General features: G+C 55.7%; 41 protein-coding genes (2 of these 41 cut by a window edge). 31 read left to right on the top strand and 10 right to left on the bottom strand.

Annotated features, from left to right (window positions below; translation table 11 throughout):
• The 12 genes from dppA to JK231_RS13965 all read left to right on the top strand — a co-directional run.
• Positions 1-1,282: the 3' portion of a dipeptide ABC transporter periplasmic-binding protein DppA gene (dppA, locus tag JK231_RS14020; protein ID WP_034827775.1), read on the top strand. Its footprint begins 329 nt before the window's first position; only the last 1,282 of its 1,611 coding nucleotides appear in the window; the start codon falls outside the window, past its left edge; it ends in the stop codon at positions 1,280-1,282.
• A 198-nt stretch (positions 1,283-1,480) separates the two neighbouring features.
• Complete coding sequence (dppB, locus tag JK231_RS14015; RefSeq protein WP_034827777.1) at positions 1,481-2,500, top strand: dipeptide ABC transporter permease DppB; 1,020 nt, start codon at positions 1,481-1,483, stop codon at positions 2,498-2,500.
• 10 nt (positions 2,501-2,510) lie between these two features.
• Positions 2,511-3,413 (top strand): dipeptide ABC transporter permease DppC, encoded by a 903-nt coding sequence (gene dppC, locus JK231_RS14010; protein WP_034827779.1) that lies wholly within the window; start codon positions 2,511-2,513, stop codon positions 3,411-3,413.
• A 12-nt stretch (positions 3,414-3,425) separates the two neighbouring features.
• Positions 3,426-4,412 carry a dipeptide ABC transporter ATP-binding protein gene (gene dppD / locus JK231_RS14005; protein WP_038643846.1) on the top strand — a complete coding sequence of 329 codons (987 nt, stop codon included), beginning with the start codon at positions 3,426-3,428 and terminating at the stop codon, positions 4,410-4,412.
• The gene (gene dppF, locus JK231_RS14000; RefSeq protein ID WP_160833351.1) at positions 4,402-5,409 is read left to right on the top strand and encodes a dipeptide ABC transporter ATP-binding subunit DppF; all 1,008 of its coding nucleotides are present in this window, start codon (positions 4,402-4,404) and stop codon (positions 5,407-5,409) included. The genes dppD and dppF overlap by 11 nt, the downstream gene beginning before the upstream one ends.
• Before the next feature lie 477 nt (positions 5,410-5,886).
• Positions 5,887-6,675, top strand: a complete 789-nt coding sequence (bcsO, locus tag JK231_RS13995; protein WP_160833352.1) for a cellulose biosynthesis protein BcsO — start codon at positions 5,887-5,889, stop codon at positions 6,673-6,675.
• Positions 6,666-7,466, top strand: a complete 801-nt coding sequence (bcsQ, locus tag JK231_RS13990; RefSeq protein ID WP_160833353.1) for a cellulose biosynthesis protein BcsQ — start codon at positions 6,666-6,668, stop codon at positions 7,464-7,466. Before bcsO ends, bcsQ (JK231_RS13990) begins: the two co-directional genes overlap by 10 nt.
• A gap of 62 nt (positions 7,467-7,528) precedes the next feature.
• The gene (gene bcsA / locus JK231_RS13985) at positions 7,529-9,634 is read left to right on the top strand and encodes a UDP-forming cellulose synthase catalytic subunit (protein ID WP_160833354.1); all 2,106 of its coding nucleotides are present in this window, start codon (positions 7,529-7,531) and stop codon (positions 9,632-9,634) included.
• Complete coding sequence (gene bcsB, locus JK231_RS13980) at positions 9,631-12,174, top strand: cellulose biosynthesis cyclic di-GMP-binding regulatory protein BcsB (RefSeq protein WP_211728855.1); 2,544 nt, start codon at positions 9,631-9,633, stop codon at positions 12,172-12,174. The genes bcsA (JK231_RS13985) and bcsB (JK231_RS13980) overlap by 4 nt, the downstream gene beginning before the upstream one ends.
• Before the next feature lie 11 nt (positions 12,175-12,185).
• A complete protein-coding gene (locus JK231_RS13975) occupies positions 12,186-15,989 on the top strand; it encodes a cellulose biosynthesis protein BcsC (RefSeq protein WP_097118491.1) in 3,804 nt (1,267 codons plus the stop codon).
• Positions 15,990-16,436, top strand: coding sequence for a cellulose biosynthesis protein BcsD (gene bcsD, locus JK231_RS13970; RefSeq protein WP_034827794.1), 447 nt, complete (start codon positions 15,990-15,992; stop codon positions 16,434-16,436).
• Positions 16,437-16,445: 9 nt separating this feature from the next.
• Complete coding sequence (locus tag JK231_RS13965) at positions 16,446-17,450, top strand: glycosyl hydrolase family 8 (RefSeq protein WP_211728854.1); 1,005 nt, start codon at positions 16,446-16,448, stop codon at positions 17,448-17,450.
• A gap of 107 nt (positions 17,451-17,557) precedes the next feature.
• On the opposite strand, the gene bcsC is transcribed toward JK231_RS13965, so the two are convergent.
• The 5 genes from bcsC to bcsR are packed head-to-tail and all read right to left on the bottom strand — an operon-like array spanning position 17,558 to position 26,874.
• On the bottom strand, positions 17,558-21,031 hold the full coding sequence (gene bcsC, locus JK231_RS13960) for a cellulose synthase complex outer membrane protein BcsC (protein ID WP_211728853.1): 3,474 nt from the start codon (positions 21,029-21,031) through the stop codon (positions 17,558-17,560).
• Positions 21,024-23,327, bottom strand: a complete 2,304-nt coding sequence (bcsB, locus tag JK231_RS13955; RefSeq protein ID WP_211728852.1) for a cellulose biosynthesis cyclic di-GMP-binding regulatory protein BcsB — start codon at positions 23,325-23,327, stop codon at positions 21,024-21,026. The genes bcsC and bcsB (JK231_RS13955) overlap by 8 nt, the downstream gene beginning before the upstream one ends.
• A 9-nt stretch (positions 23,328-23,336) precedes the next feature.
• Entirely contained in the window at positions 23,337-25,952 is a 2,616-nt protein-coding gene (gene bcsA / locus JK231_RS13950; RefSeq protein WP_211728851.1) for a UDP-forming cellulose synthase catalytic subunit, read from the bottom strand.
• Complete coding sequence (gene bcsQ, locus JK231_RS13945; RefSeq protein WP_160833361.1) at positions 25,949-26,680, bottom strand: cellulose biosynthesis protein BcsQ; 732 nt, start codon at positions 26,678-26,680, stop codon at positions 25,949-25,951. The genes bcsA (JK231_RS13950) and bcsQ (JK231_RS13945) overlap by 4 nt, the downstream gene beginning before the upstream one ends.
• Positions 26,680-26,874, bottom strand: a complete 195-nt coding sequence (gene bcsR, locus JK231_RS13940; protein WP_034827811.1) for a cellulose biosynthesis protein BcsR — start codon at positions 26,872-26,874, stop codon at positions 26,680-26,682. Before bcsR ends, bcsQ (JK231_RS13945) begins: the two co-directional genes overlap by 1 nt.
• Positions 26,875-27,067: 193 nt before the next feature.
• On the opposite strand from bcsR, the gene bcsE reads away from it, so the two are divergent.
• From bcsE to JK231_RS13910, 6 genes are all read left to right on the top strand, one after another.
• A complete protein-coding gene (gene bcsE / locus JK231_RS13935; RefSeq protein ID WP_211728850.1) occupies positions 27,068-28,615 on the top strand; it encodes a cellulose biosynthesis protein BcsE in 1,548 nt (515 codons plus the stop codon).
• A complete protein-coding gene (gene bcsF, locus JK231_RS13930; protein ID WP_038643825.1) occupies positions 28,615-28,803 on the top strand; it encodes a cellulose biosynthesis protein BcsF in 189 nt (62 codons plus the stop codon). The genes bcsE and bcsF overlap by 1 nt, the downstream gene beginning before the upstream one ends.
• The gene (bcsG, locus tag JK231_RS13925) at positions 28,803-30,443 is read left to right on the top strand and encodes a cellulose biosynthesis protein BcsG (RefSeq protein WP_097118499.1); all 1,641 of its coding nucleotides are present in this window, start codon (positions 28,803-28,805) and stop codon (positions 30,441-30,443) included. The genes bcsF and bcsG overlap by 1 nt, the downstream gene beginning before the upstream one ends.
• A gap of 308 nt (positions 30,444-30,751) precedes the next feature.
• The gene (gene hmsP / locus JK231_RS13920; protein ID WP_211728905.1) at positions 30,752-32,764 is read left to right on the top strand and encodes a biofilm formation regulator HmsP; all 2,013 of its coding nucleotides are present in this window, start codon (positions 30,752-30,754) and stop codon (positions 32,762-32,764) included.
• A gap of 230 nt (positions 32,765-32,994) precedes the next feature.
• Positions 32,995-34,275, top strand: coding sequence for a dicarboxylate/amino acid:cation symporter (locus JK231_RS13915; RefSeq protein WP_034827821.1), 1,281 nt, complete (start codon positions 32,995-32,997; stop codon positions 34,273-34,275).
• A 245-nt stretch (positions 34,276-34,520) separates the two neighbouring features.
• Positions 34,521-36,035: a pitrilysin family protein gene (locus tag JK231_RS13910; protein WP_097118502.1), complete on the top strand. Its 1,515-nt coding sequence runs from the start codon at positions 34,521-34,523 to the stop codon at positions 36,033-36,035.
• 279 nt (positions 36,036-36,314) lie between these two features.
• Here JK231_RS13910 and JK231_RS13905 read toward each other — a convergent pair whose 3' ends face one another.
• Together JK231_RS13905 and JK231_RS13900 are read right to left on the bottom strand one after the other, a co-directional pair.
• On the bottom strand, positions 36,315-37,187 hold the full coding sequence (locus JK231_RS13905; protein WP_034827823.1) for an alpha/beta hydrolase: 873 nt from the start codon (positions 37,185-37,187) through the stop codon (positions 36,315-36,317).
• A gap of 434 nt (positions 37,188-37,621) precedes the next feature.
• Entirely contained in the window at positions 37,622-38,554 is a 933-nt protein-coding gene (locus JK231_RS13900) for a sugar kinase (protein WP_211728849.1), read from the bottom strand.
• A 284-nt stretch (positions 38,555-38,838) separates the two neighbouring features.
• Between JK231_RS13900 and pdeH the strand changes: the two genes are divergently transcribed.
• Positions 38,839-39,612 (top strand): cyclic-guanylate-specific phosphodiesterase, encoded by a 774-nt coding sequence (pdeH, locus tag JK231_RS13895; RefSeq protein WP_038643818.1) that lies wholly within the window; start codon positions 38,839-38,841, stop codon positions 39,610-39,612.
• Between the two features lie 61 nt (positions 39,613-39,673).
• Positions 39,674-41,734 (top strand): AsmA family protein, encoded by a 2,061-nt coding sequence (locus tag JK231_RS13890; RefSeq protein ID WP_211728848.1) that lies wholly within the window; start codon positions 39,674-39,676, stop codon positions 41,732-41,734.
• Here JK231_RS13890 and ppiC read toward each other — a convergent pair whose 3' ends face one another.
• Positions 41,735-42,016 carry a peptidylprolyl isomerase PpiC gene (ppiC, locus tag JK231_RS13885; RefSeq protein ID WP_034827827.1) on the bottom strand — a complete coding sequence of 94 codons (282 nt, stop codon included), beginning with the start codon at positions 42,014-42,016 and terminating at the stop codon, positions 41,735-41,737.
• A 196-nt stretch (positions 42,017-42,212) separates the two neighbouring features.
• Between ppiC and rep the strand changes: the two genes are divergently transcribed.
• Positions 42,213-44,234, top strand: coding sequence for a DNA helicase Rep (rep, locus tag JK231_RS13880; protein WP_160868691.1), 2,022 nt, complete (start codon positions 42,213-42,215; stop codon positions 44,232-44,234).
• A 158-nt stretch (positions 44,235-44,392) separates the two neighbouring features.
• On the opposite strand, the gene gppA is transcribed toward rep, so the two are convergent.
• The gene (gene gppA, locus JK231_RS13875; protein WP_097118507.1) at positions 44,393-45,877 is read right to left on the bottom strand and encodes a guanosine-5'-triphosphate,3'-diphosphate diphosphatase; all 1,485 of its coding nucleotides are present in this window, start codon (positions 45,875-45,877) and stop codon (positions 44,393-44,395) included.
• A 7-nt stretch (positions 45,878-45,884) separates the two neighbouring features.
• Positions 45,885-47,180 carry an ATP-dependent RNA helicase RhlB gene (rhlB, locus tag JK231_RS13870; RefSeq protein ID WP_038643814.1) on the bottom strand — a complete coding sequence of 432 codons (1,296 nt, stop codon included), beginning with the start codon at positions 47,178-47,180 and terminating at the stop codon, positions 45,885-45,887.
• Positions 47,181-47,296: 116 nt separating this feature from the next.
• Here rhlB and trxA point away from each other — a divergent pair, with 116 nt between their 5' ends.
• From trxA to rffA, 10 genes are all read left to right on the top strand, one after another.
• Complete coding sequence (gene trxA, locus JK231_RS13865) at positions 47,297-47,629, top strand: thioredoxin TrxA (RefSeq protein WP_003851963.1); 333 nt, start codon at positions 47,297-47,299, stop codon at positions 47,627-47,629.
• Between the two features lie 343 nt (positions 47,630-47,972).
• Positions 47,973-49,232, top strand: coding sequence for a transcription termination factor Rho (gene rho / locus JK231_RS13860; protein WP_034827837.1), 1,260 nt, complete (start codon positions 47,973-47,975; stop codon positions 49,230-49,232).
• 278 nt (positions 49,233-49,510) lie between these two features.
• On the top strand, positions 49,511-50,587 hold the full coding sequence (gene wecA, locus JK231_RS13855; protein ID WP_097118545.1) for a UDP-N-acetylglucosamine--undecaprenyl-phosphate N-acetylglucosaminephosphotransferase: 1,077 nt from the start codon (positions 49,511-49,513) through the stop codon (positions 50,585-50,587).
• A 36-nt stretch (positions 50,588-50,623) separates the two neighbouring features.
• Complete coding sequence (wzzE, locus tag JK231_RS13850) at positions 50,624-51,673, top strand: ECA polysaccharide chain length modulation protein (RefSeq protein WP_160833368.1); 1,050 nt, start codon at positions 50,624-50,626, stop codon at positions 51,671-51,673.
• 10 nt (positions 51,674-51,683) lie between these two features.
• Entirely contained in the window at positions 51,684-52,808 is a 1,125-nt protein-coding gene (wecB, locus tag JK231_RS13845) for a UDP-N-acetylglucosamine 2-epimerase (non-hydrolyzing) (RefSeq protein WP_034827841.1), read from the top strand.
• A 2-nt stretch (positions 52,809-52,810) separates the two neighbouring features.
• On the top strand, positions 52,811-54,070 hold the full coding sequence (gene wecC, locus JK231_RS13840) for a UDP-N-acetyl-D-mannosamine dehydrogenase (protein ID WP_097118509.1): 1,260 nt from the start codon (positions 52,811-52,813) through the stop codon (positions 54,068-54,070).
• On the top strand, positions 54,067-55,143 hold the full coding sequence (gene rffG / locus JK231_RS13835; protein ID WP_097118510.1) for a dTDP-glucose 4,6-dehydratase: 1,077 nt from the start codon (positions 54,067-54,069) through the stop codon (positions 55,141-55,143). The genes wecC and rffG overlap by 4 nt, the downstream gene beginning before the upstream one ends.
• 23 nt (positions 55,144-55,166) lie before the next feature.
• A complete protein-coding gene (gene rfbA / locus JK231_RS13830; RefSeq protein ID WP_097118511.1) occupies positions 55,167-56,048 on the top strand; it encodes a glucose-1-phosphate thymidylyltransferase RfbA in 882 nt (293 codons plus the stop codon).
• On the top strand, positions 56,026-56,724 hold the full coding sequence (gene rffC, locus JK231_RS13825; RefSeq protein ID WP_034827844.1) for a dTDP-4-amino-4,6-dideoxy-D-galactose acyltransferase: 699 nt from the start codon (positions 56,026-56,028) through the stop codon (positions 56,722-56,724). The genes rfbA and rffC overlap by 23 nt, the downstream gene beginning before the upstream one ends.
• On the top strand, positions 56,721-57,671 hold the 5' portion of the coding sequence (gene rffA, locus JK231_RS13820) for a dTDP-4-amino-4,6-dideoxygalactose transaminase (protein ID WP_211728847.1). 180 nt of this gene lie beyond the right edge of the window; the window shows 951 of its 1,131 coding nt (coding positions 1-951); its start codon is at positions 56,721-56,723; the stop codon falls past the right edge of the window. Before rffC ends, rffA begins: the two co-directional genes overlap by 4 nt.

Genomic DNA, 57,671 nt, shown 5'->3' with positions numbered 1-57,671 from the left:
GCGTACCTTCAACGCTGACGACGTCGTGTTCTCCTTCGAGCGCCAGCTCGACAAAAACAACAAGTACCACGGTGTATCGGGCGGCAGCTACGAATACTTTGAAGGTATGGATATGCCGAAGCTGATCGAGAAAATCGAGAAAGTTGACGACTACACCGTACGCTTCACCCTGAGCCGTCCTGAAGCACCGTTCATTGCTGACCTCGGCATGGACTTCGCCTCGATCCTGTCAAAAGAGTATGCGGACAACATGCTGAAAGCCGGCACGCCAGAGAAGCTGGACCTCAATCCAGTGGGCACCGGTCCATTCGTGCTGCAGCAGTATCAGAAAGATTCTCGCATTCTGTATAAAGCCAACCCGGACTTCTGGGGCACCAAGCCGAAGATTGATCGTCTGGTGTTCTCTATCACGCCTGATGCGTCTGTGCGTTACGCCAAACTGCAGAAGGGTGAGTGCCAGGTGATGCCGTACCCGAACCCGGCTGACATCGCCAGCATGAAGAAAGATGACAAAATTAACCTGATGGAGCAGCCTGGTCTGAACGTCGGTTACCTGTCATTCAACACCGAGAAAAAACCGCTGGATAACGTGAAAGTGCGTCAGGCACTGACCATGGCGGTGAACAAACAAGCCATCATCGACGCTGTGTATCAGGGCGCTGGCCAGGCCGCGAAAAACCTGATCCCACCAACAATGTGGGGCTACAACGACGATGTGAAAGATTACGCTTACGATCCTGCCAAAGCGAAAGAGTTGCTGAAAGAAGCCGGCATGCCGGATGGTTTCTCTATCGACCTGTGGGCGATGCCGGTACAGCGTCCTTACAACCCGAACGCCCGTCGTATGGCGGAAATGGTTCAGGCTGACTGGGCGAAAATTGGCGTGAAAGCCAAGATCGTCACCTTCGAGTGGGGCGAGTACCTGAAACGCGCCAAAGCCGGTGAACACCAGACTGTCATGATGGGCTGGACCGGTGACAATGGGGATCCGGACAACTTCTTCGCCACCCTGTTTAGCTGTGCCGCCGCCAAAGACGGCTCTAACTACTCACGCTGGTGCTACAAGCCGTTTGAAGATCTGATTCAGCCTGCACGTGCTGAAGCCGATCACAACAAACGTATTGAGCTCTACAAACAGGCTCAGGTAGTGATGCATGACCAGGCTCCGGCGCTGATTATTGCTCACTCCACCGTGTATGAGCCGGTGAGCAAGAAAGTGACTGGCTATGTGGTTGATCCATTAGGTAAACATCACTTCGAAAACGTCGATATCCAGGAATAACCTTTCGGATTATCGCGGTCTGGGCCAGCGCTGCTGGCCCTCGGGCGGCACCTTTGCCGCCCGGTCTCCGCACTTTTTTTCCGGCTAATTTCTTATATTGAAGCGCTTCTTGCGTCGCGTCCGGCATTGTCGGCTGCGTGTTGTGAGCAATGTAGTCCCTGGCGGCAACGCCACGGGAAATGACTGAGAATCCGGCTTATGCTGCAATTCATACTCCGACGTCTGGGCCTTGTCATCCCAACGTTCATCGGTATTACCTTACTGACCTTTGCGTTTGTCCATCTGATCCCCGGTGACCCGGTGCTGATCATGGCTGGCGAACGCGGTATCTCTCCCGAGCGTCACGCCCAGCTGATGGCCCAATTTGGCCTCGACCAGCCGATGTGGAAACAGTACATCACCTACATTAATGGTGTGCTGCACGGCGATCTCGGCATCTCGCTGAAAAGCCGCATCCCGGTATGGGATGAGTTCGTCCCTCGTTTCAAAGCCACGCTGGAACTCGGCATCTGCGCGATGCTCTTCGCGATTGCGGTGGGCATTCCGGTTGGCGTGCTGGCGGCGGTAAAACGCGGTTCGGTGTTTGACCACACTGCAGTGGGCATCTCCCTGACCGGTTACTCCATGCCGATTTTCTGGTGGGGCATCATGCTGATCATGCTGGTATCGGTGCAGCTCAACCTGACACCGGTATCCGGGCGTGTCAGTGACACGATTTTCCTTGATGACAGCCACCCACTCACCGGTTTTATGCTGATTGATACGCTGCTGTGGGGTGAAGAGGGCGATTTCAAAGATGCGGTGATGCACATGATTTTGCCGGCCATTGTGCTGGGCACTATCCCGCTGGCGGTGATCGTGCGTATGACGCGTTCTTCAATGCTGGAAGTGCTGGGTGAAGATTATATCCGCACTGCGCGCGCTAAAGGCCTGACGCGTATGCGCGTCATCGTAGTGCATGCACTGCGCAACGCGATGCTGCCGGTGGTAACGGTTATCGGTTTACAGGTCGGCACCCTGCTGGCCGGTGCGATTCTGACAGAAACCATCTTCTCGTGGCCGGGACTGGGTCGCTGGCTAATCGAAGCATTGCAGCGCCGTGACTATCCGGTGGTGCAGGGCGGCGTATTGCTGGTGGCAATTCTGATCATCGTGGTCAACCTGCTGGTTGATCTGTTGTACGGCGTGGTCAATCCGCGCATTCGACATAAGAAATAAGGGGGGCATCATGACAACTGTTGATCCCGCAAGCGTAAGCGCTGCACCCAAGCCGATGACCCCGATTCAGGAATTCTGGCACTACTTCAAACGCAATAAAGGCGCGGTGATTGGCCTGGTTTACATCATTCTGATGCTGCTGATCGCCATCTTCGCCGATGTGCTGGCGCCGCATGCGCCGTCAGAGCAGTTCCGTGATGCGCTGCTGCATCCGCCGGTGTGGCAGGAAGGCGGCAGCTGGAAATTTATCTTTGGCACCGATGACGTGGGCCGTGATGTGCTGTCACGCCTGATGTTCGGCGCACGTTTATCGCTGCTGGTTGGCTGTCTGGTGGTAGTGCTGTCGCTGATCCTTGGCGTGGTGTTTGGTCTGATGGCAGGTTACCTCGGCGGCGTCGTCGACGCGGTGATCATGCGTCTGGTGGATATCATGCTGGCGCTGCCAAGCCTGCTGCTGGCATTGGTGCTGGTGGCGATTTTTGGTCCGTCGATTGTCAACGCCTCGCTGGCGATCACCTTCGTCGCGCTGCCGCACTATATCCGTCTTACGCGTGCTGCGGTGCTGGTGGAAGTGAATCGCGATTACGTCACCGCCTCCAGCGTGGCGGGTGCCGGTACGCTGCGCCAGATGTTCGTCAATATTCTGCCTAACTGCCTGGCACCGCTGATCGTGCAGGCGTCATTAGGTTTCTCCAACGCCATCCTCGATATGGCGGCGTTGGGCTTTCTCGGAATGGGGGCGCAACCGCCAACGCCGGAGTGGGGCACCATGCTCTCCGACGTGTTGCAGTATGCGCAAAGTGCCTGGTGGGTGGTGACGTTCCCTGGTGTCGTCATCCTGCTCACCGTGCTGGCATTCAACCTCATGGGCGATGGTTTGCGTGATGCACTCGACCCGAAACTCAAGCAGTAAAGAGGCACCGAGATGGCACTATTAAATGTAGAAAAACTGTCGGTGCACTTCGGCGACGAAAAAACACCGTTCCGTGCAGTAGACCGTATCAGCTACCAGGTTGAACAAGGCCAGGTGGTGGGGATTGTGGGTGAATCCGGCTCGGGTAAGTCGGTCAGCTCGCTGGCGATTATGGGCCTGATTGATTATCCCGGTCGTGTGATGGCGGAAAAGCTGGAGTTCAACCAGCGCGACTTGCAGAAGATCTCTGAAAAAGAGCGCCGCCAGTTGGTGGGCGCAGAAGTGGCGATGATCTTCCAGGACCCGATGACCAGCCTCAACCCGTGCTACACCGTGGGCTTCCAGATCATGGAAGCGCTGAAGGTGCATCAGGGCGGTAGCAAAAGCACGCGCCGTCAGCGTGCTATCGACCTGCTGGATCAGGTCGGTATTCCCGATCCGGCCTCTCGTCTTGATGTTTATCCGCATCAGTTGTCGGGCGGTATGAGCCAGCGCGTGATGATCGCGATGGCGATCGCCTGCAAACCCAAGCTGCTGATTGCTGATGAACCGACAACTGCACTGGATGTGACCATTCAGGCGCAAATCATCGAACTGCTGCTGGAGTTGCAGAAGCAGGAGAACATGGCGCTGATCCTGATTACCCACGATTTGGCGCTGGTGGCAGAAGCCGCGCAGCACATCATCGTGATGTACGCCGGACAGGTGGTGGAAAGCGGGAAAGCGGTGGATATCTTCAAAGCCCCGCGTCATCCCTACACCCAAGCGCTGCTGCGCGCGTTGCCGGAGTTTGCCGCAGATAAAGCGCGTCTGGCTTCGCTGCCGGGTGTGGTGCCGGGCAAATATGATCGTCCTACCGGCTGTCTGCTCAATCCGCGCTGTCCGTATGTGACCGAACGCTGCCGTCGTGAAGAACCTGAACTGCGTGACATTCCGGGTCGCCAGTCTAAATGCCATTTCCCACTGGATGATGCCGGGAGACCGACTTATGAGTCTTGATAACACTAAGCAGGATTACCTGCTGCAGGCGATCGACCTGAAAAAACACTACCCGGTGAAGAAAGGGCTGTTTGGCCAGGAGCGTCTGGTGAAAGCGCTGGATGGCGTCTCGTTCAACCTTGAACGCGGCAAAACGCTGGCGGTGGTCGGTGAGTCGGGCTGTGGTAAATCCACACTTGGTCGCTTGCTGACCATGATTGAAACGCCAACCGAGGGCCAGCTCTACTGGCATGGTCAGGATTTGCTGAAGCACGATCCGCAGGCGCAAAAGCTGCGTCGTCAGAAAATCCAGATCGTGTTCCAGAACCCGTATGGCTCACTCAATCCGCGTAAGAAAATCAGCCAGATTCTCGAAGAGCCGTTATTGATTAACACTTCGCTGAGTAAAGCGGAACGCCGTGAGAAGACGCTGGAGATGATGGCGAAGGTGGGCCTGAAAACCGAGCACTACGATCGCTATCCGCATATGTTCTCCGGTGGTCAGCGTCAGCGTATCGCCATTGCGCGTGGTTTGATGCTCGATCCCGATGTGCTGATTGCCGATGAACCGGTTTCTGCGCTCGACGTTTCCGTACGTGCGCAGGTGCTGAACCTGATGATGGATTTGCAGCAGGATTTGGGTTTGTCGTATGTGTTCATTTCTCATGATTTGTCGGTGGTGGAGCATATCGCTGACGAAGTGATGGTGATGTATTTAGGTCGTTGCGTTGAGCGCGGCGGTAAAGAGGCCATTTTCAGCAATCCGCGTCATCCTTATACGCAGGCCTTGTTGTCAGCCACGCCACGTTTGAATCCAGATGAGCGTCGTGAAAGGATTAAATTGACCGGCGAACTGCCAAGTCCACTCAATCCGCCGCCGGGCTGTGCGTTTAACGCGCGCTGCCGCCGCCGCTTTGGTACCTGCGTCCAGTTGCAGCCCAAACTTAAGCAATATGGCGAGCAGCAAATTGCCTGTTTCGCGGTGGATCAGGACGAGAATCAGCCAGTGGGCGTGTAATTAACAACGCCAGAAATGAATGAAGGCTCCTGCGGGAGCCTTTATTTTTTCCTGCGTTATACTTCAGGAATGCTAACAAGAAAAATGTTTCTGCCAGAACCGCCAGGAAATGTATTACTCCAGTGCATCAGTAATCGATTGGTCCTGCTTAGGAGGGAGAATCGTTAAGGCAAATTCTGAATAGCGTCAGGATTATGTGAGTGTAATCACACAGCTGTTAAATCCGTAACTTGAACCACTTTCTCATCATATCAGTAGCTTAGGTGAATGTTTTTGCCGTTATTATTTCAGTTAATCGATATTAATAAATCTCCGGCCTTAAATATCTGCACGCTTTTTGCATTGCCAGATTTTCAATCATATTGATAAAAGTCTTTTGTTGAATACGCCGTTTTTATAATCAGAATTCTCTCACTCTCTTTTAATGTGTGTGATATATTCGCGGAAAATTCCCTCCCGCTTTTACAGGCTCTGATCATGAAGAATTACGACGATCTGCAGCGTTTTAAAGAAAAGACCAAAACGCTTGATATCGCTTTTAAGGACATGTCTGGGCAATCGCAGGAAGCGGATCACAGCCAGTGGGCGATCATACGCCAATTAGCGAACGATAATGAGCCAGACCTGGGTAGCGGCCAACGTATTGATCTGCCACAGCCACAGCCGATTCGCGGCAATGAGTTCAGCGCGCCCGCAGCGCCGATGCAGAGTGCGCCAGCAGCAATTTCCTCTGCGGCCAGCTCTTCACGCAGTTCAATTCCCGACAGCCTGGCGGCCACTGCGCCTACAGAACCTGCGCCATCCACGCCGCCTGCGGGAGTCTCATCACTTTTCCCGCCTGCACCCGCGGCTAAACCGGCGCCTTCTGTGATCTCACAGGCACCGAAAGCGACCCATGTTGAGCGGCAGGCCACGACGTCGCTGTTTCCACCGCCGCCAGCGAAACCGGCGGCTGCACCTTTATCTGCATCCGCACCTATCGCTGCGGTACCTACCGTGACGCCGGCTCCCGCACCTGTAGCGAACCCTGCTCCAGCGCCTTTAGACTCACCGATTGCCGCGACATCGGCTGAAGCGCCGCAGGCTACAACAACGTTCAGTGCGCCCGCGTCTACCTTCACCGCTCCGGTTGAACCGGCGCGTCCGGCAGCTTCTGCACCCTCACGTTTTGGTGCCCTGTTCCGCTCGCGTGCGACGGAACCTGCTCATCTTTCAAAAGAAACACCCTTAAAACCGCTATTGGAGAAGATTGCGCTATGCCGTTAGTTTGTGTGTGCTCGCCAAAAGGGGGAGTAGGGAAAACCACCATGGCGGCCAACCTTGCATGGAGCCTGGCTCGCGCTGGCAGCAAGGTGTTGGCAATCGATTTCGATGTCCAGAACGCCTTGCGTCTGCATTTTGGTGTGCCACTGCACGATGGTCGCGGCTTTGTTGCGCGTTCTGAAGAGCAGGCTGACTGGAGCCAATCCATCCTCACCACCGGCGGTAATATTTTCGTCATGCCTCATGGCGATGTGACCGAAGATCAGCGTGAGCGTTTTGAAGAGAACCTGATTAAAGATCCGCATTTCCTGCGCCGCGGTCTGGACACAGTTTTAAATTATCCGGGACTGGTGATTATTGCCGATTTCCCGCCAGGCCCCGGTCCTGCACTTAAAGCCATGGCCGCTTTGGCCGATATGCATCTAGTGGTGATGCTGGCAGATACCGCCTCGGTCTCTTTACTGCCGCAAATTGAAAATGACCGCATGATAGGTAAGCCGCTCAATAATAAGCGTGGTCACTATTTCGTACTTAATCAAAGTGACAATCGCCGCAATATTAGTCGCGAAGTCACCGGCTTTATGCAGCAGCGTTTGGGCGAAAATTTATTAGGCGTGGTGCATCGTGATGAAAGCGTCGCGGAAGCCAATGCTTCACAACAATCAGTTTATGATTTCAGCCCGGCATCAGCCGCAGCCTTTGATATTGAACTGGTGGCGAAGCGCGTAGCCAATATCCTGAATATTACTGTGGGTAACGGTGAAGTTCAGGCACCTATCCGCAGCCATTATTAATCGCCAGGCATTTGCCTGGCGGTATTAGCAATAATAACAACACAGCTTCTTTAGGGTGAATCATGAGTAAACTCGGGTTTTACCTGCTGCTGCTGGTGCTTGCACCTGTGGCTGCGGTAATCGTCATCACGCCTATGGACAGCCAAAAACAATATATTTTTGGCTTAATCAGCATCGGGATGATGTTTTTACTGGGCTTCAGCAAAAGCCGCAAAATAACTGTCATCATGGTTATCCTTTCTGCGCTGATGTCGACCCGATATATCTGGTGGCGCACCACGGAGACGCTGCAGTTTAATTCCGAGATTGAAGCGATTCTCGGCATCGGCTTATATCTGGCCGAACTGTATGTCTGGCTGATTCTGATTCTCGGCTTCCTGCAAACCACCTGGCCATTAAAACGCACCATTGAACCGTTGCCGGACGATACCAGCCTGTGGCCTACCGTTGACGTCTATGTCCCGACCTATAACGAAAGCCTCGACGTAGTGCGTGATACCGTGCTGGCGGCGCAGTGCATCGATTATCCGCGTGACAAGCTCAAGGTCTATCTGCTGGATGACGGCAAGCGCAGCGAGTTTGCGGTTTTTGCCGCCGATGTAGGGGTGGGCTATATCACCCGTGACGACAACAGTCATGCGAAAGCCGGTAACCTCAACCATGCGATGAAAATCACCAAGGGTGAGCTGATTTGCATCTTTGACTGTGACCACGTCGCCACCCGTACTTTCCTGCAGGCGACCGTCGGTCCGTTCCTGAACGATCCCAAGCTGGCGCTGTTGCAGACGCCACACTATTTCTATTCACCGGATCCGTTTGAACGTAACCTGCGTGCAGCGCGTACCATTCCGAACGAAGGCGCGCTGTTCTACGGCCCGGTTCAGCAGGGTAACGACAACTGGAACGCCACCTTCTTCTGCGGTTCCTGTGCGGTGATTCGCCGTAGCGCGCTGGAAGAGATTGGTGGCTTTGCGGTTGAAACCGTGACCGAAGATGCGCACACCGCATTGAAAATGCAGCGCCTGGGTTGGGGGTCTGCCTTCCTGGCGATTCCGCTGGCTGCGGGTCTGGCCACCGAGCGTCTCGGTCTGCACGTGGTTCAGCGTAACCGCTGGGCGCGTGGCATGACGCAGATCTTCCGTGTGGATAATCCGCTGTTTGGCCGTGGTCTGAAATGGCAGCAGCGTCTCTGCTACCTCAACGCCATGCTGCACTTCCAGTTCGGTCTGCCGCGCGTGGCATTCCTGACCGCGCCGCTGGCGTACCTGCTGTTCAACCTGAACATCATTCACTCGTCGGCGTCGCTGATCTTCGCCTACGTATTACCGCATCTGGTGATGTCGCTGTACGTCAACTCCCGCATGAACGGCAAGTTCCGTTACACCTTCTGGGGTGAAATCTACGAAACCGTGATGTGCTTCCACCTCGTGATCCCGACGTTGCTGACCATGCTGGCACCAAAGCGCGGTAAATTTAACGTAACGGATAAGGGGGGCCTGCTGGACCAGGGCTTCTTCGATTTCCACATCGTCCGCCCCCATGTGATTGTCGCGGTACTGCTGACCATTGGTATCGTCGCGGGTGTGGTGCGTGCTGTTGCGCATGATTACTTCGGTGTTGATCCCTATGTTATCGCCCTCAACGTCGGCTGGGCGGTGTTCAGCCTGATCATCCTGATGGCGGCGATTGCCGTGGCGCGCGAAACCAAGCAGGTACGTAAAACCATTCGTATCGAAGTGCAGATTCCGGCGGTGATTCACTACGCCAGCGGTATCTCATCACGCACCCAAACCAGCGACCTGTCGATGGGCGGCGCGCAACTGGATGCGCCGGACAACCGTCATGAGCATGATGAAATTGAAGAGATTGATCTGCTGCTGAAATCCGGTGCCATCACTATTCCGGTGAGCAAAATCTCCGGCGATGAAGAGACCATTCGTCTGCGCTTTGGTGATATGCCGCTATCGCGTCGTCGTGAGCTGGTGCGTGTGGTACTGGCGCGCGCCGATGCGTGGATCCAGCCCGAGTATAAGCAGGACAACCCGCTGGTATCGTTGGGCACTATTATTCGTACCGTATTTGAGCTGTTCTGGCTGACCTGGAAAGATCGCCGTGAGAAGCATAAGCGTGAAAACCAGTCGGCAGTGAAAGAGGACAGCGCAGTATGAAGAATTTGACGCAAACGTTGCTGGCAAGCTCGCTGGCGACGGCGCTGATGCTCGCCCCGGCCTGGGCAGAAACCCCTGCGGTAACGCAGGATAGTTCGGCCTTGTCCAACGTGCCGCCACCGCAAGGCATCCAAAGTGAAGCGGATGCCCAGTTGCAGCAGGCGGCGGGTGCAACACCTTATGCGCCCACTGAAAATGCACCAGCAACTGAAAATACTGCCCCGGCTGCGACGGATATGCCAGCAGCCAACGCCACGAACTCGGCTGCACCACAGACGGAGCCGCCTGCTACCACGCCAGCGCCAGAGATGGTGCTGCCTGATGTGGCACCTGCAGCATCAGTCGCCGCACCCGTGGTTTCCGCTTCTGCGATGCTCAATCAACCTATCAGCAGCACCATTTCCGTGGCGCAGATGGGCCAGCCGCATGGCATCACCTTAACGGGCGGTCAGCTGCAATCGGGCATCGTGTTTACTCTGCCGAGCGATGAAGTGATCACCAACGCGCGTCTGAATTTGTCGCTGCGCGTTTCAGCAGCACTGGCGGCGCGTAATACCTCGTTGCAGCTGATGCTGAATGGTCAGCCGCTGGGCACTTTGCCGCTGGGTTCAAGCGACAGCGATGTCAGCGACTATCAGCTGGATATTCCAGCGGCGATGGTGATCTCAAGCAACAACCTCAGCTTCAAAATTAACGATGCCGACAAACTGCTGTGCGAAAAAGAGAGTGCACAGCAGTATCAGGTGTCGATTCTGCCTAAAACCACGCTGAGCCTCGAAGGCCAGCAGTTGAATATCGGCACCAGCCTGCGCAACTTCCCGCGTCCGTTTATGGATGCGCAGCGTATGACGCCAGCCAGCGTGACCTTTGGCTTTGCCGCCAATGCCACGCCGGACAGCATCAGCGCGGCGGCGTTAGTGGCATCATGGATGGGTATTCAATCGGACTATCGCGGCATTCGTTTCCCGGTGGTGCGTGGCGATCTGCCTGAGCACAACGGCATTTTGATTGGTCATCCCGGTGAGAAGATCGGTTCTGTGACTTTACCTGCCACCAACGGTCCGCTGTTGCAGGTGATTGATAACCCGAACAACCCGGTTTACAAACTGCTGTTAGTTGTCGGTGCGGATGATGCTCAGCTGCGTCAGGCGGCAAACCGTTTGACCACGCAACCGCTGGCGACCGATGCCAGCAGCCTGAACGTGCAGCCGCAGCCGATTGGCCTGCGTAAGCCGTATGACGCGCCGCGCTGGATCAATACCACTCGTCCGGTGCGGTTGAGCGAGCTGCTGCGTAAAGATCAGAGTCTGACCACCACCGGCATCTGGCATGATGCGCTGAGCGTGAACTTCCGCGCGGCACCCGATTTGTTCATGTGGGATGGCGACACTATTCCGGTCGAGCTGCACTACCGCTTCCCGTCGGAAAGCTGGATTGATGAGAACAAATCGTTCCTCAACGTGATGCTTAACGGCACCTTCCTGCGCAACCTGACCGTAAACAAAGTCGGCTTGCTGGAGAGCGCCTGGCATCGTCTTGGCGGCGACGCCCGTCAGGAGCACTACACCCTGAAGCTGGAGCCGTATCTGATTTACGGTGATAACCAGCTGGCGTTGTACTTCAACATCAAACCGAAAGCGGACGCGCCATGTGGTGTGTTGCTCAACAACAACATCAAGAGCCGCATCGAAGATGATTCGTGGATCGATCTGAGCCACACGCGTCACTTCACCATGCTGCCGAACCTGTCGTACTTCGTTGGCGCATCATTCCCGTTCTCGCGTCTGGCGGACTTCTCGCAGACCACCTTGCTGCTGCCAGAAAAACCGACCGATGCAGAGATCTCCACGCTGCTGGATATGTCTTCACGTGCGGGTAACGCGACCGGTGTACCGCTGGTGCAGAATCAGGTGCTGTTTGGTTTGCCAAATGGTGGCACTAACCTGACACGCCTGCAGGACAGTGATCTGCTGGCGGTGAGCACCACACAGAACAGTGAATTCAATCAGCAGATGCTGGCTAACACGCCTTATCAGACCAGCGGTAATACGTTGGGCGTGAAAGATCCGACGACCTGGGACAAGCTGCGTGGCTGGCTGACCGGCGACTGGAACCTTCAGCAGCTGGATGCCGATCGTTACTTCTCCTCCAACGAAGCGTGGCGTGGCTTTGTCAGCTACCGCTCGCCGTGGAATGCCGATCGCCTGGTGGTGATGACGGTGGCAACCAGCGATCAACAGCTGCTGCGTTTGCATGAAGATCTCAACTCGGCGCGCATTAACGCGGGCATTCGTGGCGATACCGCCATCATCACTGATGAAAACGGTATTCGCAGTTTCCGCGTCGGTCCACAGTTCCCGAGTGGCGAAATGCCGTGGTACATGATGGTGGTGTGGTATGCCAACCAGCATTCGGTGCTGATGGCGCTGGCCGCTCTGGTGCTGGCAACGCTGGTCGGCGGTAGCGCATGGGCGATGCTGAAGCGTCATGCATGGCGACGCCTCAACCCGAAAGCTGATAGCAAGTCCGGCAAGAAGTAAGGATAAAAACAATGAAAAAAAATCTGTTGAGTGCCGGTATTCGTCATGCCCTGATTCTGGGTGGGGCACTGGCGTTCTCTCAGCCGCTGCTGGCGGCGGAGAGCACCAATCCTGCGTTACAAGCGTTGTTTGATCAGGCGGCTTACTGGCATCAGAAAGCGCATGACGATTTGGCCAAATCTTCGCTGCAAAAAGTGTTGATGGTGGAACCCAACAACACTCAGGCGCTTTATTTGCTGGCGCTCTATTCCCAGCAGAGCGGCAGCAGCGCGGAAGCGGCGCAGTGGCGCGCGCGACTGAGTGCCGCATCGCCGAACGATCCGCACCTCACCGAACTGGATAATGCGCGTCAGCTGCAAACCATCCCACAGGCGCAGCTGTCGTTAGCGCGCCAGCAGGCCCGCAGTGGCAATATTGCAGCTTCGCTGCAAACCTGGCGCAATACCTTTAATGGTAATGAGCCACCACCGAGCGTGGCGGCGGAATATTACCTGACCATGGCCGGAGACCGCTCGCTGCTGCCGCAGGCGGTCGAAGCGCTGCGTCAATTCGCGGCCGATCATCCACAAGATACCGGCGCGAAGCTGGCACTCGGCAAAGCACTGACCTATCAGGAATCGACCCGTCGTCAGGGTATTGATCTGCTGGGCACGCTGGCGGATGGCAATAAAGACGCTGACCGTTCACTGCGCCAGGCGCTGCTGTGGCTCGGGCCGCAGGCGTCCGATGCTTCCCTGTACCAGACCTGGCAGCAGCGCCATCCGCAAGACAATGCGGTGATGGATTACTACCGTAAAAATGTTGGCGGCGCTGAGAAGGGGGCTGGCTTTACCGCACTGAACAGTGGTGACGTCAGCAACGCGCAGAACAACTTTGAGAAAGTGCTGCAGGCGAACCCGCAGGATGCCGATGCACTGGCAGGTATGGGCTATGTGGCTCAGCGTGCCGGGCGCTATGCCGAAGCGGCTGATTATCTGACGCGCGCCGCGCAGATGGGCGGCGATCAGAGCGAGACGCGCCAAAAGCAGGCAGCCGATGCGCGCTTCTATGCTCAACTGGCGACCGCGCAGCAGGCGCTGAAAAACGGTGACAGCGCGCAGGCGTTGGCCTTGAGTGAACCGCTGGCGCAGGCCGATGGCGAGAAAGGCGTTTCCGCTAAGCTGTTCCGCGCGGACGTGCAGCGTCGCAGCAATCAACTCGACCAGGCAGAACAAACTTATCGCTCTATCCTGCAAGCCGATCCGAACAACCGTAACGCCAAAGAAGGCCTGTTCTACGTGCTGCGTCAGCAGAATCGCAGTGCCGAAGCCAACACGCTGCTGGCTTCTCTGCCGGATAGCGTGCGCCAGAGCGTGGCCCCGCGCGGCAGCAGCACCGATCCGATTCGTGCGCAGGCTAAGCGTGAGCTGGCGGCGGGCAACAACAGTGCGGCGATTGCCACCTTGAACAGCGGTATTCAGCGCTTCCCAAATGATGGCTGGTTACGCCTCGACCTGGCGCGTATTTATCGCGCACAGGGCGATAATATGATGGCCGCCAATATCATGCAGCCGTCGATGCGCAGCGGCGCCAGCACGTCAGAGCTGTATGCTGGCGCATTGAACGCCAGCGAGAGCGGTGCCTGGCAGCAGGCGAGTTTACTGCTGTCACGCATACCGAACGGCAGCAAGAGCAGCGATATGCGCGAGCTGGCGCAGCGTGTGAACTTCAACCTGCAGATGACCACCGCCGATCAGTATCTGGCGCAGGGCTCGAATGCTGCAGCGGCGAATACCCTGCGTGCGCTGGCCTCGTCACCTCCGTCCAACCCGGTGGATGCCGGTAACCTGGCACAGAAGCTGGCGAAAGCGGGCGATCTCACCACCGCTGTCTCTGTGGTGCGCAGCAATATGCAGCGCGGCATTCAGGGGAATGCCGGTGATTACGCTGCACAGGTCGCGGTGCTCAACCAGGCAGGTCTGAATACCGAAGCGCAGAGCTTCCTCAGCAGCCCGGAGTTGCAGGCGCGCAGTACACCAACGCAGCTGGCGGGTATTCGCAACGGTTACGTGATCAACGAAGTGGATCGTCTGCGTGAGCAGAAGCAGTACGCCGCGGCTTACGACAAGCTGGTGGGCGCACTGCAGCACGATCCACAGAACCGCGATCTGATGTTCGCCATGGCGCGACTGTATCAGTCCGGCAAGATGAACAAAGAAGCGGGTGTGGTTTATGACTACCTGATGACCCAGGATACGCCAACGCAAGATGCGCGTACCGGTGCCATCAACGTGGCACTGGCGAATAATGACGTCAATAAAGCCAATACCCTGACACGTGGCCTGAACAATGAGCAGTCACCGGATCGCCAGCTGTTACTGGCGCGCGTGGCTGAAGCCAACGGCAATCACAGCCAGGCCATGAGCTATCTGCGCAGCGCGCGCGGGCAGTTGATTGGTCTGCAGGGTGCCACCAACGGTGATACGCCAAGCGTGGGTGGTCTGGCATTGGCGGATAACCCGTTCATCAACCGGGGTACTTCGCCGGTGGGGCGTTCTCCGTCTGCTTATGGCGCGGTGATGCCATGGCAATCGGCACCGGATGTCACCAGCAGCGCAACGGGGACCACGCTGGCCAGCAATACACCGGCAATCCAGCAGAGCCAGACGCTGCGCCAGATCGACAGTATGATGGACGATCTGCAAGAGAAAACCGGTACCTGGATTCAGGGTGGCATGCAGGTACGTGGTCGTGACGGCGAATCGGGTCTGAGCAAACTGACCGAAGCCAAAGCGCCACTGACTTTCTCCACCGTCCCATTTGGCGAATCGCGCTTTGACTTTACTATGACACCTGTCTCGCTCACGGCGGGCAGTGCGGCGGGCGACGCGTGGCGTCGTTTCGGCACCAATGCCCTGGTGCAGGGTAATGTGGTGGCGTCTGGCGATGCCAAAATTGACGATGTCCCGTCTTCATCCACTGATTCGCAGAAAGCCACCGGTGTTGAGCTGAACCTGGCATTGAAAGGCGACAGCTACAAGATCGACCTCGGCAGTACGCCACTGGGACAGGATTTGAGTACCCTGGTGGGGGGCGTGCAGTGGTCACCGAAACTCACTGACTTCCTGACGCTGATCCTCACCGGTGAACGTCGTGCGATGACCGACAGCCTGCTCTCCTATGTGGGCGTGGAAGATAAAACCAGCGGTAAGCGCTGGGGTCGCGTGACCAAAAACGGCGGTAATGCGTTGCTGAGCTACGATAACGGCGATGCCGGTTTCTACGTCGGCGGCGGCGCTTACAGCTACATTGGTGAAAACGTGGCGAGTAACAACAGCGTGCAGGCGACTGCCGGTGCGTATGTGCGTCCGTTCCACTACGACGATCGCGAGCTGAAGGTGGGCATGAGCCTGTCGTGGATGGATTACTCGAAAAACCTGAGTTACTTCAGCTACGGTCAGGGCGGTTACTTCAGCCCGCAGAACTATGCATCGGTCTCGTTCCCGATTGAGTTCTCCCGCAAGTTCGACGATCTGAAAGTGAACGTGGGCGGTTCGGTGGGTTATCAATCCTACAGCCAGGATAAGAGCGCTTACTTCCCGAACGATCCGACTTACCAGGCACAAATGCAGAGTCTGGCCGATCAGGGTTACGTGAAAAGCGCTTACTACAGCGGCGAGAGCAAGAACGGTATTGGCTACAACTTGCACGCCGGTGCGGATTACAAGATCAACAAAGATGTCACTGTGGGTGGGCAATTAGGCTACGACACCTTTGGCGATTACAACGAGAGCACAGCGAATCTGTACTTCCGTTATCTGTTCGGAGACAACTAAATGAGTGAGCAGGCAACCGCGCGCGTCAGCCATCCGCATCAGCCGGGTTGGTTTGATCTGGTCAGCGTGATGATTGAAGGGATGCTGGACAACGCGGGCGAGGAAGCCGAAGGCTTCCTCAACAATGTGGGCGCATCGCTGGCAGCGCGCTATCCTTTAGCGGAAGCGCGCACCGTGCAGGATCTGGAACGCGAGATGAATCTGCAACTGGCGCGCTTTAGTTGGGGGTTCACCCAGCTTCAGCCGCTGGAAAATGCCATTCTGATTCAGCATCATGCGCTGCCGCAGGGCGACAGCAAGGTGGGTGCAGAGCGCTGGCAGCTGGCGATGAGCGCCGTGCTGGCCGGTGTTTATTCACAGTGGCTGCAGGCACAGGGCGGCAGCGCTGCGGTGCCGGTTACCTTCGAAAAGAATGACGGCAACACGCTGCATTACCGATATCAATAGGATTGTTTGATGAGAGTCATACGCTTCTGGCGTCAATGGATGCTGTGTTTCATGGTGATGTTTTTTAGTGCTCAAGCCGCCGCAGATGGCTGGAGCACTTTTAAAGGCCGCTTTATGAGCAGCGATGGTCGTATCAGTGATACAGCCAACAATAATGTCAGTCACACCGAAGGTCAGGGCTATGGCATGCTGCTGGCCGTCGCGAATGACGACCGCACCACGTTTGATCTGCTGTGGAAGTGGACGCGCACCCATCTGCGTAATCCGCAAAACGATCTGTTCTACTGGCGTTACACGCCGGGTGCTTCAGACCCGATTGCCGACAAGAACAATGCCTCTGATGGCGATGTGCTGATTGCGTGGGCACTGCAGCGCGCAGGCCAAAAGTGGGGCGGTGATTATCAGTCAACTTCTGACCGTATTCAGCGCGCCATCGTCAAACAAAACGTGATCACGTTTGGCGGCCACACGTTGATGTTGCCAGGCGCACAGGGCTTCAATAAAAACAGCTATGTGGTGCTGAATCCCTCGTATTTCCTGTTTGCCGCCTGGCAGGAGTTTGCTGACCGCAGTCACCTGCGCGTGTGGAATAACCTGATCGATGACGGCATGGAACTGCTCGGTGATATGCATTTTGGCAAAACCGGTCTGCCGCTCGATTGGGTGGCGCTGAATGCCGATGGTTCAGTGGCTCCGGCAGTGGGTTACTCCAATCGCTTCAGCTACGATGCGATTCGTATCCCGCTCAATATCTGGTGGTATGACCCGCAAAGCCTGCGTCTGGTGCCGTTCCAGCGCGTCTGGCAGGGCTATGGTCGCCAGACGACACCGGCCTGGTTTGATGTGCTCGCCAACACCCCTGCGCCATACAATATGGACGGCGGCTTGCTGGCGATTCGCGATCTGACCCTGAATCAAACCGGTTATCTCAGCGATCGTTTAGCGCCGGATCAGAACTACTTCTCCGCCAGCTTGCAGTTACTGACCTGGCTGGCGTATCAGGAAAAGCGTTAGATATTTCGCGATACATCGCGTTGTCAGCTCATAGCGCAGTTTTTGTAGCAGTGCTACGTACTACGCAATTGAAAGGGCCGCACTTCATCAGCGAAGTGCGGCTTTTTTTATTTGAAGTCCGCATACGGCTCAAGCGGTTGTGGTGGCATATCCATATCGCCATTCCAGCCGCCCATTGAATAACGCATGTAGATCAAGCCGTGACTCGGGGTGTAATCCTTGGCTTGCTGAATATCCATCGCGAGACCGACTGACCAGTGCGGCGTGATGCGTCGTTCTACCACTGCTTGCAGGGTGTAACCAAAACCGTTGCCGGAACTGCTGTCGGAGGTCGGGTTGGAAGCCAGCGTAAAGCCAGGATTGACCGGATAACGCTGCTGACCGTCGGTTTGCGATTGTGACCAGGAGACCGAGCCGCTCAGATCAAACGACCAGTTATCGGTGCGTTGACGATAAGTGACCGGCACCGCCAGCGAGAAGTACTGCTGCGGACTGTAATAGCCGCCCTGGCCAAAGGTGTAATCGCTCAGGTCTTTCTGGTAATGCCACAGCATGCTGTTAAGGCCCACGGTGGCGCGGCGATTGTCTTCGTTGATCAGCTTGTAGTAGTAACCGGCCATCAGGCGTTCACGGCTGTTGTCCGCCACGTTCTCACCGGTGATTTGATGGGCGCTGATATCGGCCCATACGCCATTCGCGCCGCCCTGATCATAACTCAGTCCCACCGAACCACCGGTTGCCACCACGCCACCCCAGGTTTTGCCGCCATTGGCCGCGGGATCGCGTGCACCGGCATAGGCCAGCAGCGAACTGGAGATCGGTCGGCGTGAAGCGGTGAACGTCACGCCGATATCTTTGACATCGGTTTTCCAGCTCAGCCCGCCCACCCAGTTGGTGACTTCAAAACCGAGCGGCGTGGTGCCGATATCGCCAGACCAGCGATCGTTATGCCAGCCAACGCCTATCGTCGTGCCTTCATCACGCTGGGTAAAGTCGCGGCTACAGCCACCGGAGTTATCATCATTACAGCTACCAAAGCGTTCGCTGTGGCTGCCATTGCTGGTAGAGAAAGTGCCCGCTGATACCAGAACATGATCGACGCGTAAAAAGCTGCGCCCGTCGGCCAGCGGTGTCTCCGCCTGCATCATGGTGGTATGCGCGGTGAAATCGGAGATACCGCCGGTGCCTTTATCGCGCGAATAATCCTGTTCGAGCGTGAAGGTGGTGTCCTGCTGACGATAGAGGTCGGCGGCATCGCTGCGAATGCCGCGCTTCAGCCAGTCATCACTGGCATCATTACGCGTTAGTCGGGTATAGCTGTCGTTATCCAGCGGCACGTCGGGGCTGATGCCGCTGGCCGTCATTGCCAGACGATAGTCCTGCTGCGCCGCATCCGGCTGTTGCTGCTGAGTTTCCAGACGTGCCGCATCGCGATAGACCAATGCTTTGCTTTGCGACGGGGCTTCTTTGGCGGCGCGCATTTTTAAATCATTGAACAGCTGCTGCGCATGCGCCGTATCGCCGCTGTTTTGCCATGCCAGCGCCACGCGGCGTCCGCTGTTGATATTTTGCTGCGCCACGCTGGCGGGTAAAGCCTGCAGCGCTGTGCGTGCTTCGTCTTTGCGCTTCAGGGCGATAAGGGCTTCGATACGGCCCAGTGCTGCATCATTGTTGGTTGCATCCTGCTGCAGTACGTGTTGGTAACTCGCCAGCGCCGATTTCGCGTCGCCGCGTTCCAGAGCCCAATCCGCCAGGGTGATATCACGTCGCGTCAAGGCCGGTTGCTGCTGCAACAGTGCCAGCGCGGCAGATTCATTGCCGTTGGCGCGCAGCTCACTGGCGCGGGCGTAGACTTTATCCTGCGTTAAGCGGCCCGCCAGCTCGTGCATATTGCTGTCCCAACGCGTTTCCGGCAGGCGATGCAGTGCCGCCAGTGCAACATCATCCTGATCGCCGGACGAGAGCCACAGCGCCCAGGCATAGAGCGCGGCGGGTTCCTGCGCGTGCTGACGCACCATGGCATCCATCACCTGGGCGCCTTGTGCTTCTTCGCCACTGCTGCGTAGCGCACCGGCTAAACGATATGAGAGCCAGATATCGTTGGGGTTATCCTGCGCGGCCTGGCGATATTTCACCACCGCCTGATGCCATTGACCTTGCTGGGCCAGCGCATCCGCTTCAGCCCGCAGGCTGTCGCTGCGCAGTGAACGCAACGTCTCCGCCAGCGACCGCTGTTGCGCGGTGGGCAGGGCATTGATAAACGCCATCGCGCGAGCCGGTGACTGCTGCTGATACAGCGCTGCCAGTCGGCGCACGGCGGTGGTATTGCTGCGATCCAGGCGCAGCGCCTGTTGCCAGTACTGTTCTGCCTGCGCGTCGTTTTTGCGCGCCTGCGCGACATCACCGAGGCCAATCAATGCCCAGCTGTCACGGTTATCAATGGCCTGCGCACTGCGATACTGGTGTTCCGCACCGGCCACATCGCCTTTTTTTAGCGCGTCGTCACCGTTGTTGATCGCCAGCCAGTAGCGGTTGGTTTGCAACAGTGATTGCCACTTGCCAATCTGGGTGCTGGCCTGTCCGGCCTGAATCGCTTTCTGCAGCCAGCCGATCGCCGCTGCGCGGTTATTGGCTCGCGCCTGCGCCTGACCCATCGCGCCCATCAGTTCGGCATCATTCGGGTAGGCTTTCAGCGCGGCGCTGAGTGACGCGATGGCACCTGCGCCTCCACCAGCATCGACCAGCGCCAGCCCGCGCATGCGTTGACGATAAGCGGGATCGGCCAGCAGCTTCTGCTGTCGGGCCAGTTCTTCCTCGCCGCGCTGTTGCGCATCACCGGAAGTGAATACCTGCAGATACTGCTTCAAACTGGCAACCGTGCTGTCTGACACCGGCTGATTTTGAATCTGTTGCAGCCAGAGTTCGGAGGCGGCATCACGCCCGCCGTCACGATTGGCCAGACGACGCAGCTGCACCAGCGCCTCGCCTGGCTGATTGTTATCAAACGCCATGCGCGCCAGCTGCAGTTCAACCCCAATATTGCCGGGATAACGCGCTTCCAGCGCCTGCAACTGGCGATAAGCGGTGGGCTGCTGACCGGGTAAACGTGCCACCAGTCGCCAGTATTCCAGTTCAGTATTCACATCCGGGAACACGCCGTGGAACAAGGCATCCCAGGCCGTTTTCGCTTCTTCAACGCGACCCGCGGTGGCCAGCAAACGCGCCTGCTGCAGTTGCTGGCGCCCTTCAGCGCTTATCAGACGCAGGCCGGTTTCGGATTCACGCGTCGCCACGTCATTGGGCGCGACCTTCTTCAGTTCGTCCAGCAGCGTCTGCGCTTTTGCCTGATCGCCCTGACGCAGTGCCATGCGAATTTGCGCTGCCAGCACCTGCGGATTATCAGGGTCGATTTTTTCCAGGCGATAAAGCGACTGCTGCACCAAATCATACTTGTTGGTGGATTCACCGGTGCGAATCTGCATCAGCAGCCAGGCCACTGGTGACACCTGCGGGCCCTCGGCAGCCATGCCGGAGCCCGCCAGGATAGTGGCAATCAGCAGACCGAGTGGCAGTTTATTCATCGTCTTCCAGCTCGGCCAGGCGGCGACGGCTCACCATGCGCATCAGGCGCCATGCCATCAGAGCAAACAAGATCACCACCACCACGGCACAAATCGCCAGCCACACCGGATGCGTTGCCAGCAGATTCCACAGGCGCTCCCACCATGGAAGATGGCCGACGAAGTAGGTATCGCCGACGCGCACGCTGGTGACGCCCGATTCTCGCACAACGGTGGCAGAACCGAACACGGCGGCGCGCTTGCCGCTATCGAGCAGGGCATTATTCAGCAGATCCCAGCCGCGCGGGCTGTCGGCCAGCAGCGCAACCACGCTGCGCTGATCGTTAAACGGCGACTGGAAGCCGACGATGGCACCCATCGGGCCGCGTGAGCGGATACCGGTCTGGCTCTCTACCGCACGATCGCTGGCGGACACCGGTACGTTCTGCGCGGTAATTGGGCGTGATGGCATGTTGATCCAGCTACGCGCCGCATCCGCCAGCAGGTTGATCTTTTTGTCATCCTGCAGATCCTGCGGAATGCCGCCGATCATGAGCAGGTCTGCGTCTTTATCTTTTGCCTGGTTCCAGTCATCGCTCATCTGCACGCGCAACGCCGGATAGCCGGTCTGGGCACCGATGGCGCCCAGTGCGTTCAGCATAGTGCTCACTTCACCGTTCACGGGCTTCGGCTGTACTAACACCAGCGTCTGCGCCAAATCGGCATAACGGCTGTAAGGGAAACCGGCGTTGGCGTATGCACCCAGTGAAGGCATTTCGATGTAGTGGCGATAGCCAGAGAAGTCGATGCTGGAGTTGTCATCGATCACCACATGGTGGCCCACCGCGGTGACGGTTTCGCAACGGCCGTCGGCGGTGCCACCAATAAAGGTGTTGGCGTAATCAAAGCTGAAGCGCAGTTGGTTGACCACGCCGAGGCGCAGCGCCGGGATGGTCAACTGGCGGTTGCTGTCCTGCAGGCCTTGCATTAGCGGAATGCGCATGATCTGCTGGCCTGCCGTGTCTTTCGGCGTCAGCGGGTAATCCTGCATGAACTGATTGTTCAGATGCACCGCCAGGCGCGAGCCATCTTGCTGGATCGGCGAGGTGTAGCGGTAAATCAGATCCATGTCGATGCCGCGTGCGCGGACCAGGAACAGGTCCGGTGGCAGGTTCAGCGTCAGACTGATCGGGTTCGGCTGCAAACCATCGGCCTGCAGCTGGTTCTGATACTGCGTCAGCTCGGCAAACGTGGTGCGGCGATCGGTGCGCACCCAGTTTGGCGCATCATAGGCCTGACGCGGTGCCAGCATTTTCACACTGTCGATGGTTGAGGTATCCCCGCGCAGCAGCAGTTCGCCTTGCGCAATACCTTCGACGGCGGTCAGCAAATCGTTGTCATCGCGGCCGAGAATCAGCAGCATTTTTTCGTAGGGATTGTCCGGCTGGCTCACCATTTCCACCGTGGGTTTCTCCACCGGTGGCAGATCTTTCAGGAAGTCCGGGCGATGATCGTTGGTGGCAAACACCACCGCATGCTGTTCTTTTGGTAACTGGTTATACAGGACCGGAAAGGATTGACCACGCCACTGTGCTTTGCTGCCGAACCACGAAGCCAGAATCCCTGCGGCACGCTGCTGCAGCAGGTTAGGCTGATTGCTGAACACCATTGGCAATTGCAGTGGGCGGCTGTCGCGGGCATCAAAGAACGGTTCCGGGAAGTGCGACAGGTCGTTCTTTAACGGCAGCTTTTGCAGCGTCAGGTCGAGTTTGCTTTCTTTACCGATATCCATCCAGATGGTGCTGTTGGCCGGGTTTTCACACACGTTGGCGTAGTGGCCCACCAGTTCGAGGCGCACGCGGTTAAAGTCACCGATAAAGCGCGGATCGATCGGCAACTGAGTTTGATTTTCTTTGCCCAGCTGATCGGCAGTGACGGTGACCAGTCCCACCAATTCGTCGTTGAGATAGACCTTGAGTTGCGACAGCGTCGGAATCAGCGCCGGTGAAGGACGATAGCTGAGCGTCAGCATGGCGCGTGTCACCACTTCATCACTGCGCACGCCGAACTCAATCTGGCTGGTGGGCTCGGTGCCGCGCAGCGTCATGCTGCCCGGCGGCGGCGCGACCTGATTAAACAGCAGTTGGCTGTCGCGCAGCGGGGCATTGGCATCCAGCGGCTGGCTGACGACCGGCAGCGGTATCTGTGCACTGGCGCGCGGTGCTTCAGGGGCAGAAGGCTGCGGTGCGGCCTGTGCCAGCGTTGCAGTGCCCAGCAGCAGGGCAGTAAACCAGCTCAGTTTTCTCGTCATGGTCATATCATCAACTTATGAAAAATCGGTTTTGATTGCCGCAGGTGCGCGGCTAATGCCCTGCGGCAGCAGTGTTGCCAGCCAGCTCACCAGGGAAGTCAGTGCACGGAAAAGACGGCGCAGCGGGGCAGGGCCATACTCCGCCAGACGCAGGTAACCTTTGAAACCCAGCACCATAATATCGGCCAGACTCTGCACCGGTTTATCTTCCGGGAAGCCGTCCTGCCACAGCGCCCAGGTGTCGGCGCGGGCGAAGGTACACTGGATAAATTCAATATGCTGGCGGGTGGTGAGCTGATGCAGGCGAATCCCCGCGCGACGGCCAAATACACGCTGAACCTGGCACGGGAAGCTGAACTCCTGCTGGCCACGGCGCAGCAGCAGCCACACCGGCTCATCCTCTTTCAGTGCATCCGCCTCACGCAGTTCAACACCGACACCACCATCTGAATAGTCGCGCAGGGTGCACGGCACCATATGGCCATCTTCACGTGCAATGGCGGCGGGCATGGCGATCTCCACACGGTGCGCTTCACGAATCTGGCGCGCTTCCACCGAAACCGCCACGGCACCGCCGAGAATAATCATGTTGTACACCACCCACACCAGGCTGACCCAGATGGTGAGCATCTCGTTGGCCGGGCCATACGCCATGCGCCAGAACGCCATGCCGATACCCGCGATATTCAACAGCACCAGCATCATATAAGGCTTGGTGATCACCCAATCGAGATGGCGCTCTTCGACCAGGCCACCTTTGGCTGTGACGTTGAACTTGCCTTTGTGCGGGTTAAACAGCGCAACGGTGGTGGGGCGCGCGATATACCACGCCAGCACGGTTTCATACACTTCACTCCAGAACGAGTGACGCCAGCGTCCCTGAATACGGGAGTTGGTCAGGCTGGTGTGCACCATGTGCGGTAGCACATAGATGGCGATCGCCAGCGCCGGCGCGTAGATGATGTAGGCGTGGCATAGCAGAAACGCCAGCGGTGCCAGCAGGAAGATCAGACGTGGAATCCCGGCGAGGAAGTGCAGCATAGCGTTGGCGTAGCACAGGCGTTGCACCAGCTTTAAGCCTTTACCCATCAACGGGTTATCGAGACGGAAAATCTGCACCATGCCGCGTGCCCAGCGAATACGCTGGCCAATGTGCGCCGACAAACTTTCGGTGGCGAGGCCCGCCGCCTGCGGAATACGAATATAGGCAGAGGTGTAACCCTGACGATGCAGACGCAGCGAGGTGTGCGCATCTTCGGTTACGGTTTCCACCGCTATGCCGCCAATCTCATCCAGCGCGGCGCGGCGCAATACGGCGCAAGAGCCGCAGAAGAACGCCGCATCCCAGGTATCGTTACCGTCCTGCACCAGGCCGTAGAACAGCGAGCCTTCATTGGGTGTCTGGCGGAAGCGACCGAGGTTACGCTCGAACGGATCGGGCGAGAAGAAGTGGTGCGGCGTTTGTAGCATCGCAAGGCGGTGATCCTTCAGGAACCAGCCCATGGTCATCTGCAGGAATGAGCGCGTCGGTACGTGGTCACAGTCAAAAATCGCCACGTAATCGCTGCGGCAGGCCACTATCAATGCGTGATTGATGTTGCCGGCTTTGGCATGTTCGTGGGTAGGGCGCACCACGTAATTGATGCCCACGCTGGCGGCAAATTCGCGAAACTCCTCGCGGCTGCCGTCATCCAGAAGGTAGATGTTGAGCTTGTCCTGCGGCCAGTCGATGCCCATCGCGGCATAAATGGTTGGTTTCACCACGCTCAGCGGTTCGTTGTAGGTGGGCACCAGGATATCGACGCTGGGCCAAGAAGTGATCTCGGGTGGCATGGAGACCGGCTGGCGATTGAGTGGCCACAGCGTCTGGAAATAGCCCAGTACCAGCACCGTCCATGAGTAGGTTTCAGCGCCAATCAGCAGCAGACCGAATGTCAGACTCAGCGGATCGTCCCAGTTCAGGGTTTCAGTGTAGCGCCACCACAAATAACGACAGGAAATGGTGAGTGACAGCACAATCAGCATGATAGTAGAGAGGCGGCCTGGCACGCGGCGCACCATCATCGCCAGGCCCCACAGCAGCAGTACAAAGACAAATTGCGTGGTGATGCCAAATGGCTGTGAAATACACAACAGCGCCAGCAGGCTGGCGACAATCGCCGCGACCATAAACAGCAGCTGGCGTACACGCGGTGGCAGTTTCTGCAACTGCTGTTCGGTACGCAGATGAATGCCCGTTTTCGCTATGTGCGCGGGAAGCGCTCCCAGCCACTGATAAAACTGCTGACGCCAGCGGAACAGGGGGCCAAACGCGTTAAACCGTTTACGCTCGCTGCGTGCGCTGTTGTCGAGCGGTAACACCAGCATCAGCCACAGGCTCTGCATGGCGTAACGCACAACGTCTAACGGGCGTGGACGTAGCGGCGAGATTTGCGGATAGTATCGCTGACGCTGTTGCAGCAAGCGCTGCCAGCCGGGCATTTCCAGCCGCAGCAGCGACCAGGCGAGCACGCACCATAGCAGATGCAACATCACGGTTAAGTGGCCCGCGCCGTGCTGGCGCGCCACGCGGGCACGGCTTTGCAGCGCCTGCCAGGCCTGAGGTACCAGCAGCCAGCGCAACGGATTCACGCCGCACCGCCCGCAACGTTCAGCAATAGCCAGTTCGCCAGCGTATTGATTTCTTCGCTCGCCAGCGCATGAGGACGATATTCGCCCACCGGTTGTTTCATCATCAAGGCTTCTGCCAGTGCTTCATCGCGGTGAATCACCTGCGGAATCAGATTCTTTAGCGTGCGCAGCCACAGTTGATGCAGATCCTGTTGCAGCTGACTGTTGGCGTTGAATTGATTGATCAGAAACAGCGTGTGCGGCAAAAAACGCGGATGGTGCAACCGCAACTGGCAGTTAGCATCCAGCGATAGCACCTGCAGCAGGCGATCGGCGTGGAGGGCGAAGGATCGTTGCCACGGCAGCAGATCCGCTGGAAGGTCGAGGATCACCCAGCGATAGTGTGATTTCAGGGCCGGCAACGCCTTCAGCAACGGCGTGGCGAACGAGGTGTCGGCGTTTTGCAGACTTGAGCACTGCTGAGAGGTTAATGCGCCAAACGGCAGGAAATCGAGACCGGTTTGATAGCGCTGCGCGCACTGCTGCCACGGCTGCTGTTCCAGCAGTGCGGGAACCCAGCCCTGGGTGTGATTGAGCGGCAAGTTAAAATGGGCAGCCAGTTGATTCGAATCAGAAAAGTCGATGACCAGCACCGACTCCTGTAAAGCATTGAGCGCCCAGCCAAGTGCCGCACTGAGTGATGTTGCGCCACAACCGCCGCGCAAACCTTGTAAGGCAATGACCGGCATTAGCGTTCAGGCTCCTGGTCGGCGGATAATTCACGCAGCAGCGGCCAGCGCGTCAGCAGACTATTCAGTCGCTCTTCGCGGGCAATATCAATGTAACGAAATGCCTTAAGGGAAAAGGCTTCGCTCAGGGTATTAATGTCATCCTGATCTTCAGTGGTAGACGCGATCAGCGAAAAGGCATTCTCTGTTTTCATTACTTTTTGCCACCAAAAAACAGCAATGGATGAATTGTGGTTCTATTTTTTGTAAAGTTTAAACCCGGAAAAATGCGCAGACTATGTAAAAATCGATATCATTTGAGATAGCGCAGGTTTTAATTATTTCAGCAGTTCCAATCGTTGCCGTCTATATTAAACTAGCCTGGATTGTTCTGATCGCGAAACAAATATGAAAAATCGCTATGCGCTTGGCCTACAACAGGTTCAGCAGGAATTAGTTAACCTGCAAAATCCGGGGTTTTATTGGATTACCAGTCAGCGTCAGGAAGACGCGCGGGTACTGCTGCGTCAGGTGGTGAGCCATCAACAGGCGGCAACCCTGGTCAGTTCAGATGAGAAGCCTCAGTCTTTACTTACGCCGGACCCACTGACGGGCCCAGCGCGCATTCCCTTATTTTCGCTGCCGGCCAATAAAACCGGCCTGCAGCATCTGGAGAATGATTTCGCGCGTGTACTGAATAGCCGCAGTGGTTTAGTGCTGTTTTACAGCAATGCAGCGCTGTGGAGTAAATTATCCGAGGATGAACTCACGCTCTGGGTGAAACGCATGCGACGATTGTTAATCAAAAAACAAATCACGCTGCTACTGATCACTTCGGGGGCGTCAATTATTCATCTGCGTAATCATCTACAGCGTTATTTTCGCCAACTTGATGGTGTCGCACATTTAGAATTTCAACAGGATAGCTGGCAATATCGAATTAACTGGTGGTACTCCGCAGACAAATTACTGGCTGACCGTGCAATTCGATTGAGTTGTAATGAGAATCAATTCATTGCCATTAATGAAGTGGAACAAACTACGCCGCTTAGCCTCAATGATGAAAATCAGTTACTGGCACAGGAAGGGGTGCTGGAAGGTGCGCCGCCGCTCTCCAGCCAGTGGCAACTGTTTAGCGACAATGAGAGCGTATTCTCGCGTGCCCAGCAGGCCAACGCTGCCACGGTCATTTTTAGCCTGGCCCATAACCAGGATATCAATGCCCTGGCAAAAATGGTCCATAGCTTGCGCCGCTCACGCGGTAACGCATTAAAGATTGTGGTGCGCGAAATTAGTACCAGTCTTAGGTATAGCGATGAGCGGTTATTGCTGGCGTGTGGTGTCAATGCCATCGTGCCCGGTGCACAAACGCTGTCACGCTTTCTCACCACGCTGGAAGGGATTCAGGGCCAGCAGTTTACGCGTCATGTTCCGGCCAACTTGCCCGCGCTGATGCAGGCATTACAGCCGCTGCAGCAAAAAGGGTATTTGCAGCTGGAGCCGTTCTGCGCGGCGGTACAGCAGCTGATGAGCAATACGCTGCTGCCGGAAAACGACAAGGGGCTGATGGTGGCATTGCGCCCGGTGCCGCAGCTGAAACCTGAGCAGATTCTGACGCTGTGTAAACCGCGTCGTTTTGGTGATTTGGTGACGCTGATTAATGATCGCATCTATCTGTTTCTATCATCCTGCCGCTTCAACGATTTGGATATCGCGTTGAAATCGATTTTCTCACTGCCGCACGATGAGTTGTTCAGTAATCGCGTGGTGTGGTTCGAGGACAACCAGATTTTGTCGGAAGTGCATAAGATTCGCCAGCTGACGCCGGTGGCGCAGCGTGAAGTGCCGATGGTGCCGATTGAGGCCCCGCGGGCAAACAAGGTGTCCGCTTCTGACCTGCGTGGGGCGCAAACCCCGCAGCCTATTATTCTCAATCTCGATGGAGATCGCCGCTGATGACACTGATGGATTGGGTGCAGGTGGCGATCCTGCTGTTATTAATTTTACTGTTCCTGAAATCGTTGTTTGTGCGCTGGTTACCGCGCAGTAGCACCAGCCTGCTGATGCGTCTGCTGCCACCGCGTGCGCTGAAGTCGGAAGGGCAGTGGCAACGCAAATCTGCTAAAACGGATACCAAACCGTAATGAGTAATAACAAACCTTCGACGCTGCACGCTTCGTGGTGGCGCGGTCTCGGCGGCTGGAATTTCTACTTCCTGATCAAATTTGGTCTGTTGTGGTACGGCTACCTTAATTTTCATGCGCTGAGCAATCTGGTGTTCCTGGCGTGGCTGCTGTTCCCGCTGCCGTCACGTCGTTTGCATCGTGTGCGTCACTGGGTATCCTTGCCGATTGGCTTTGCGCTGTTCTGGCATGACACCTGGCTGCCGGGGCTGGAATCGATCATGAGCCAGGGTAGCCAGGTCGCGGGCTTCTCCTCAGCTTATCTGCTCGATCTGCTGGAGCGCTTTATCAACTGGCAAATGATTGGCGCAGGCTTTGTGCTGCTGGTGATCTATATGTTCGTGGCGCAGTGGATCCGCGTCACGGTGCTGGTTTCTCTGATGCTGATCTGGCTTAACGTGCTGACCATTGCCGGACCGGCGATGAATCTGCTGCCAACCAAAGCGGCGACACCGGAAGTGGCATTGAATAACCCTCCAGCCGCGACCAAAGCACCGGAGGGACTGGACCAGTCTGCACCACCGACCAGTGCCAATCTGACCTCCTGGCTCAATCGTTTCTACGACAGTGAGCGCCAGCGCGCCACCCATTTCCCGGATGCGCTGCCCGCGGATTCGCAGCCGTTTGATATTTTAGTGATTAACATCTGTTCGCTGTCATGGTCGGACATGGATGTAGCACAATTGCGTGACCATCCGCTATGGAAGCATTTTGATATCCTGCTGGACAACTACAACTCTGCCACCGGCTACAGCGGTCCGGCAGGGATTCGTTTGCTGCGTGCTAGTTGCGGCCAGACTTCACACTCCAATCTGTATAAGGCCACCGACCAGCGCTGCTATCTGTTTGATAACCTGGCGAAGCTGGGCTTTAAGCAGGAACTGATGATGGATCATACAGGCGTGTTTGGTAACTATCTCAAAGAGCTGCGTGAAGAGGGCAATTTGCAGGCACCGCTGATGTCACAAGCGGGAATTGCGCCAGAATTGACCTCCTTTGATGGTTCGCCAGTGTTCAATGACGGGCAATTGATGCAGCGCTGGCTCGACGATCGGACTAAAAGCAGCGATGCGCGCAGTGCCACCTTCTACAACCTGATTCCGTTGCATGACGGCACGCGCGAGTTGGGCAGCACGCGCACCGCTGACTGGCAGCCGCGCGCTAAAATGCTGTTTGATCAGCTGGATACATTCCTGACCAATCTGGAGAAATCAGGACGCCGCGTGATGGTGCTGGTGGTACCGGAGCACGGTGCTGCGCTGCAGGGCGATAAAATGCAGATGTCCGGTCTGCGTGATATTCCCAGCCCGAGCATTACGCATGTGCCGGTGGGCATTAAGTTTGTCGGGATGAAAGCGCCACACCAGGGACAGCCGTTGAGCATTGATACACCAACCAGTCTGCTGGCGATTTCCGAGATCATTTCCCGCGTGGTGGATGGTCAGGTGTTTAACGCGCCGAACGTCAATATGTCGGTGTTAGCGGATAATTTGCCGCAATCACCGGTGGTGTCCGAGAATGATAATGCGGTGGTGATGATGTATCAGGGCAAACCCTGGATTCGCCTGAACGGCGGCGATTGGGTGCCCTATCCGCAATAATCTCTCAATGGCGGTGCAGCAGGTTGCACCGCCAAATTCGGTGCACAATTCCTAATCACCGATTTATCTCGTGTTTCCCGCCTCTTTTCGACTTTATCCCGGCGCAAATCAAGGCTGACCTGCGATATACTCGCTGCGCATTTCATCTATACCCGTCATTCTTCAAGTTGCAGGTGCGTTGGCTGTGCTCATTTACCCCAGTCACTTACCTGAGTAAGCTCCTGGGGATTCATTCCCTTGCCGCCTGCCTGCACCTTGAATAATTTAGGGTATTCATAGTCGATTTAAGTGGTCGGGAGAGGGTTTTGTTGCGCGTCAGTCGCTCGTTAACGATAAAACAGATGGCAACGGTGTCCGCCGTGGCGATGGTGACCATCAGCATCTTTATCGTCATCCAGTTATTCCACTTTGTGCAGCAGCGCAGAATCGATTACGCCCAGCAGATGGAAAATATCGCCCATACGGTGCGCCAGCCGTTGTCGGAGGCGGTGCTGAAAGGGGATATTCCGCAAGCCGAACGCATCCTGAATACGCTGAAACCGGCGGGCATTCTGTCGCGCGCCGATGTGGTATTACCGAATGCGTTTCAGGCGCTGCACGCCGATTTTGTGCCGGAAAAACCGGTACCGCGCTTCGTGGCACGTCTGTTTGAACTGCCGGTGCAAATCACGCTGCCGCTTTATTCGGTAGAGCGTACTGGGCTGCCGAAGCCTATCGCCTATCTGGTGCTGCAGGCCGACTCTTCTCGGGTATACCAGTTCCTGCTCAGCACGCTCTCGACCATGATCACCACCTATTTGCTGCTGGCGCTGATACTTTCGGTGTCGATTAGCTGGTGTATCAATCGCCTGATCGTCCATCCTTTGAGAAGTTTGTCGCGTGATTTGCAGGAGTTGCCACCGCAGGTCATTCTCACGCACAAGCTCGACCTGCCGCATAATCATCGCGACGATGAAATCGGCATGCTGATCCGCAGCTACAACCGCAATCAGCAGGTGCTGGAGTCGATTCATGATGAAATGAGTCGCATGACCACCCATTTTGCTGTCACCGATCTGCCTAACCGCGCCCTGTTCCTCGCGTTGCTGGATCAGCACGCCAGCCATCGCCATAGCCGTCAGCCATGGGGATTGATGGTGATCCGTATCGAAACACTGCAGGAAGCCAACGGCGTACTGAGTGATGAGCAGCGCGATACGCTGATGCTGACGCTGGTAGAGAAAATTCGCAGCACCGTTGACGATCACACGTTACTGGCACAAACCGGGCCGAGCGATTTCGCGCTGCTGATGAAGCGCGCGCACAACCCGTTCCGCGCCATGCGTCTGGCGCGCAACCTGATGATTCGCATTAACCAGCCGGTGAACCTGCATCAACTTCAGCTGCGTCCAAACGCCAGTATTGGCCTGGCGCTGCATGATGACAGTGTCGTCAGTGCCAGCGAGCAACTCGACCGCGCGACCTCGGCAATGATGTCGGCGCGTCATCAGGGCAAAAACCAGATTCTGTTCTTTGATCCGGCGCTGACTGAGCGGGCGCAAAAACGCCTGACGCAGGAGCACGATATCCTGCAGGGGTTGCAGGATGGTCAATTTGCACTTTATCTGCAGCCGCAAATCAATATGCAAACCGGTGAGCTGGCGGGCGCGGAAGCGCTATTGCGTATGCGTATGCCGGATGGCAGCTATGGTTTGTCAGAAGAGTTTATCGCCAGCGCGGAAGAGATTGGGGTGATTTCCGCGATTGGGCGCTGGGTGTTTGAAGAAGCCTGCCGCATCCTTGCCGCGTGGCAGAAGCTCGGCATCAATATTCCGCTGAGCGTCAATATATCGGCAGTTCAGTTGCGTGACCCCAGCATGGTGAGCCATTTGCAAGGCTTGCTGGAGCGCCATCGTATTGCACCCGGCAATTTCGTGCTGGAAATTACCGAAACCGCGCAGATTGGCGATGCCGAGCAAGCGATTTCGCTGCTGCGTTCACTGCAGCAAACCGGCGTGGCCGTGGCGCTGGATGATTTTGGCATGGGTTACTCCAATCTCAATTACCTGCATCAGTTTAAAGCGCTGCCGGTGAACAAGCTGAAGATGGACCGCAGTTTTGTCGCGGCGCTACCGGATGATGACACCATGGTGCGTATTGTCGCGGCGATTGCGGACATCATTCATCTGGATGTTATTGCTGAAGGCGTGGAAACCGATGAGCAGCGAGACTGGCTGCTGGCACGCGGAATTACTATAGGGCAAGGCTACTTATACGCTGAAGCGCTCCCTCTTAACGTCTTCAACCAACGCTGGCTTGACAGCTCGTCACATCCTGAATAATCACATTGTTTATTGATTTTCCTCACGAAATTGCAGTCAGATAGTTTGCTGAAGCGTTTCAGTTCATAGTTAGAGTTTTGTAACTTTTGTAAGGAATGTAAGGGTATATTAATCCTGTTATCGGAGTGTTATTTTCCCGCAATCGGTAAGGTTTTTCGCTTCCAGGCGGCTTGCCGCATGCGTTCTCCATAATAATGGCGGTGAATTCCGTCTATACCTGGACACCTGTTATGAAACTGTTCAAAAGCCTCTACTTCCAGGTGCTGGTTGCCATCGGCATCGGCGTCCTGTTAGGCCACTACTATCCTGAGTTAGGCGCGCAAATGAAGCCGCTTGGCGATGGTTTCGTTAAGCTGATCAAGATGATCATCGCCCCCGTGATTTTCTGTACGGTGGTGACCGGTATTGCCGGCATGGAGAGCATGAAAGCAGTTGGACGGACTGGCGCAGTTGCGCTGCTCTACTTTGAAATTGTCAGCACCATCGCACTGATTATTGGCCTGGTCGTGGTTAATGTGGTGCAGCCGGGCGCGGGGATGAACGTTGATCCCGCGACTTTGGATGCCAAAGCCGTGGCGGTTTACGCCCAACAGGCGCAAGAACAGGGTGTTGTTGCCTTCTTGCTTGATATTATCCCGGGTAGCGTGATCGGTGCCTTTGCCAGCGGTAATATCCTGCAAGTGCTGCTGTTCGCCATTCTGTTTGGTTTTGCCCTGCATCGTCTGGGTAACGCCGGTACTGTGATGTTCAACGTCATTGAGAGCTTCTCCAAAGTGATCTTCGGCGTTATCAATATGATTATGCGCCTTGCGCCGATCGGTGCCTTCGGTGCCATGGCGTTTACCATTGGTAAATACGGCGTGGGCTCACTGGTGCAACTCGGTCAGCTGATCATCTGCTTCTACATCACCTGCGTGCTGTTTGTGGTGGTGGTGTTAGGTTTGATTGCACGCTGGGCCGGCTTCAACATCTTCAAATTTGTTGCCTACATCAAAGAAGAGCTGCTGATCGTGCTGGGTACCTCTTCATCTGAATCTGCGCTGCCGCGCATGCTGGATAAGATGGAGAAGCTGGGTTGTAAGAAATCGGTGGTGGGTCTCGTTATTCCAACGGGATACTCTTTTAACCTTGATGGCACCTCGATTTACCTGACCATGGCGGCGGTATTCATTGCCCAGGCCACCAATGCGCACATGGATATCTTCCACCAGATCACGTTGTTAGTGGTGCTGCTGCTCTCCTCAAAAGGCGCAGCGGGCGTGACCGGCAGTGGCTTTATCGTGCTGGCGGCCACCTTGTCTGCAGTCGGACATTTGCCGGTAGCGGGTCTGGCGCTGATTCTGGGTATCGACCGCTTTATGTCCGAAGCGCGTGCATTGACCAACCTGGTGGGTAACGGCGTGGCGACGGTTGTCGTGGCGAAGTGGGTCGGTCAGCTGGATGAGAAGCAGATGAAAGCGACGCTTTCTTCAGCGAAAAAGGTCAATAACGCCTCACAAACCAGCGTCTGATCGTCTATTTGCGTTAATTTCCCGAGAAATGCCCGCTGTCGCTTGCCCTGACAGCGGGCATTTGCATAATAAACCCCATTGATTTTTTTCCCGATTTTTTACCTCGTTGCGCGACATCCTGACCTTCCTGTGGTCAAAGAGTCTGTTCTTCATTAAACGTGGCGGCTATGGGCCGCGCCGGTCACCAAAGATGTGACCGTACATGTCGCGATAACGAGCGTTGATCTGTTTATGTAGGGGTTCACATGCAGGGCACCAGAATTCGACTTTTGGTTGGCGGATTAATCCTTGCGGCATCCGGCTTTGGCGCGCACGCCGAGACACTCCAGCCCGATCCCGCGTGGCAGGAAGGCAAACTGGACAATGGTTTTAGCTGGCAGTTACTCACCACGCCACAACGTCCAAGCGATCGTATTGAATTACGTCTGATTGTTAACACCGGTTCACTGGTGGAGAGCGCTCAGCAAACCGGTTTCAGCCATCTGATACCGCGTCTGGCAATGGTGCACAACACCGCGCTGGATACCAATCAACAGCGTGCACTGTGGCAGCAAGCCATGGATCCGCAACGCCCGTTGCCGCCAGCGATCTCATCGTACGATTACACCCAATACAACCTGAGCTTGCCCAACAACCGCCCGGAGCTGCTGAAAGAAGCGCTGAACTGGCTGGCGGCGACCGCAGGGAAAATGACCATCAATGAGCAGGTGGTATCAACCGCGCTGACCGCGACCGATCCGATTGCCACCTGGCCGCCAAATACCCAGGATGTCTGGTGGCGCTATCGCCTGAAGGGTTCAGCGATGCTGGCGCACGATCCGGGCGAGCAGCCGCGTGCGCCGGTGGATATTGCACAGCTCAACAGCTTCTATCAGCAGTGGTACACGCCGGATGGCATGACCCTGTATGTGGTGGGCAACGTTGACAGCCGCAGCATGGCAGAACAAATCAACAAAACCTTCTCCGCGCTGAAGGGGAAACGGGTTGCGCCCGCAGCGCTGCCTACGCTCTCTCCTTTGCCGCATCAGCCTGTCAACCTGGTGAATGGCGGGATGAGTCAGGATCGCCTGTCTCTGGTGTGGGATACGCCGTGGCAACCGATTCGTGACTCACAGAACTTACAGCACTATTGGCAGAGCGATTTGGCGCGTGAAGCGCTGTTCTGGCATGTGCAACGCGCTCTGGCGGACAGCAAAGCACAGAGCGTGCAGGTGGGCTTTGATTGCCGCGTGCTTTACCAGCGTGCGCAGTGTTCCATCAACATGGACAGCCCGAACGCATCGCTGGCGCAGAACATGAACCAGGTGGCGAAAGAACTGGCGGCAGTACGTGATAAAGGGTTACCGCAGGATGAGTTTGATGCGCTGATGGCGCAGAAGCTGCTGGAACTGAATAAGCTGTTCGCCACCTATGCGCGCACAGATACCGATATCTTGATGGGGCAGCGTCTGCGCTCGCAGCAAAATGCGGTGGTGGATATCGCGCCGGAGCAGTATCAAAAGCTGCGTCAGGCGTTTCTCAGTGGGTTGACGCGTGACCAGCTGAATCAGGAATTGCGCCAGCAGCTGACGCAGGAACTGACGATGGTGCTGATTCAACCCCAAGGTGAAGCTGAGACCAACGTGAAGATGCTGCAGGACGACTGGGATAAAGTGATGAAGGTACCGGATGCGCCTGCGGCACCGGCGGCTTCTGATGAAGCTAAACCGGAAAGTAACGGCAGCGCGAGCGCGACCGACCCGGCTCAACCCTCGTCATGACGCAGGATTTATCATTCATGGCCGAGTCATAAAGTCTTATGATTCATGGCATATGAGATCGCCAAAAAAATTTGAGTAGCAGCACAAAAGTGCCTTGAGGCGCTTTTGAACATCACATCCATGCAGCCACGTCGCTGCGTTTCAGGGCATGAATTATCCCTGAAATAATTTGAGCCGCATTAAGGCGGCAAGTATGTTCATCGCCAGTCACTGACTTAAGCCGGTGACTGGGGTGACTGCGTGCAGCCAGCGCCGCTGCGGTTCAAATTATGAAGGGGATTATGTCTTAGCGCGTAGCCATTCGGTGACCAGCATCGGCCAACTGGCGAGGGGCAGATCCGCGACGCCGCGAATGCCAAATCCATGGCCGCCTTTCTGATAAAAGTGAATTTCCACCGGCACCTTGTGCTCACGCAGGGCGCTGAAAAACACCATGCTGTTGTTTACCGAAACCGCGTCATCATCGCTAGCGTGAATCAGCAGCGTGGGCGGTGTCTGCGCATGTACGCGCGTTTCCATGGAATACGCATCAATCAACCTCTGATCCGGCCATGCGCCGAGCAGGCGAGTGCGCGAGCTTTCGTGTGCCAGACCGTCGCGCATGCTGATCACCGGGTAGAGTAGCACCATGGCATCTGGACGTGGCGAGAAGCTGTCGGCCTGATCCTGCACTGGATAAATTTTCTCACCAAAGCGCGTCCCCAGGCTGGCAGCCACGTGCCCACCCGCTGAGAAGCCCATCATCACAATGTATTTGCCGTTCATGCCGCGCTGCGCACGATCGCGCAACACGCGCACCGCACGTTGTGCATCGGCCAGTGGGGCATCGGGACCTTCGTGATGGCCATCGTAAGGCAGGCGATAAGTCATCACTGCCAGCGTATACCCCATCGATGTGAAGAACGTGGCGAGGGCACTGCCTTCACGGTCAATCAGCACTCGCTGATAGCCGCCGCCGGGCGCCACCAGCAGCGTAATGCCGTTGGAGGTTTCCGGGTGCCAGATTGCCATTTCAGGGCAACGCACGCCGGTCGCGGCGCGGTCATAAGGTTCGTACTCTTTGGCGAGATCGACGATTTGCGGTTGAGCGCGCGAATCACTCGCGCCTGGCGCATCACCGTGTGGCCAGATATTAATGATTTCTGTGTGCATAAATCAGTCCTGAGCGAGTCGTGTTGTCATTATTTTGTTCGCGGCCGGATTAACAGCGTCCTGCTGTTGTTGATTAAAACATGGTCTGTTTTCGCGCTGGCGTCCAGCCGAAAACCCACCATTTCTGAAGTTTCGGACTATGCCTGGCGGCCCTATTTCTGTCCGTAATCTATTGAATTTAAATTGATATGGTAAGGGTTGCTAAACTGGCGTAGGCGGATATGAGCCAAAGATGGATCGCTGTCGAGGTTAGTTAAAATTCACAGTGTAATCTCGGGATTTAAGACAAATTATCCTGTGCATTGTGTAAGTCGTGATTATCAAATCAACAGCGGTAAAGTGAACGACTGGCGCCCTGCATCGTGCCAACGGATATCCAGCGGCGCCAGGCGTCGTGCCTTGAATAGCGCCGCTGGGAAATGTTGAGGGGAGGGTTATTGCGGCATAGCGCTTAAAGGGATAATGGCTCCGCGATGCTGGATCACCGTGCTGGCGGTGAGATGACCGCGCGCGGCCGCATCTACTGCCCTCCCTCCGGCTAAACGTACAGCCAGATAACCGGCGCTGAAAGAGTCGCCTGCGGCAGTGGTGTCGATCACCTTCTCTTTTGCCAGCTTGATGGCGGGCACTTCACGCAGCGGCTCATCGCCTATCGCCACTAAACAGGAATCGGCACCGCGTTTGATGGCAATTTCCTGCACACCGGCTTCGCGCGTGCGTGCAATCACTGCGTCCAGCGGCTGTTCACCCCACAGCAGGTGCTCATCATCCAGCGTCAGGAAGGCGATATCGGTGTGATGCAGCATCTCGGCATAAGCCTGTTGCGCGCTAGATTTGTCTGCCCACAGACGTGGACGATAATTGTTATCGAAAATGACCTTGCCACCGTTTTGGCGACAGGCGCTGAGCAGTGCCATCAGTTTCTCTCGGCTGGTGGCCGGCAGAATCGCCAGGCTTATACCGCTGAGATAGAGGTAATCGTAGTGGGCCAACTGGGCGCAAATCGCGTCAGACTCTGGGCCATCCAGCCAGAAGCGCGCAGCGGCATCATTGCGCCAATACCAGAAGGTGCGCTCGCCGTGTTCGTCGGTTTCAATGAAATAGAGGCCCGGCATTTTATTGTCGAGGCGCTGAATGAGCTGGGTGTGAACCTGCTCCTGCTGCCAGGCAGCGATCATCTGGTCACTGAAAGTGTCGGTGCCCAGCGCGGTGACATAGTCCACCCGCAACTGCTGGCTATCTGACTGGCGTGCCAGATAAACCGCCGTGTTTAGCGTGTCGCCGCCAAAACCACGTTTGATGTTCTCACCTTTTTCGGACAGCTCAATCATGCATTCGCCAATGATGGCAATGTTCTTCTGCGTCATGGTCTTCGGCCTGTAGTGAATTCTGCCCTCGAGTCTCGCGTCTGGTATGGCAGCTGTCAATGGTTTTTAAAACGATGTTTTAATTTAACTTAAGGTGCCTGCACCCACTTTCCACGGCGATTTAACGGACAAAGCGCCGCTTGTTTTGCCGATTAAGCCTGAAACGCGCTGATACACTCAACTGCTCGTGAGGTGGCTGAGACCAATAAAGTTATCGTGTTACTCGCCGATACTTGCCGCTGAGAAACAATTTGCAGGCACCCACCACCTACCAGGAAAAAACCATGGTGATGAACAATTTAAGTCATCGGCTGCCTATTTCAATTGAACTGGAGCAACAACAGGAAACGCGTTTCTTCTGGCAGCAGTGCCAACGATTCTATACTTTCCAGCCGATTTACCAGGTCTCCGGCCGTTTACTGGCTATTGAATTACTGACTGCGGTGACACACCCCTCCGCACCAGAGAAAAGGTTGTCGCCCGAAACCTATTTTGATGCGCTGACTATCGCGCAGCGCCTTGATGTCGTCGAGGAACAGCTTGAGCTGTTATTACAGTGGTCACACTTTTTCAGTCAGCGTCAGCTGGTGGCCTCGGTGAATATTGATGGTCCGACGCTGTTAGCCATTGAGCAGCATGACGATATCCGCCAGTTGATTACGCAACTCCCCTGGGTGCGATTTGAACTCACGGAGCACCACGCATTGCCGCAGGAAGAGATGGTGGCGAAGATGCCTGAACTGGGCCCGCTGTGGCTTGATGACTTTGGATCAGGCATGGCAAACTTCTCTGCGCTGACTGAGCTGCGCTATGACTACATTAAACTGTCGCGCGAACTGTTCATGCTGCTGCGCTCTACCGATGAAGGCCGCTCGCTGTTCTCCATGCTACTGGCGTTGATCAATCGCTATTGCAACGGCGTTATTGTTGAAGGCGTGGAGACCGAAGAGGAGTGGCAGCAGGTGCGCAATTCGCCTGCAATGGCGGCACAAGGCTATTTCTTCTCGCGGCCTGTTCCCTTCAGCACGCTGGAATCCCTGGCGCTCGAGCTTCCCTGATCCCGATCCGCAACGTCTCGACTACAGTTATGTGAGACGTTGAGGGCAAGGAGGAAGCAGAATGTCACGTGCGGGAAAAGTCCTGAGTTGGGTTTTCGGGATTTTATTGTTGTTGGTTGTGGTGGTGGTGGTGATTATCGCCACGTTTGACTGGAACCGCCTGAAGCCAACCATCAACCAAAAAGTCTCCACTGAGTTAAACCGGCCTTTCGCCATTCGGGGCGATCTGGGTGTTGCCTGGGTGCGCAATCGCGAAGAACCCGGTTGGCGCAGTTGGGTGCCGTGGCCGCAGGTGCATGCTGATGACATTATGCTGGGCAATCCGCCGAATATTCCCGATGTCACCATGGTGCATTTGCAGCGCGTTGAAGCTACGCTTGCGCCGCTGGCGCTCCTGCATAAACAGGTTTATTTGCCGTGGATTAAAATGCAGCAGCCCGATGCGCGGCTGGTGCAGACGGCGGATAAAAAGAATAACTGGACCTTCAACTTAGCCAGCAGCGAGAACAGCGATGCTAATGCGCCGCCTTCTGCCTGGTCTTTCCGCCTCGATAATATCCTGTTCGATAAAGGCCAGATTCGTTATCGCGATGCCATCAATAAAGCCGATGTGACCGTCACTCTTAATCCACTGGGCAAACCGGTGCCTTACACGCAGGTAGCGGGCGGTAACGACCAGCAGAAAGGCGCGGGCGATTTTGTCTTTGGCTGGCAGGCGGAGGGGACATACAACAATCAGAAACTGACTGGCGACGGCAAGATCGGCGGCATGCTCTCGTTGCGCAGCAAAACCACACCGTTCCCACTGCAAGTTGATTTGCGCAACGGCACCACGCGCGTGCGCGTTGACGGGACGTTGCAGGATCCTTTAAATCTCGGCGGGCTGGATGTGCGTCTGCGCTTTGCTGGCGATACGCTGGCGAATCTGTACGGTTTAACCGGCGTGCTGCTGCCTGATACGCCGCCGTACGAAACTGACGGCCATTTGATCGCGCGCTTCAATGAAGAGAAAGGGCCGCTGTTCCGTTACGAAAACTTCAATGGGCATATTGGCGATAGCGATATTCACGGCTCGCTGGCTTATCACCAGGTGAAACCGCGCCCAACGTTGACCGGAGAATTAACCTCGAACCAGTTGCGCATGGCGGATTTAGGCCCGCTGATTGGCGTAAATTCGGGCAAGGGCAGTGAGAAAACCCAGCAGGCTAAAGCCCAGCGTGGTGACGCTTCGACTCAACCGGCCGATCGCGTGCTGCCACATGACAAGTTTGATACCAAAAGCTGGGACGTGATGGATGCGGATGTGAAATTCAGCGGAAAACGCATCGAACACAGCAGCAAGCTGCCGCTTAGCGACCTTTATACCCATCTGCAGTTGAAAAACGGTGACCTGCTGCTCGATCCGCTGCGCTTCGGCATGGCAGGCGGCAGTATCAACTCCACCATTCATCTGGAAGGGGATAAAAGCCCGATGCGCGGTCGCGCGGACTTGCATGCGCGTAAGCTGCAACTGCGTCAGCTGTTCCCGAATGTCACGGCGATGCAGCGTAGCCTGGGTCAGTTAAACGGCGATGCCAGCCTGAGCGGTACCGGCAACTCGGTGGCGGATATTCTGGGGACCAGCAACGGCGAGCTGAAACTGCTGATGAATGACGGATTGATCAGCCGTAGTCTGATGGAAATTGCCGGCCTGAATGTCGGTAACTATGTGGTCGGCAAACTGTTTGGCGATGATGAGGTGCGCATCAACTGTGCCGCCACCGATCTCAATATCCGTCAGGGTCTCGCCACGCCGAAAGTGTTTGTGCTGGATACGGAGAATGCGGTGATTAATGTCACCGGCAACGTTAACTTTGCCAATGAAAGGCTGGACTTATCCATTAATCCAGAGAGCAAAGGCATTCGTATCATCACCTTGCGATCGCCACTGTATGTGCGTGGCACCTTCAAAAATCCGGATGCGGGAGTGAAAGCCGGGCCGCTGATCGCACGTGGCGCTGCTGCGGTGGCGCTGGGCGCAGTGGTGGCGCCGGCCGCCGCACTGCTGGCACTGATTTCACCCAGTGATACAGATGCCAACCAGTGCAGCAACGTGTTGCAGCAGATGAAAAGTAAAAAGTGATCAGTTGCGCCACAGCACTTTGATGATGTGATAACCAAAGGCGGTTTTCACCGGCCCGTAAGGTTGCAATAGCGGGCAGGAGAACACCGCCTTATCAAAGGCGGGCACCATCTGGCCTTTACGGAATTCACCCAGATCGCCGCCGTTACGTCCCGATGGACAGGTGGAGTGTTTTTTTGCCAGCTGCTGGAAGTTTGCGCCCTTTTCCAGCTGGGCCAGCAGGGATTTGGCCTGCGCTTCATCCTTGACGAGGATGTGCAAAGCTGCCGCGGTTTTCGCCATGTTGGTGTCTCTGTATGTATGTATAATGTTCGGCGCATTATATCCCCGTCCTACTTCAAATTGCAGGTGCGTTGGCTGCGTATGCTTGATACGGTGACTGATTGAGTCAGTTTCCGGGAGTCGCTCACCTGTCCATATTCCTGCCATGCGAAATCGTCAGGGGATCTCCTTTTCATTAGTTGAGTGATATTCCGTTATGCGTTTAAACCCCGGCCAACAACGTGCTGTCGAATTTGTCACCGGTCCCTGCCTGGTGCTGGCCGGTGCAGGCTCGGGTAAGACCCGCGTCATCACCAATAAAATCGCCCATCTGATCCGCGAGTGTGGCTATCAGGCGCGCCATATCGCGGCCGTCACCTTCACCAATAAAGCCTCGCGTGAGATGAAGGAGCGTGTCGCGCAAACCCTCGGGCGCAAAGAGGCGCGCGGCCTGATGATCTCCACCTTCCATACGTTGGGACTGGAGATCATCAAACGTGAATACAAAGCGTTAGGAATGAAAGCGAGCTTCTCGCTGTTCGACGATCAAGATCAGCTGGCGCTGTTGAAAGACCTCACTAAACAGTGGCTGGAGGAAGACAAAACGCTGTTGCAGCAGCTGATCTCCACCATTTCCAACTGGAAGAATGATCTGGTCGATCCGCAGGGTGCGGCTGGCCTGGCCAAATCCCAGCGCGACCAGATTTTTGCCCACTGCTATCAGCTGTACGACCAGCATCTGAAATCCTGCAACGTACTGGATTTCGACGATTTGATTGCGCTGCCGACGCTGTTGCTGCAACGCAATCAGGAAGTGCGCGAGCGCTGGCAGCAGCGTATTCGCTATTTATTAGTTGATGAGTATCAGGATACCAACACCAGCCAGTATGAGCTGGTGAAACTGCTGGTGGGCGCGCGGGCGCGTTTCACCGTGGTTGGTGATGATGACCAGTCAATTTACTCCTGGCGTGGCGCACGACCGCAAAACCTGGTGTTGCTGAAAGAGGACTTTCCGACGCTGGAAGTGGTGAAACTGGAGCAGAACTATCGCTCAACCCAGCGCATTTTGAAGTCAGCTAACATCCTGATTGCCAATAATCCGCATGTGTTTGAGAAGCGCCTGTTCTCCGAGCTGGGTGAGGGCAGCGAGCTGAAGGTGCTGAGTGCCAACAATGAAGATCATGAGGCCGAAAGGGTCGCCGGTGAGTTGATTGCTCATCACTTCGTTAATAAAACCGCCTATAAAGATTATGCAATTCTCTATCGCGGCAACCATCAGTCACGCGTCTTTGAAAAGCAGCTGATGCAGAACCGTATTCCTTATCGCATCTCTGGTGGCACCTCGTTTTTCTCGCGCCCGGAAATCAAAGATTTGCTGGCCTATCTGCGCGTACTGACCAATCAGGAAGACGACAGTGCTTTCCTGCGTATCGTTAACACGCCGCGCCGTGAGATTGGGCCTGCCACGCTGCAGAAGCTGGGTGAATGGGCCAACTTGCGCAATAAAAGTCTGTTCAATGCCAGCTTCGATATGGGGCTGGAACAGACGCTGAGCGGGCGCGGACTGGAGCATCTGCAGCGTTTTACTCAATGGCTGAATGAGATTATCCAGCTGACGGAACGCGAACCGGTGAATGCGGTACGCGATCTGATTCGCGGTGTCGATTATGAAAGCTGGTTGTTTGAGACCTCGCCAAGCCCCAAAGCCGCCGAAATGCGCATGAAAAACGTCAACACGCTGTTCCAGTGGATGACCGAGATGCTGGAAGGTGACGAACTCAATGAGCCGATGACGTTGGCGCAGGTGGTGACGCGCTTTACGCTGCGCGACATGATGGAACGCGGCGAGAGCGATGAGGAGAGCGATCAGGTGCAATTGATGACCTTGCACGCCTCCAAAGGGTTGGAGTTCCCGTATGTTTATCTGGTCGGTATGGAAGAGGGGTTGTTACCGCATCAGAGCAGCATTGATGAGAACAATATCGAAGAGGAACGCCGTCTGGCCTATGTGGGCATTACCCGCGCGCAAAAAGAGCTGACCTTTACCCTGTGCCGTGAACGTCGTCAGTATGGCGAACTGGTGCGTCCGGAACCGAGCCGCTTCCTGATGGAGTTGCCGCAGGATGATGTGGTGTGGGAGCGCGAGAAAAAGGTGATCAGCGCCGAGGAGCGGGTGAAAACCGGGCAGACGCGCGTCGCGGGCTTACGTGCGATGCTGGAGAATGCGAAGAAGGGGTAAATCCCCCGCCGTTCGTTCAGGCCAGGCCTGTAGCGATAACCGTTGCGAGCGTAGCGGAAGCAAGACGAAAAGTTCCCGGCAAAGCGGAGTTCACATGCCGTCAATGAGCATTTGACGGGAGCTTTTCAACGCAGCATCAGCAAGCGCAGCAGGTTTGATTAAGAGATAGTCAGCAACCAGTGCACATAAGACTGGTAATGACTCTCTTGTTCCAGCAACTCGGCACGCAGCGGATGCGCATCCAGCCAGCCAGCAGGGAGTGTCAGGTGCAGCGCATCATCATCCGCCTGTAAACGAACCGCAGGCAGCGTGTCATCGCGACGACGGCTGGAGAAAATAATCGCCAGACGCAGTAAACGGCTTAAGCGTTCCGCCATACGTGGTGGCACAGCGTTCTGCTGCGTCAGTAAAGCGAGATCGATACTGCCACTCTGATTCTGCAGCAGGCAGGCGAGCATTTTTTTCTGTGCGGGCGTAAAACCAGGAAGATCGAGATGGCGAATCAGGTAAGCGGCGTGCTGGGGTGCCTGGCGGAAATCGACGCTCAGGCCTATTTCGTGAATTGAACAGGCGCTCAGCAGCAGATCGCGACATCGGTTATCCAGCTTCCAGACAGTGCTCACCTGGCGGAAAAAGCTTTCAGCCAGCTGACGCACGCGGCTTGCCTGCTCCACATCAATAGAGAAGCGGCGCTGGACGTTTTGCAACGTGCGGCTACGAATGTCGCGGTCAATCGGCAGATGCAGCATGCCGTACACCAACCCCTCACGCAGTGCGCCACCGGCCAGCGTCATGCTGTCGATGCTTAGTTCATGGAAGATAGCGATCAGAATCGACAGGCCGCTGGGGAATACCAGCGCGCGCTCGAGTGTCAATCCTTCGATTTCCAGCTCTTCCAGCTTGCCGCACTGAATCGCACGCTGTTTTAGCTGCTGCAGCTTGCTCAGGGTGATGCGTTCATCCATACCCTGCGCAACCATAATTTCCTGCAGTGCCTGCACGGTGCCAGAAGCACCGACGCAGATCTGCCAGCCTTTTTCGCGCAGTGCCGCCGCGACCGGACGAATCATGTCACGGGCCGCTAATTCAGCCTGCTCGAAATTCTCTTTCGCCAGGTGACGATCGCCAAAGTAGCGTTCCAGCCAGGTGACGCAGCCCATCGACAAACTAAACAACGTGGTCGCGTGCGAACCCTCGCCGGTGACCAGCTCGGTGCTGCCGCCGCCGATATCCACCACCAGGCGCTGATCAGAGCCTCCGGTAGTGTGGGCAACACCTTGATAAATCAGGCGTGCTTCTTCCTCGCCGCTGATGACATTCACCGGGCAGCCAAGAATTTCTTCGGCGTGAGTCAGGAAGTCCTGGGCATTTTCAGCAATACGCAGCGTAGCCGTGGCGACTACGCGGATTTGCTCGGGGGGAATATCTTGCAGCTGTTCAGAGAAGAGTTTCAGACATTGCCAGCCACGCTGCATCGCCTCGGCGGAGAGGTGATTGGCTTTGTCCAGACCGGCAGCCAGACGTACCTTACGCTTTATACGCGCAATGGTCTGAATACTGCCGGACACTTCGCGCACCACCAACATATGAAAGCTGTTAGAGCCTAAATCAATCGCAGCATAAAGTGACGATGCGCTCAGCATGGTGTGCTTAACTCGAACGTTTACGGTTGTTATTGCGCGGCGCGCCGCTACGACGGTTGCTGTTGTTCCCGCCACGGCGTGGGCCGTTTCCAGAACGGCTGCGCTGCAGACGTTTCGGCGGAGGCAGCTCACTCATCAGTGCTTCACTGCTGTACTTACTCACCGGAATACCGTGACCAATGTACTCTTCAATCGCTGGCAGGTTCAGTGCGTACTCTTCGCACGCCAGGCTGATGGAGTGTCCGCTGGCACCCGCGCGGCCGGTACGACCGATGCGATGCACGTAGTCTTCACGGTCGTCAGGCAGATCGTAGTTGAACACGTGGGTCACTGCAGGAATGTGCAGACCTCGCGCCGCAACGTCAGTCGCGACCAGAATATCCACATCACCTTTGGTGAAGTCATCCAGAATACGCAGACGTTTTTTCTGTGCCACATCGCCCGTCAGCAGACCTACACGGTGACCGTCCGCGGCCAGATGGCCCCAGATATCTTCACAGCGGTGTTTGGTGTTGGCGAAGATGATGGCGCGGTCGGGCCACTCTTCTTCGATCAAGGTTTGCAGCAGACGCATCTTCTCTTCATTCGAAGGGTAGAAAAGTTCTTCTTTGATGCGGTGGCCGGTTTTCTGCTCCGGTTCCACTTCCACGTATTCAGCGTTGTTCATATGTTCGAACGCCAGTTCACGTACGCGGTAAGAGAGGGTCGCCGAGAACAACATGCTCAGACGCTGGGTGGCCGGCGGCATGCGGCGGAACAACCAACGGATATCTTTAATAAAGCCAAGATCGAACATGCGATCGGCTTCATCCAGAACCACGACCTGAATGGCGCCGAGGTTGATGTGATTTTGTTTCGCATAGTCGATGAGGCGACCGGTGGTGCCCACCAGGATATCGACGCCATCGGCCAACACTTTCAGCTGTTTGTCGTAGCCGTCACCGCCATAAGCCAGACCCAGTTTCAGACCCGTGACTTTCGACAGTGGCTCTGCATCGGCATGGATCTGCACAGCAAGTTCACGCGTCGGGGCCATGATCAGCGCACGTGGCTGATTAATCTGGCGGCCTTCAGCGGCTGGATGAGAAAGAAGATGATGAAACGTTGACGTCAGGAACGCCATCGTTTTGCCGGTACCGGTTTGCGCCTGACCCGCAACATCACGCCCTGAAAGCGCAAAAGGCAATGCCAACGCCTGAATAGGCGTGCAGTTAGAAAAGCCTTTGGTATCAAGGGCTTCAACCACCTGTGGGTGCAGGGCGAAGTCGGAAAACTTCTGTTCAGTTAAGTGTGTTTTGCTCATAGTGTGGTAGAATATCAGCTTACTAGCGCTTTACGAAAGCGTATCCGATGAAATAAAGTCAACCTACGTTGGTATATTTTACGCCAATTCGCCAGGCACAATCTTTGGAGTTAAACATGAGCAGCGATAAAATCGTTCACTTGACCGATGACAGTTTCGACACTGACGTGCTGAAAGCCGACGGTGTCACTCTGGTAGATTTCTGGGCTGAATGGTGTGGTCCTTGCAAAATGATCGCCCCAATTCTCGACGAAGTCGCAGAAGAGTACGACGGTAAGCTTACCATCGCCAAGTTGAACATTGATGACAACCCGGGCACTGCGCCTAAATATGGCATTCGTGGTATCCCGACACTGCTGCTGTTCAAGAACGGTGAAGTGGCTGCGACCAAAGTAGGCGCCTTGTCTAAAGGCCAGCTGAAAGAGTTCCTGAACGCTAACCTGGCCTAAGCCCGGCGCGGTGTTGTTCCGCAGTGGTGAATTTTTTCGCCACTGCTGGACGTCTCCCTTCAGGCGTGTTAAGTTGACCTCACTGCATTACGCACTTACCTTGTAGTTTGCATCTAAAGTTTTCCCTTGTCAGACCCTGCTCGCATTGAACGTTATCGTGGTTTGGCAATCTGATGACTAGCACATTCGGCATCACCTTTCGACCATCTCTTCGTTTCCTATCGCCACATCAGACGATAATCGTCGAGCAGAGTTGAAAAAGAGCCATTAACGGCATGGAATTTTTGCCATACCACCCACGACAATCATTTCGAGAATTACCCCGAGTTTAAGAACCCTCACTATGAATCTTACCGAATTAAAGAACACGCCGGTTTCTGAGCTGATTACCCTCGGCGAAAATATGGGTCTGGAAAACCAGGCACGTATGCGTAAACAGGATATTATTTTCTCTATCCTTAAACAGCATGCGAAAAGTGGCGAAGACATCTTTGGTGATGGTGTGCTGGAGATATTGCAGGACGGATTTGGTTTCCTCCGCTCTGGAGACAGCTCCTACCTCGCCGGTCCCGATGATATCTACGTTTCTCCCAGCCAAATCCGCCGCTTCAACCTCCGCACTGGTGACACCATTTCTGGTAAAATTCGCCCGCCAAAAGAGGGTGAACGTTACTTTGCGCTGTTGAAAGTTAACGAAGTTAACTACGACAAGCCGGAAAACGCGCGTAATAAGATTCTGTTCGAAAACCTCACGCCACTGCACGCAAACAATCGTCTGCGTATGGAGCGCGGTAATGGCTCAACCGAAGATTTGACCGCTCGCGTACTGGATCTGGCATCGCCGATCGGTCGCGGTCAGCGTGGTCTGATCGTGGCACCACCGAAAGCCGGTAAAACCATGCTGCTGCAGAACATCGCACAGAGCATTGCGTACAACTATCCGGATTGCGTGCTGATGGTGCTGCTGATTGACGAGCGTCCGGAAGAAGTGACCGAGATGCAGCGTCTGGTGAAAGGCGAAGTCATCGCATCCACCTTCGACGAACCGGCTTCACGCCACGTTCAGGTCGCTGAGATGGTGATCGAGAAGGCTAAGCGCCTGGTCGAGCACAAGAAAGACGTTATTATCCTGCTTGACTCCATCACCCGTCTGGCGCGTGCTTACAACACCGTGGTACCGGCTTCCGGTAAAGTGTTGACCGGTGGTGTGGACGCCAACGCCCTGCATCGTCCGAAGCGTTTCTTCGGTGCAGCACGTAACGTGGAAGAGGGCGGCAGCCTGACCATCATCGCGACTGCGCTGGTTGATACCGGTTCGAAGATGGACGAAGTGATTTACGAAGAATTTAAAGGTACAGGTAACATGGAACTGCACCTGTCGCGTAAAATTGCTGAAAAACGTGTCTTCCCAGCGATTGATTACAACCGCTCCGGTACCCGTAAAGAAGAACTTCTCACCACGCAGGAAGAGCTGCAGAAAATGTGGATCCTGCGCAAAATCATCCATCCAATGGGTGAAATTGATGCGATGGAGTTCCTCATCAATAAGCTGGCGATGACCAAAACCAACGACGAATTCTTCGATATGATGAAGCGTTCGTAAGTTGGCGATATTGAATCGCTAAGCGAAGCGATTCTTTCGCACAATTTGCCAGGATTTATTGCTAACGCCACGTCTTAACGTGGCGTTTTTCATTTATGGGCATTAGGATTAGCCCAGTCAGGAAGAAATATAATGATTGTGCCAGAAAGGTGCTGGTTTTTTCAGCAATCAGACTTTTCTCAGGCAGAATTCGGACAAAGGATATACGGCAATGGCAAGAATCTTGCTTATTGTTGTCGATGATTTTAGCTGAGAGCGTTAACGTGAATTTACTCACTATGAGTACTGAGCTTGGTTTTGTTTTTCTGTTTACTTTAGTGTTCCTATTTTTTGCCCGTAAAGCCGCTAAAAAAATTGGGCTGGTAGACACACCTAATTCAAGAAAACGACACCATGGCGCCATTCCGTTAGTGGGTGGGATCTCCGTTTATGCGGGGATTTGCTTTGCTTTCTCTATTTCAGATTATTATTTACCCCATGCGGCACTCTATTTAAGTTGCGCAGGGGTGCTGGTGCTGGTGGGTGCACTGGACGATCGGTTCGATATCAGCGTTAAAATCCGCGCATTAGTACAAGCGGCGGTGGCCATCGTGATGATGGTCGGCTCAAAACTGTATCTGCTGAGCCTCGGATTTATCATTGGTCCGGTGGAATTGGTTGTTGGACCATTTGGCTATGTACTTACACTGTTCGCCGTTTGGGCGGCCATTAACGCCTTTAACATGGTGGATGGCATTGATGGCTTACTGGGTGGGCTGGCCAGTGTGACCTTTGCCGCCATGGGCATCATCCTCTTTTTCGACGGGCAAACCAGTCTTGCGATGTGGTGTTTCGCCATGATCGCCGCCACCATCCCCTATATTTTGCTCAATCTGGGTCTGATTGGCCGCCGCTATAAAGTGTTTATGGGCGATGCAGGCAGCACCATGATTGGCTTCACCATTATCTGGATCCTGCTGGAAACCACCCAGGGTTTGAGCCATCCGATTACGCCGGTCACGGCACTGTGGCTGATCGCCATTCCGCTGATGGACATGGTGGCAATTATGTATCGCCGCCTGCGTAAGGGGATGAGTCCGTTTTCAGCTGACCGCCAGCACATTCACCATTTGATCATGCGTGCCGGTTTCACTTCGCGTCAGGCCTTTGTGCTGATTACCGTGGCTGCAGCGCTGTTGGCCGGTATTGGTGTGCTGGGCGAATACCTTGCCTTCATCCCCGAGTGGGTGATGCTGGTGCTGTTCCTGATGGCCTTTTTCCTTTACGGCTATTGCCTTAAACATGCCTGGCGTGTGGCGCGCAAAATCCGTCGTATTAAACGCCGCTGGCAAAGCAGTGGCGAAGATAAAAAATAAATTACCCCGATTAGTACCCCGATAAGGACTTTTGTTATGACCTCTGTCGTTGTGGAGAACGAACTGGATGTGCGCGGCCTTGGCTGCACGCTGTGGCGCGGCAAGCGCTGGATCATCGGCTTTGCGCTGCTGTTTGCCTTATTGGCATGGCTCGCCTCGATGCTGATGAAACAAGCATGGAGCACTACCGCCGTTACCGATCGTCCAACGGTTAACATGCTGGGTGACTTCTTCGTGCAGCAGCAATTCCTCAATAATCTCGATGTGCGTAACAACACGCTCAATCTCAACACGCCCGCCCCAACGGTGATGGATGAGGTCTATCAGGAGTTCACTATGCAGTTGGCCTCCTGGGACACGCGCCGTGATTTCTGGCAGCAGACCGATTACTTCAAAAGTCGCAAAAGTGGCAACGCGCACAACGATGCCGCGCTGCTGGATGATTTGATTACTAATATTCAGTTCACGCCTGCGGATACGGCGCATAACACGCTGGATAACATTAAGCTGATTGCTGAAACCGCCGGCGATGCAAATAACCTGCTGCGTCAATATATCGCCTATGCCAGCGAACGCGCGGCGCGCCATTTGAATGCGGAGTTGAAGGGTGCATGGCAGGCGCGCAGCGCGCAGCTGCAGGCACAGGTTCATCGCCAGCAGGAAGTGGCACAGGCGGTGTTTGATCGCCAGCGTCAACGTATTGAACAGGCCTTAAAGGTCGCTAGTCAGCAGGGCATCAAAGAAAACCGTGCACCGGCTATTGGCGAAGCGCTGCCTGACAGCGATCGCTTCCTGCTCGGGCAGCAAATGCTGCAGGCTCAGCTCGATACATTGCAAGCCAGCGGGCCCGCTTACGATTTGAGCTATGATCAGAACAGAGCGATGCTGGGCACGTTGCAGGCAGGCGCGCAGTTGGATAAGCCCTTCCAGACTTACCGCTATCTGCGCACGCCTGAAGAGCCGGTGTCGCGCGACAGTCCGCGCCGAATGTTTATGATGATCATGTGGGGCGTCATTGGCGCGCTGGTGGGTGCAGGTGTGGCGCTGGTGCGCCGTCCTCGTCCGACGTCACCAACGAGCCATTAAGAGAAGCCACGTGAAAGTTCTGACCGTATTTGGCACGCGTCCTGAGGCGATCAAAATGGCCCCGCTGGTGCAGGCACTGGCGCAGGACCCGGCGTTTGAATCGCGCTTGTGCGTGACCGCGCAGCATCGTGAAATGCTCGATCAGGTGCTGCGGCTGTTCAAGCTGCAGCCCGATTACGATCTCAATATCATGCGCCCGGAACAGGGGCTGACGGAGATCACCAGCCGCATTTTGCAGGGGATGAAAACGGTGCTCGCCGATTTTCAGCCCGATGTGGTGCTGGTGCACGGTGATACCACCACCACTTTTGCTGCTAGCTTAGCCGCTTTTTATCATCAGATTCCGGTGGGGCACGTCGAAGCAGGATTGCGCACCGGCAACCTGATGTCGCCCTGGCCGGAAGAGGCTAACCGCACCTTAACCGGTCATCTGGCGAGCTACCATTTCACCCCAACCGAGAGTTCGCGGCAGAATCTGCTGCGTGAAAATTTGCCGGATGACTGTATCGTTGTTACCGGCAATACGGTGATTGATGCGCTGCTATGGGTGCGCGATCGGGTGCTGGATGATGGCGATCTGAATGCACGTCTTGCAGCACGTTATCCGTTCCTTGATGCGGATAAAAAACTGATTCTGGTCACCGGCCATCGTCGTGAAAGCTTTGGCGGCGGTTTTGAACGCATTTGCAGCGCGCTGGCGCAGATTGCACGTCAGCATCCGCAGGCGCAAATCGTCTATCCGGTGCACCTCAATCCCAACGTCAGCGAGCCGGTAAATCGTATCCTGAGCGGCATCGACAATATCATTTTGATTGAGCCACAGGAGTATCTACCTTTTGTCTGGCTGATGAACCGTTCCTGGCTGATCCTCACCGATTCCGGTGGTATTCAGGAAGAAGCGCCATCGTTGGGCAAACCTGTTCTGGTCATGCGTGATACGACTGAGCGTCCGGAAGCGGTGGATGCGGGCACAGTAAAACTGGTCGGTACCGATATCAACCGGATTGTCGAAGAAGTCAGCCTGCTGCTGCAGGACGAGGAAGCCTGGCAGAGGATGAGTCGCGCGCACAATCCGTATGGCGATGGACAAGCCTGCTCGCGCATCCTGCAGGCACTGAAACAACACAGAGTATAATTATGCGTTTTGAAACCATTTCCGTTATCGGACTGGGCTACATTGGGCTGCCAACGGCGGCCGTTTTTGCCTCAAAGGGAAAAAAAGTGATCGGCGTGGATATCAATGTCCGCGCGGTCGAGACCATTAATCGCGGCGACATTCACATTGTCGAGCCGGAGTTAGGTGACGTGGTGCGTGAAGCCGTGCAGGCAGGTTTTCTGCGAGCTACCACGCAAGCCGAAGCTGCGGATGCCTTCTTAATCGCCGTACCTACGCCGTTTATCGGCGATCATCAGCCGGACCTGAGCTATGTACAGGCAGCCGCGTTGTCGATTGCACCGGTGCTGAAAACGGGCGATTTGGTGATCCTCGAATCGACCTCACCGGTTGGCGCGACCGAACAGATGGCCGCCTGGCTGGCGGAGGCACGTCCTGACCTGCGTTTCCCGCAGCACGGTGATAACTGTGACGTGTTTATCGCTTACTGCCCGGAGCGCGTGCTGCCCGGCAAAGTGATGGTAGAGCTGCTGGAAAATGACCGTGTGATTGGCGGCATGACGCCTGCGTGCTCAGCACGGGCCAGCGAACTGTATCGCATCTTCCTGCGCGGCGAATGTGTGGAAACCAACGCGCGTACTGCCGAGATGTGCAAACTCACGGAGAACAGCTTCCGCGATGTGAATATTGCGTTTGCCAATGAGCTATCGCTGATTTGTGCGGAACAGAAGATCAACGTGTGGGAGTTGATTGCGCTGGCGAACCGCCATCCACGCGTCAACATTCTGCAGCCCGGACCAGGTGTTGGTGGCCACTGTATCGCTGTCGATCCCTGGTTTATCGTGGCGCAAAATCCGGAACTGGCGCGTCTGATTCGTACCGCGCGTGAAGTGAATGATGCGAAACCGACGTGGGTGTTAGATCAGGTCAAACAGCAGTTGGCGGATTGCCTGACTGCCAGCGGCAAACGTGCTTCTGAGGTGACGATTGCCTGCTTCGGCCTGGCGTTTAAACCGAACATTGATGATTTGCGCGAGAGCCCGGCAATGACAGTGGCGCACCTGATTGCCGAGTGGCACAGCGGCAGCACGCTGGTGGTAGAACCGCATGTGGCAGACATTCCTGCGCGACTGGCCCATGAAGCGGCTCTGGTTTCCACCCAGGATGCATTGCAGCAAGCAGATATCATCGTGATGCTGGTTGATCACGCGCAGTTCCGCGCTATCGATGCCAGCGAGATCACGCAGCAGTGGATTATCGATACCAAAGGTGTCTGGCGATGAAACAGTTCCTGGTGACAGGTGGCGCAGGCTTTATTGGGTCCGCACTGGTGCGATTTCTGATTGAGCAAACCGACCATCAGGTGGTGGTGGTGGATAAACTCAGCTACGCAGGCAATTTAGCCTCTCTGGCTTCAATACAGAATGATGCGCGCTATGCCTTTGAGCAGGTGGATATTTGCGACCGAGCCGAACTGGATCGTGTCATGGCCCAATATCAACCGGATTGCATTATGCATCTGGCAGCAGAAAGCCATGTGGATCGCTCGATTGATGGCCCGATTGCCTTCATCGAAACCAATATCGTGGGCACCTATCAGTTACTGGAAGCCGCACGCCATTACTGGAATGGTATGGCGGATGAGCGTAAAAAAGGCTTTATCTTCCATCACATTTCCACTGACGAAGTGTTTGGCGATTTGCATGGCAGCGATGATTTCTTTACCGAAACCACGCCGTATGCGCCCAGCAGCCCTTATTCAGCGACGAAAGCCAGCAGCGATCATTTGGTTCGCGCCTGGTTACGCACTTACGGCTTGCCGATCATCGTCACCAACTGTTCGAACAATTATGGCCCTTATCACTTTCCTGAAAAATTGATTCCACTGACTATCATCAATGCGTTGGCGGGTAAGCCTTTGCCGGTGTATGGCAACGGCAGCCAGATTCGCGATTGGCTGTATGTAGAGGATCATGCGCGAGCACTCTACAGTGTGGTGAGCAGCGGCAAAGTGGGTGAAACCTATAATATTGGTGGTCACAACGAACGCCGTAATATTGAGGTGGTGGAAACCCTGTGCGATCTGCTGGACGAACTGGCACCGCAGCAGCGCGCCACGCATCTGACGCGCTATCGAGATCTGATCACTTTTGTCACCGATCGTCCCGGTCACGATCTGCGTTACGCCATTGATGCCAGCAAAATTGCGCGTGAATTAGGCTGGATGCCGCAGGAAACCTTCGAAAGTGGAATTCGCAAAACCGTGCAGTGGTATTTGGCAAACCCACAATGGTGGCAGGCGATTCTCAACGGTAGCTATCGTGGTGAGCGGTTGGGTTTAACCACGCCGCGCTGAGGCGCAATACAGGAGCAGCAACGATGAAAGGTATCATCCTGGCGGGCGGTTCGGGCACGCGTTTGCACCCTATTACTCGCGCTATCTCAAAGCAGCTACTGCCAGTTTACGACAAGCCGATGATTTACTATCCGCTGTCGGTGCTGATGCTGGCGGGGATCCGCGAGGTCCTGATTATCACCACGCCGGAAGATCGCGCGCACTTCGAGCGTTTGCTCGGTGATGGCAGCGAGTTCGGCCTGCAGCTAGAGTATGCTGAGCAACCCAGCCCTGATGGTTTGGCGCAGGCGTTTATCATTGGTGAGTCCTTCATTGGCAATGACAGCTGCTGTCTGGTGCTGGGCGACAACCTCTATTTTGGCCAGGGCTTCAGTCCGAAACTGAAAAAAGTGGCTGCGCGCAGTAGCGGTGCGACGGTGTTTGCCTATCAGGTGATGGATCCCGAGCGGTTTGGTGTGGTGGAGTTTGATGACGACTTCAATGCGCTTTCCATTGAGGAGAAGCCGCAGCAACCTAAATCACGTTGGGCGGTAACCGGCCTCTACTTCTACGACAATCGCGTGGTGGAGTTTGCCAAACAGGTGCAGCCTTCTGCACGGGGCGAGCTGGAAATCACCGCGATTAACCAGATGTATCTTGAGCAGGGTGAACTCTCTGTCGAGTTGCTGGGACGAGGTTTTGCCTGGCTGGATACCGGTACACACGACAGTCTGATTGAAGCGAGTATGTTTGTTCAGACCGTGGAGAAACGTCAGGGCTTTAAAATTGCCTGCCTGGAAGAGATTGCGTGGCGCAACGGTTGGCTAAGTGACGAACAGTTGCTGGCGGCGGCGCAAGCGTTGACCAAAACCGGCTACGGCCAATACCTGATGGATGTTCTCCATGCCCGTCCGCGTCAGTATTAACCCCCTTGAGTGGGAAAGCGATTTCTTTGGCGTGAACAGCGCGCGTATCGACCTGGATGGCGACTTCACCCTTGCCGACGCGCTGCAACAGCCAGATACGTTGTGGCAGGCCAAAGTGCCCGCCGAGCGCACCGACGCCATTGATGCCTTAAGCCAGCACGGTTTTCAGTTGGTGGAAGGTGAGGCCGATCTGGCTATCAATATCAAACGCACCGAGCGCCAGGTTGGCGTGCGCATCGCGCGTGAAGCACAGATCCCGGCATTGCGTGAGGCGGCATCGCATGCCTTTCGCCAAAGCCGTTTTCGTGCGCCCTGGTTTAACGCCGATGACAGCGGTCGTTTCTATGCACAGTGGATTGAAAACGCGGTACGCGGCACCTTTGATCACCAATGCCTGGTGGCCAGCGACGAATCCGGCCAATTACAAGGCTATGTCTCGATGCGTGAAGTGAACGGTGATGCGCGTATCGGCCTGCTCGCCGTGCTGCCCGCAGCGCAAGGGCAGGGCATTGGTCAACGCTTGCTGTTGGCGGCAGCGGATTGGGGCCGCGTGCGGCAACTTGAACGACTGCGCGTCGCGACCCAGCTTAGCAATCTTACGGCGATGCGCCTCTATTTACGCAGCGGTGCACGCCTTGAAAGCACCGCCTACTGGTTTTACAGGACAGCTACATGATCCCATTTAATGCGCCGCCAGTCGTGGGCAGTGAACTTGAATATATGCAGTCGGCGATGGCCAGCGGCAAACTCTGCGGTGACGGTGGATTTACCCGCCGCTGTCAGCAGTGGATGGAGCAGCATTTTGGCAGCAAAAAGGTGCTACTGACGCCATCCTGCACCGCCTCACTGGAAATGGCCGCGCTATTAATCGATATCCAGCCCGGCGATGAAGTGATCATGCCGAGTTATACCTTTGTCTCTACTGCCAATGCTTTTGTGCTGCGCGGTGCCGTGATCGTGTTCGTCGATGTGCGCCCCGATACGCTAAATATCGATGAAACCTTGATTGAAGCGGCGATCACCGAGAGAACCCGTGCGATCGTGCCGGTTCACTACGCGGGCGTGGCCTGCGAGATGGATAGCATCATGGCGCTGGCGGCGAAGCATCAATTGTTTGTGATTGAAGATGCGGCGCAGGGGGTGATGTCGCAGTACAAAGGACGTGCGCTGGGCACTATTGGTCATATTGGCTGCTTTAGCTTCCACGAAACCAAAAATTACACCGCCGGTGGCGAAGGTGGTGCGACGCTGATTAATGACGCGAAGCTGGTGGAGCGCGCTGAGATCATCCGTGAAAAAGGCACCAACCGTAGCCAGTTCTTCCGTGGTCAGGTGGATAAGTACACCTGGCGCGATATCGGTTCGAGCTATTTGATGGCAGATCTGCAAGCTGCCTACCTGTGGGCGCAACTCGAAGCGGCTGAGCGTATTAACCAGCAGCGTTTGCGCCTGTGGCAGCGCTATTATGATGCGCTGCAACCGCTGGCGGCGGCGGGACGCATTGCCTTGCCGGTGGTGCCGGAAAACTGCCGCCACAATGCGCACATGTTTTACATCAAACTGCGCGACAGCGACGACCGTCAGGCACTGATTAACTGGATGAAAGAGGCGGAAATCCTCACG

Source organism: Pantoea sp. JGM49 (genome assembly GCF_018257655.1).
GTDB classification, from domain to species: domain Bacteria; phylum Pseudomonadota; class Gammaproteobacteria; order Enterobacterales; family Enterobacteriaceae; genus Pantoea; species Pantoea communis.
Note: the sequence above shows the minus strand (reverse complement) of the source record. Positions and strands in the feature narration are given on the sequence as shown.

Bases quoted from the DNA above. Each gene is read 5' to 3' on its own strand.
- rfbA (WP_097118511.1), top strand. From the start codon at position 55,167: ATGAAAGGTATCATCCTGGCGGGCGGTTCGGGCACGCGTTTGCACCCT.
- JK231_RS13890 (WP_211728848.1), top strand. From the start codon at position 39,674: ATGTCACGTGCGGGAAAAGTCCTGAGTTGGGTTTTCGGGATTTTATTG.
- rhlB (WP_038643814.1), bottom strand. From the start codon at position 47,180: ATGAGCAAAACACACTTAACTGAACAGAAGTTTTCCGACTTCGCCCTG.
- bcsA (WP_160833354.1), top strand. From the start codon at position 7,529: ATGAGTAAACTCGGGTTTTACCTGCTGCTGCTGGTGCTTGCACCTGTG.
- rep (WP_160868691.1), top strand. From the start codon at position 42,213: ATGCGTTTAAACCCCGGCCAACAACGTGCTGTCGAATTTGTCACCGGT.
- JK231_RS13975 (WP_097118491.1), top strand. From the start codon at position 12,186: ATGAAAAAAAATCTGTTGAGTGCCGGTATTCGTCATGCCCTGATTCTG.
- rho (WP_034827837.1), top strand. From the start codon at position 47,973: ATGAATCTTACCGAATTAAAGAACACGCCGGTTTCTGAGCTGATTACC.
- bcsQ (WP_160833361.1), bottom strand. From the start codon at position 26,680: ATGCCGGTCATTGCCTTACAAGGTTTGCGCGGCGGTTGTGGCGCAACA.
- JK231_RS13910 (WP_097118502.1), top strand. From the start codon at position 34,521: ATGCAGGGCACCAGAATTCGACTTTTGGTTGGCGGATTAATCCTTGCG.
- dppD (WP_038643846.1), top strand. From the start codon at position 3,426: ATGGCACTATTAAATGTAGAAAAACTGTCGGTGCACTTCGGCGACGAA.
- bcsR (WP_034827811.1), bottom strand. From the start codon at position 26,874: ATGAAAACAGAGAATGCCTTTTCGCTGATCGCGTCTACCACTGAAGAT.
- pdeH (WP_038643818.1), top strand. From the start codon at position 38,839: ATGGTGATGAACAATTTAAGTCATCGGCTGCCTATTTCAATTGAACTG.
- wecC (WP_097118509.1), top strand. From the start codon at position 52,811: ATGCGTTTTGAAACCATTTCCGTTATCGGACTGGGCTACATTGGGCTG.
- bcsE (WP_211728850.1), top strand. From the start codon at position 27,068: ATGAAAAATCGCTATGCGCTTGGCCTACAACAGGTTCAGCAGGAATTA.
- bcsQ (WP_160833353.1), top strand. From the start codon at position 6,666: ATGCCGTTAGTTTGTGTGTGCTCGCCAAAAGGGGGAGTAGGGAAAACC.
- rffG (WP_097118510.1), top strand. From the start codon at position 54,067: ATGAAACAGTTCCTGGTGACAGGTGGCGCAGGCTTTATTGGGTCCGCA.
- bcsC (WP_211728853.1), bottom strand. From the start codon at position 21,031: ATGAATAAACTGCCACTCGGTCTGCTGATTGCCACTATCCTGGCGGGC.
- rffC (WP_034827844.1), top strand. From the start codon at position 56,026: ATGCCCGTCCGCGTCAGTATTAACCCCCTTGAGTGGGAAAGCGATTTC.
- bcsG (WP_097118499.1), top strand. From the start codon at position 28,803: ATGAGTAATAACAAACCTTCGACGCTGCACGCTTCGTGGTGGCGCGGT.
- wzzE (WP_160833368.1), top strand. From the start codon at position 50,624: ATGACCTCTGTCGTTGTGGAGAACGAACTGGATGTGCGCGGCCTTGGC.
- wecA (WP_097118545.1), top strand. From the start codon at position 49,511: ATGAGTACTGAGCTTGGTTTTGTTTTTCTGTTTACTTTAGTGTTCCTA.
- bcsB (WP_211728855.1), top strand. From the start codon at position 9,631: ATGAAGAATTTGACGCAAACGTTGCTGGCAAGCTCGCTGGCGACGGCG.
- JK231_RS13905 (WP_034827823.1), bottom strand. From the start codon at position 37,187: ATGCACACAGAAATCATTAATATCTGGCCACACGGTGATGCGCCAGGC.
- dppC (WP_034827779.1), top strand. From the start codon at position 2,511: ATGACAACTGTTGATCCCGCAAGCGTAAGCGCTGCACCCAAGCCGATG.
- trxA (WP_003851963.1), top strand. From the start codon at position 47,297: ATGAGCAGCGATAAAATCGTTCACTTGACCGATGACAGTTTCGACACT.
- bcsD (WP_034827794.1), top strand. From the start codon at position 15,990: ATGAGTGAGCAGGCAACCGCGCGCGTCAGCCATCCGCATCAGCCGGGT.
- bcsB (WP_211728852.1), bottom strand. From the start codon at position 23,327: ATGACCATGACGAGAAAACTGAGCTGGTTTACTGCCCTGCTGCTGGGC.
- JK231_RS13900 (WP_211728849.1), bottom strand. From the start codon at position 38,554: ATGACGCAGAAGAACATTGCCATCATTGGCGAATGCATGATTGAGCTG.
- gppA (WP_097118507.1), bottom strand. From the start codon at position 45,877: ATGCTGAGCGCATCGTCACTTTATGCTGCGATTGATTTAGGCTCTAAC.
- dppF (WP_160833351.1), top strand. From the start codon at position 4,402: ATGAGTCTTGATAACACTAAGCAGGATTACCTGCTGCAGGCGATCGAC.
- JK231_RS13915 (WP_034827821.1), top strand. From the start codon at position 32,995: ATGAAACTGTTCAAAAGCCTCTACTTCCAGGTGCTGGTTGCCATCGGC.
- bcsF (WP_038643825.1), top strand. From the start codon at position 28,615: ATGACACTGATGGATTGGGTGCAGGTGGCGATCCTGCTGTTATTAATT.
- ppiC (WP_034827827.1), bottom strand. From the start codon at position 42,016: ATGGCGAAAACCGCGGCAGCTTTGCACATCCTCGTCAAGGATGAAGCG.
- bcsO (WP_160833352.1), top strand. From the start codon at position 5,887: ATGAAGAATTACGACGATCTGCAGCGTTTTAAAGAAAAGACCAAAACG.
- JK231_RS13965 (WP_211728854.1), top strand. From the start codon at position 16,446: ATGAGAGTCATACGCTTCTGGCGTCAATGGATGCTGTGTTTCATGGTG.
- dppB (WP_034827777.1), top strand. From the start codon at position 1,481: ATGCTGCAATTCATACTCCGACGTCTGGGCCTTGTCATCCCAACGTTC.